The following is a 57,671-nucleotide window of genomic DNA, read 5'->3' on the forward strand; positions in this document are numbered from 1 at the left end:
CTCACAACCCGAAGATGTTTCGTAAAACACCATCGTGTTGCGAAAATTTGAGAGACTCGAACACACCGCTTATCTGTTCTTATTACGGAGAACAGACACAGTGTGTCGTTTCAATTTTCAGCTTGATCCAGATTTTTAAAGAGCAAATATCTCAAACAAGACTCGGAAGTCTGTTTTGAGATACTAAGGTCGGCGACTTTCACTCACACTAACCAGCAAGTGGCGTCCCCTAGGGGATTCGAACCCCTGTTACCGCCGTGAAAGGGCGGTGTCCTGGGCCTCTAGACGAAGGGGACACTGAAGTCTCAATCGCAAGACGCCTTGCTATTTACTTTTCATCAGACAATCTGTGTGAGCACTTCAAAGAACGCTTCTTTAAGGTAAGGAGGTGATCCAACCGCAGGTTCCCCTACGGTTACCTTGTTACGACTTCACCCCAGTCATGAATCACAAAGTGGTAAGCGCCCTCCCGAAGGTTAAGCTACCTACTTCTTTTGCAACCCACTCCCATGGTGTGACGGGCGGTGTGTACAAGGCCCGGGAACGTATTCACCGTAGCATTCTGATCTACGATTACTAGCGATTCCGACTTCATGGAGTCGAGTTGCAGACTCCAATCCGGACTACGACATACTTTATGAGGTCCGCTTGCTCTCGCGAGGTCGCTTCTCTTTGTATATGCCATTGTAGCACGTGTGTAGCCCTACTCGTAAGGGCCATGATGACTTGACGTCATCCCCACCTTCCTCCAGTTTATCACTGGCAGTCTCCTTTGAGTTCCCGGCCGAACCGCTGGCAACAAAGGATAAGGGTTGCGCTCGTTGCGGGACTTAACCCAACATTTCACAACACGAGCTGACGACAGCCATGCAGCACCTGTCTCAGAGTTCCCGAAGGCACCAAAGCATCTCTGCTAAGTTCTCTGGATGTCAAGAGTAGGTAAGGTTCTTCGCGTTGCATCGAATTAAACCACATGCTCCACCGCTTGTGCGGGCCCCCGTCAATTCATTTGAGTTTTAACCTTGCGGCCGTACTCCCCAGGCGGTCTATTTAACGCGTTAGCTCCGGAAGCCACTCCTCAAGGGAACAACCTCCAAATAGACATCGTTTACGGCGTGGACTACCAGGGTATCTAATCCTGTTTGCTCCCCACGCTTTCGCACCTGAGCGTCAGTCTTCGTCCAGGGGGCCGCCTTCGCCACCGGTATTCCTCCAGATCTCTACGCATTTCACCGCTACACCTGGAATTCTACCCCCCTCTACGAGACTCAAGCTTGCCAGTTTCAAATGCAGTTCCCAGGTTGAGCCCGGGGATTTCACATCTGACTTAACAAACCGCCTGCGTGCGCTTTACGCCCAGTAATTCCGATTAACGCTTGCACCCTCCGTATTACCGCGGCTGCTGGCACGGAGTTAGCCGGTGCTTCTTCTGCGAGTAACGTCAATCGCTAAGGTTATTAACCTTAACGCCTTCCTCCTCGCTGAAAGTACTTTACAACCCGAAGGCCTTCTTCATACACGCGGCATGGCTGCATCAGGCTTGCGCCCATTGTGCAATATTCCCCACTGCTGCCTCCCGTAGGAGTCTGGACCGTGTCTCAGTTCCAGTGTGGCTGGTCATCCTCTCAGACCAGCTAGGGATCGTCGCCTAGGTGAGCCGTTACCCCACCTACTAGCTAATCCCATCTGGGCACATCCGATGGTGTGAGGCCCGAAGGTCCCCCACTTTGGTCTTGCGACGTTATGCGGTATTAGCTACCGTTTCCAGTAGTTATCCCCCTCCATCGGGCAGTTTCCCAGACATTACTCACCCGTCCGCCACTCGTCACCCGAGAGCAAGCTCTCTGTGCTACCGTTCGACTTGCATGTGTTAGGCCTGCCGCCAGCGTTCAATCTGAGCCATGATCAAACTCTTCAATTTAAGTTTGATGCTCGTGAATTAAACTTCGTAATGAATTACGTGTTCACTCAGAGACTTGGTATTCATTTTTCGTCTTGCGACGTTAAGAATCCGTATCTTCGAGTGCCCACACAGATTGTCTGATAAATTGTTAAAGAGCAGTGCCGCTTCGCTTTTTCTCAGCGGCGCGGGGTGTGTATATTACGCCACCCCGCCACGAAGTCAAGCTTTTATTTTCGCTTACTTCGCTGAAGTTCTTGAAAGAACTTCGCTGACCCGGCGACTTGTTTGCCGTTGTTCCGTGTCAGTGGTGGCGCATTATAGGGAGAAAATGAGAAGCTGCAAGCATAAAATAGGAAAAACTTTTCGTTCGTCTACTTTTCATCCAATCATCTTATTTTCGCCTGGTTTATAAACAAAAACGAGCCCTAAAGGGCTCGTTTTCTTCTTTTTGTGACTTACTGTACTGCCACTATCTGGTCGTCTTTCACTTCCAGGCGGATAGTTTTCCCCGGCAACAGCTCGCCAGACAAGATTTGCTGTGCCAGCGGGTTTTCAATCTGCTGCTGGATAGCACGTTTCAGAGGACGTGCGCCATATACCGGATCGTAGCCATTTTTACTCAGCAACTGCAGAGCTTCATCGGAGATCTGCGTTTCATAGCCACGCTCTTCCAGGCGCTGGTACAGACGCTGCAGCTGAATCTGGGCAATTGATGCGATGTGTTTTTCCCCCAACGGATGGAATACCACAACCTCATCGATACGGTTAATGAATTCTGGGCGGAAACTGTGGCTTACAACGCCCAGCACCAGATCTTTCATATGCCCGTAGTCCAGTTCGCCGAAACGCTCCTGAATCAGATCCGAACCCAGGTTCGAGGTCATGATGACAACCGTATTGCGGAAATCGACCGTTCTCCCCTGCCCGTCGGTCAGGCGACCATCGTCCAATACCTGCAGCAGAATGTTGAACACATCCGGGTGCGCTTTTTCCACTTCATCCAGCAGGATGACGGAATAAGGACGACGGCGTACCGCTTCTGTCAGATAACCGCCCTCTTCATAGCCGACGTATCCTGGAGGTGCACCCACCAGACGCGACACGGAGTGTTTCTCCATAAACTCGGACATGTCGATACGCACCATCGCGTCATCGCTGTCGAACATAAAGTTAGCCAGCGCCTTACACAGCTCAGTTTTACCTACCCCGGTTGGCCCCAGGAACAGGAATGAACCGATCGGACGGTTAGGATCGGACAGCCCGGCACGGCTACGGCGAATCGCGTTCGATACCGCTTCAACCGCTTCGTTCTGCCCAATCACGCGGCTGTGCAGATCCTGCTCCATACGCAGCAGTTTCTCACGCTCGCCTTCCAGCATGCGGGCAACCGGAATCCCGGTCCAGCGTGCCAGTACTTCGGCAATCTCGGCATCCGTCACTTTATTACGTAACAGGCGCATGGTTTTACCTTCAGACTGCGTGGCCGCTTCCAGCTGTTTCTCCAGCTCTGGAATTTTGCCGTACTGCAGTTCGGACATCCGCGCCAGGTCACCGACGCGACGCGCCTGCTCGATGGCAATTTTCGCCTGCTCCAGTTCAGCTTTGATTGTCTGAGTGCCTGAAAGCGAGGCTTTCTCTGCCTTCCACTCTTCTTCCAGCTCGGAATACTGACGCTCTTTATCATTCAGCTCGTCATTAAGCATGTCGAGACGTTTTTTACTTGCCTCGTCAGACTCTTTCATCAGCGCCTGCTGTTCCAGCTTGAGCTGGATAATACGGCGGTCGAGTCTGTCAAGTTCCTCCGGCTTGGAGTCAATCTGCATACGAATGCTGGAGGCCGCTTCATCGATCAGGTCGATGGCTTTGTCCGGCAACTGACGGTCGGCAATATAACGGTGAGACAGCGTTGCTGCCGCCACGATTGCCGGGTCAGTAATCTGCACGTGGTGGTGCAGTTCATAACGTTCTTTCAGACCACGCAGAATCGCGATGGTGTCTTCTACCGAAGGCTCAGCAACGAACACTTTCTGGAAACGACGTTCCAGCGCCGCATCTTTCTCGATGTACTGGCGATATTCGTCCAGCGTAGTGGCGCCGACGCAGTGCAGCTCACCACGAGCCAGCGCCGGTTTCAGCATATTACCGGCATCCATCGCGCCGTCGGCTTTCCCCGCACCTACCATCGTATGCAGCTCATCGATAAACAGGATAACGTTGCCTTCCTGTTTCGCCAGATCGTTCAATACGCCTTTCAGACGTTCTTCAAACTCACCGCGGTATTTCGCCCCAGCCACCAGCGCGCCCATATCCAGCGCCAGTACGCGACGGCCTTTTAAACCTTCCGGGACTTCACCATTAATGATTCGCTGCGCCAGCCCTTCGACGATCGCCGTTTTACCGACGCCCGGTTCACCGATTAACACCGGGTTATTTTTGGTACGACGCTGCAGTACCTGAATGGTACGGCGGATTTCTTCATCACGGCCGATAACCGGGTCGAGTTTGCCCTGTTCAGCACGCTCGGTCAGATCGACCGTGTATTTTTTCAATGCCTGACGTTGGTCTTCGGCACCCTGGTCATTCACGCTTTCACCTCCGCGCATCTGTTCAATTGCCTGAGTGATATTGGCGGTGGTAGCGCCTGCCGTTTTTAGCAGGTCGGTCAGTGTGCCACGAGACTCAAGCGCCGCCAGAACGAACAGTTCCGACGAAATAAAGTTATCGCCGCGTTTTTGCGCCAGCTTGTCGCAAAGATTCAGCACACGCATCAGATCCTGCGACGGCTGTACGTCTCCCCCGGTACCTTCTACCTGGGGTAAACGGCTCAGCGCCTGATCGATAGCCGTGCGTAGCTGGCCGGCGTTGATGCCCGCGGACGTTAATAAAGGACGTACCGAGCCCCCTTCCTGATTCAGCAAGGCGCTCATTAAATGAAGAGGTTCGATAAATTGGTTGTCGTGCCCCAGCGCGAGCGACTGGGCATCGGCAAGAGCAAGCTGGAATTTATTGGTAAGACGATCCAGACGCATGACTCCTCCCATAATAGGTCAATTTTGCTACAGGAGATTAAATGAGGTCATCCCTCAATTATTCAAGGTTAAATGACCTAATCGATGAGAAAAAACTGTCTGCCTTCTGGATCGTCTTGATTCTATAGGTTATATCAGCCAGATGAAACTTGCCATACGACCCGTAATACGGTCGCGGCGATAAGAGAAAAAATCATCCTTTTCGCTGAAGGTACAACGGTCGCCGCCGAACACGGCATTCACGCCGACGTTGCCCAGACGCTGGCGTGCCAGCTGATAGATATCGGCGAAATATTTATCGCCTGCGGGATAGAATGCGCTTTCCGCGTTGGCATCTTTCGCCATAAACGCCTCACGCACTTCCGGCCCGACTTCAAACGCCCGCGGGCCAATTGCTGGGCCAAACCAGGCAAGAAGGTTTTCAGGACTATCGTTAAAGCAGGCGACGGTTTCTTCCAGTACGCCATCGCACAGACCGCGCCAACCCGCATGCGCGGCTGCCACTTCGGTCCCCGCGCGGTTGCAGAACAGCACGGGCAGGCAGTCCGCCGTCATCACCGCACACACTGTCCCGGGCGTATTGCTGTAGGAGGCATCTGCACGCTTTGAGGCATAAGGCTCACCGGTGAGGTGCAGCACGTCTTTACCGTGGACCTGCTCCAGCCATACCGGCTTCGACGGCAGTTTGCCCGCCGCAAACATACGCTTGCGGTTCTCTTCAACGTGCTCGAGGTTATCGCCACAGTGGGCGCCGAGATTCAGAGAGTCCCACGCGCCTTCGCTGACGCCGCCGACGCGCGTTGAACTACAGGCGGCCACGCCTTGCGGCAGCGGCCATTCCGGGACAATGATTTTGGTCATAACCAGTCTACGTCATCCTTATGTTCTTCAAAGTCAGCGCGCATCGCAGCGATCAAATCGACCATATCCTGCGGGATAGGCGCATGCCATTCCATTTCAATGCCCGAGATCGGGTGATACAGACGCAGCATGGTCGCATGCAGCGCCTGGCGGTCAAACTTACGCAGAACCGAAATGAACTCATCCGATGCGCCCTTCGGCGGACGCGGACGGCCACCGTAGACCTGATCGCCCACCAGCGGATGGGTGATGTGCGCCATGTGCACGCGGATCTGGTGCGTACGCCCGGTTTCCAGACGCAGCCGCAGACGCGTGTGCACACGGAAGTGTTCCATAATGCGATAGTGCGTCACCGCCGGTTTCCCCATAGGGTGAACCGCCATGTGGGTGCGTTTGGTCGGGTGACGGCTGATCGGTTCCTCAACGGTACCGCCAGCCGTCATGTGACCAATCGCCACCGCTTCATACTCGCGGGTGATTTCGCGCAGCTGCAGCGACTCAACCAGACGCGTTTGCGCCGGAACGGTTTTCGCCACCACCATTAAACCGGTCGTGTCTTTATCCAGACGGTGGACGATGCCCGCACGCGGTACATCGGCAATCGGCGGATAATAGTGCAGCAGCGCATTCAGCACCGTACCGTCCGGGTTACCGGCGCCAGGGTGAACTACCAGGTCGCGCGGCTTGTTGATGACGAGAATATCTTCATCTTCATATACAATATCGAGTGGGATATCCTGCGCTTCAAAGCGGATCTCTTCATCGATTTCCGCATCGATAGCGACGGACTCGCCACCCATGACTTTTTCTTTCGGCTTGTCTGAAACTTTGCCGTTGACCTGAACGCGCTGGTCGAGGATCCACTCTTTTATGCGCGATCGCGAATAATCAGGGAACATTTCGGCCAAAGCCTGATCTAAGCGTTGACCGAGTTGTGACTCGGACACCGTTGCGGTGAGTTGTACTCGTTGTGCCATATACAGCTTCTTCGTTAACGTTGGGTTTTTACGGCTTCGCCGTTTAATATAGTGTGCTATTGTAGCTGGTCTTAATCGGGAACAGGAACTGTGAATATCCCGTATAAACATTTTGAGGAAAGTCAAAACGTCATGACGCGCATGAAATATCTGGTGGCAGCGGCCACGTTGAGCCTGGCTTTGGCGGGGTGCTCTGGTTCAAAGGAAGAGGTTCCTGATAATCCGCCTAATGAAATCTACGCAACTGCTCAGCAAAAGCTGCAGGACGGTAACTGGAAACAGGCAATAACGCAACTGGAAGCGTTGGATAACCGCTATCCGTTCGGGCCATATTCTCAGCAGGTACAGCTGGATCTGATCTATGCATACTACAAAAATGCCGATCTGCCGCTGGCCCAGGCCGCGATTGACCGTTTCATTCGTCTGAATCCGACGCACCCGAACATCGACTACGTCATGTACATGCGCGGCTTAACCAACATGGCGCTGGACGATAGCGCGCTGCAGGGCTTTTTCGGCGTTGACCGCTCCGATCGCGATCCGCAGCATGCCCGTGACGCGTTTAACGACTTCTCGAAGCTGGTGCGCGGCTACCCGAACAGTCAATACGTCACCGACGCCAACAAACGTCTTATCTTCCTGAAAGACCGCCTGGCGAAGTACGAACTTTCCGTTGTTGATTACTACACCGCGCGTGGTGCATGGGTTGCGGTAGTAAACCGCGTCGAAAACATGATGCGTAACTATCCAGATACGCAGGCAACGCGTGACGCCCTGCCGAAGATGGAAAATGCCTATCGCCAAATGCAGATGACGGCGCAGGCGGACAAAGTGGCGAAAATCATCGCCGCCAACAGCAAGACCACCCAGTCCTGATTCGGATCTGTAAAAGTAAAACGGCAGCCCGATGGCTGCCGTTTTTTTATCCATTTTAATGACTTGCTGAAGCGCTTTAGCCTCAAGCCATCCTATCAAATATGGCCGTATTTTCCCGCGCCGACAAGTAAAAAATCACGTCTTCCTGTTCTGACTCACAAAAAGAATGCACTGACAAAAAGTGACAAAATAATGTGATCTTCATCACACATTTTAACCAAATCCGAGGTATGCTGGAATCACCAAGACGGAAAGACAAGAGGTAAAATTTATGACAATGAACATTACCAGTAAACAAATGGAAATTACTCCGGCTATTCGCCAGCATGTCGCAGACCGTCTCGCAAAATTGGATAAATGGCAAACCCACTTAATCAACCCACATATCATTCTGTCTAAAGAGCCACAGGGATTTGTAGCGGACGCCACGATGAATACCCCGAACGGGCATCTGGTCGCCAGTGCGAAACATGAAGATATGTACACCGCCATTAACGAATTGATCAACAAGCTGGAACGGCAGCTCAATAAGGTGCAACACAAAGGGGAAGCCCGTCGTGCCACCACATCGGTGAAAGACGCAAGCTTCGTGGAAGTTGAAGAAGAGTAAACTGTACTTTAATGTGTATCGCCAACGCGCCTTCGGGCGCGTTTTTTATTGACAGAACGAAAACAGAACGAGTACTGTAAAACCTCATCACGCTAAGGATTTAAGCCAACTGTGAAACGTCTACCGTTTTTCTTCGCATTCTTTTTTACCTTCCCCTGATTGGGAGGCGTTTCGTCGTGTGATAAAGAATGCGAAGACGAACAACAAGGCCTCCCACTCCGGGGGGCCTTTTTTATTGATAACAAGAAAGGCAAACATGATGACTTCGGAAAACCCGTTACTGGCGATACGCGATAAAATCAGCGCGCTGGATGAAAAATTAGTGAGCCTGCTGGCCGAGCGACGCGGTCTGGCTATCGAGGTGGGTAAAGCGAAGCTGGCCTCTCACCGACCGGTGCGCGACATTGACCGCGAGCGCGATCTGCTTGAGCGCCTGATTATGCTCGGCAAAACCCACCAGCTCGACGCGCATTATATTACCCGGCTGTTCCAGCTCATCATTGAAGATTCCGTTCTTACCCAACAAACGCTGCTTCAGCAGCATCTGAACAAGATTAACCCCCACTCGGCACGTATCGCGTTCCTTGGCCCGAAAGGCTCCTACTCGCATCTTGCGGCCCGCCAGTATGCCGCTCGCCATTTTGAGCAGTTTATTGAAAGCGGCTGCCTGAAATTTGCCGATATCTTCAATCAGGTCGAAACCGGCCAGGCCGACTATGCGGTGGTGCCAATTGAAAATACCAGCTCCGGCGGCATCAACGACGTCTACGATCTACTACAGCACACCAGTCTGTCGATCGTCGGCGAGATGACGGTACCCATTGACCACTGCGTCCTGACCAACGGCAGCAGCACGCTGGAAACCATTGAAACGGTCTACAGCCATCCGCAGCCGTTCCAGCAGTGCAGCCAGTTCCTGAGCCACTATCCGCAGTGGAAAATTGAATATACCGAGAGCACCTCGGCGGCGATGGAGAAAGTCGCGCAGGCCAACTCACCGACCGTCGCGGCGCTGGGCAGCGAAGCCGGTGGCAAGCTGTATGGTCTGCAGGTGCTTGAACATTGCCAGGCCAACCAGACGCAGAACATTACGCGTTTCCTGGTTCTGGCGCGTAAAGCGGTAAACGTCTCTGACCAGGTGCCGGCGAAAACCACGCTGCTGATTGCAACCGGCCAGCAGGCCGGTGCGCTGGTTGAAGCACTGCTGGTGCTGCGTAACCACAATCTGATCATGACCAAGCTCGAATCGCGTCCGATTCACGGCAACCCGTGGGAAGAGATGTTTTATCTCGACGTCCAGGCGAACCTGGACGCACTGCCCATGCAAAAGGCGCTGAAGGAACTTTCCGGCATTACCCGCTCAATGAAAGTGCTGGGCTGCTATCCCAGCGAAAACGTCGTACCGGTCGATCCGGTCTAACGTTCGATAAACGGCCGCTTCTTCATGCCTGCCACCGCAACCGGCAGGGTGAAGATAGCCCCGGAAAGTGGATATTTTGCCACCTCCTGTGCCGACATATTCTCACGGGTGGTGGTGATAAACAGCGTCCGCATATCCGCGCCGCCGAAACAAACCATAGTTGGGCAACGCACCGGTAGGTGATACTCAGCAAGCTGCTCTCCCGTTGGTGAAAAGCGCGCGACACGCCAGCCGTCAAACATGGCGCTCCAGTAGCATCCTTCTTCATCCATCGCCGCCCCGTCCGGGATCCCCTCACCCTCGCTAAACACGCGAAAAACGTCTCGTACGCCGGGCTCACCGTCCGCATCCAGCGGCGTACGGTAAATGACGCCGTTGGGCGTATCTGAGGTGTACATCCAGCGCTTATCCTCGCTGAATGCCAGACCGTTGGCGCCATGAATATCGCACTGAATCACCTTCGGTTTGAGTTGATTATCGATCCGCATCAGCAGCGCACCGTTATAGTCGCCTGGCCCCCAAAAGGTTCCTGCGTAGAAGCGCCCGTCTCTGTCCGTTCCACCGTCGTTGAACCGCGCAAGCTGGGGGTTACTCGGGTTATCACAGATTTTATGCTGTAGCAGGCCGCGGCTGTCGGCCAGCCAGATAGCGCTGCGCAGCGCGACGATAAAGCCACCTTTTTCCCGCAGCGCGAAGCAGCCAACTTCTTCCGGAAACTGTAAGACCTGATGCATGCCGGTCGCGGGCACATAGCGGTGAATTTCACACTCCATGATATCCGCCCAGTATAGCGCCTGTTCGGCACCGCTCCAGGTTGGGCATTCCGGCAGGTGTCCGGTGTAATCAAACAGCAGGTTTACATCAGCCATTGTCTTTATCCCATAAAAAAAGCCAGAGGATTTCCCCTGGCTTTCAAGTATATACAGTTTTTACTTACTGCCGACTGTCATTCGCCTGGCGTAACAAGACCCGGCTCTCACTCTGGAAACGTTGTGCGTAGTCGCCGAACCAGTGTTCAACCTTACGGAAGCTATCAATAAACGCCTGCTTATCGCCCTGCTCCAGCAGGCCAATCGCCTCACCAAAGCGCTGGTAGTAGCGTTTAATCAGCGCCAGGTTGTTGCCGGACGACATAATAATGTCGGCATACAGCTGCGGATCCTGAGCAAACAGTCGCCCGACCATTGCCAGTTCAAGGCGGTAAATCGGCGAGGAGAGCGCCAGCAGTTGCTCCAACTGAACGTTTTCTTCCGCCAGATGCAGCCCGTACGCAAAGGTAGCAAAGTGACGCAGCGCCTGGATAAACGCCATATTCTGGTCATGCTCAACGGCGCTAATACGGTGCAGACGCGCTCCCCAGACCTGAATCTGCTCCAGGAACCACTGATAGGCCTCTGGCTGGCGGCCATCGCAATAGACCACTACCTGCTTCGCCAGACTGCCGCTGTCCGGGCCAAACATCGGATGCAGCCCGACAACGGGCCCCGAATGCGCCGACAGCATCGCCTGCAACGGCCCGGCTTTTACCGAGGCCAGATCAACCAGAATACAGTCCGCCGGCAGCGGCGGCAGCTTCGCAATCACCTGTTCGGTAATGTGAATAGGGACGCTGACAATCACCATACCGGCATCCGCCACAATGTCCGCCGCACGCGGCCAGTCTTCTTTTTCCAGCGTCCGCACCTGGTAGCCGGAAAGGGTCAGCATCTTTTCAAACAGCTGCCCCATCTGGCCACCGCCGCCAACAATAACCACCGGGCGCAGCGACGGACGCAGCGTTTTGAACCCCTTGTCGTTTTCGCTGGAATAAGACTCACGCATGACGCGACGCAGCACGTCTTCAATCAAATCGGGCGGCACGCCCATCGCCGCCGCCTCTTTGCGGCGCGAAGCCAGCATCGAGGCTTCACGCTCCGGTACGTAAATGGGCAGGCCATACTGACTTTTTACTTCGCCAACTTCGGCCACCAGCGCCATACGCTTCGCCAGCAGGTTCAGCAACGCCTTATCGACTTCATCAATTTGATCGCGTAACGCGGTCAGTTCAGCAACCATACAATCCTCTTACGCCAGACGAGCCGCCAGATGGCCGCGTAAATCCTTGTCGAGTTCACGCAGCAGCGCATCGGTGGTTTCCCAACTGATGCAAGCATCGGTCACCGAGACGCCGTATTGCATCTCACTGCGCGGCTGCTCGGAAGACTGACTGCCTTCGTGAATATTACTTTCAATCATCAGACCAATGATAGAACGATTACCGTCCTTAATCTGCGCGACAACGGATTCCGCCACCGCTGGCTGACGGCGGTAGTCTTTATTGGAATTACCATGGCTGCAATCTACCATTAGCGATGCACGCAGTCCCGCCTGTTCCATCTCTTTTTCGCACTGCGCCACATCTTCCGGGCCGTAGTTCGGTTTTTTACCGCCACGCAGAATCACATGGCCATCCGGGTTACCATGGGTACGCAGCAGGCAGACCTGACCGGCCTGGTTGATGCCCACAAAACGGTGCGGCATTGCCGCCGCGCGCATCGCGTTGATCGCCGTCGCCAGCGAGCCATCTGTGCCATTTTTAAAGCCAACCGGCATCGACAGGCCTGAAGCCATTTCACGGTGAGTCTGCGACTCCGTCGTACGTGCACCAATCGCCGACCAACTGAACAGATCGCCAAGGTACTGCGGGCTGTTCGGATCCAGCGCCTCGGTGGCCAACGGCAGCCCCATGCTCACCAGTTCAACCAAAAGACGACGAGCGATTTTCAGACCGCCTTCCACATCAAACGAGCCATCCATATGCGGATCGTTGATAAGCCCTTTCCAGCCGACGGTGGTACGCGGCTTTTCAAAGTAGACGCGCATCACCAGGTAGAGGCTATCGCTGACCTCTTCCGCCAGTGTTTTAAATCGACGCGCATATTCAATCGCAGCTTCCGGATCGTGAATGGAGCAAGGCCCGCATACCACCAGCAGGCGCGGATCGCGGCCGGCAATAATGTCAGTAATCGTTTTACGTGACTGGGCGATTTGCGCTTCCTGCTCAACGGAGAGCGGGAATTCAGCTTTCAGCTGATCCGGCGTGATCAAAACTTCTTCATCGGCGATATTTACGTTATTCAGCGCGTCTTTTTGCATGATGGCATTACCTGTTATGACTCGTTTGCGATAGTTGTTGCCTCAATGAGGTAGAACCTACAATACCACAGAAAGTAAAGATTTCAATCCAAAATACGTACACTTATATTTACACTTGCAAATTTATTGCCGAAAACAGCCCATAAAATAGTAAACTAATTGTTACACCTCATTGCTATAGGATCGTTATCCGCCGTAAAAAATGGCTCCCACCGCGTTTAACTCCCGACGGTTGCCCGATAGATATCCGCTCCCCCTCGCAGGCCAAAACGCCTACGATGACATTCGACTTAAAGAAAACCTGAAGTTAGCCGATAAATTTAACAATACGGCCAACCATCCCTTATAAATAAGCCTATAGTGAGATCGATGGCCCACAGGAAATGGATAACCCGACATTTATCCATCGCAAAGAATTAGCGGGCGAACCTTTTCCCTTTGCGGCTCACTCACTACGCTGCGCCGGAAGCCGAGGAGATCAACATCGCCACCAGCCGTAATTTATTGCCTTTTGACATGCTGAAATAAATACAACTGTGGGATTTAACCTAAATTTCATCAATCGAATTTCTGACATAATGATGGTTTTAATAAACAATGATCTTCTGCCTACAACTCCCCCGGGTAACACGCTCCAGAGCGGTATGGCGGATTCTCGTGAGAAATTCATTCTTGATAGCTTTGTCCCGACTGATTCTACTGCTGATGCTGCCACTATCGTTGGCCTCGGTAAGCGCCGCTCCGCTGACTGAAACCGATAAATCGGTGCGCTCGATTGTCTCCGGCATCGTCAGCTACACGCGATGGCCGTCACTTTCCGCGCCTCCCAGACTCTGTATCCTGACCTCTTCCCGATATGTCGACGCCCTCAGTATGTCCGGTGGTCTGCCTTATACGGCTGAGCGGGTCGGTAACGCTCAGCAGGCCGTCGCCGCAAAATGCGATGGTATTTACTTTGGCACCGAGTCGCCTGAACAACAGCTTGAATTAATCAACCAATATCGCAACCGACCGTTACTATTAATCTCCGAACATAACCCTGAATGTGCTATTGGCAGCGCGTTTTGTTTAATAATAGAGGACGATGAGGTCCGGTTTTCCGTTAATCTGGATGCACTGTCTCGCAGCGGCGTAAGAGTGAATCCGGATGTATTAATGCTTGCCCGGAATAAAAAGCATGAATAAGGATTTCACCTTCACTCCGCGACCTACGTTTAAAAGAACGCTGCGCCGGATTAACATAATAAGCGTCATCATAACCATGACCTTTATATGGCTTTTGCTGTGCCTCGCGTCGGTGGTGACATTAAAGCAATACGCGCAAAAGAACCTCGAGTTGACCGGTGCGACAATGAGCCATACCCTTGAAGCATCGCTGGTTTTCAACGATCCGCAGGCGGCAAATGACACCCTGGAAACGCTCGGGAAACAGGGGCAGTTTGCGATGGCGGAGGTCTACGATGTGCATAAAAAGCGCTTTGCTCACTGGTCGTGGAACCCTGAAGACAATACCGATACATTGGGCGCGCTGGTCAGTCGCTGGCTGTTTCCGGAACCCATCGCTCAGCCCATCATGCATAACGGCAAGCCAATCGGCGAAATTTATCTGACCGCACGCGACAGCCTGATTGGTCACTTTATCTGGATGTCCTTTGCCGTCCTCACCGGTTGCATACTTTTCGCTTCAGGCATCGCGCTCACGGTTACCCGCTCCCTGCACCACGGGATGGTTGAGGAAATGCAAAATATCACCGATGTCGTACATGATGCGCGCACCAATCGCAACTTCTCCCGTCGCGTCAAGCAGGGTCGAATCGAAGAGTTTCACCGTTTCGGCGAAGACTTCAACAGCCTGCTGGCTGAAATGGAAGAGTGGCAGCTGAAACTGCAGGAAACCAATGCTCAGTTGCTCCGTTCCGCCATGCACGATCCCCTTACGGGTCTGGCGAACCGCGCGGCGTTCGGCAACCGCATAGCGGCGTTAATGAATGATGACGTTGCTAAAACACACTCAGCCCTGCTTTTTCTCGATGGGGACAACTTTAAACACATTAACGATACCTGGGGGCACAACGCAGGCGACTTCGTACTGACAGAAATTGCCAGTCGAATGATTGCGTTCGGCGGTCAGCGTCATCAATCGTACCGCCTTGGCGGCGATGAGTTTGCCATGGTGCTCTCCGGCGTCCATTCAGAACACGACGTTCAACGGATTTGTCACGCGCTGGCACAGCAGTTTACCCGTCCGTTCGATCTGCATAACGGCCAAAATACATCGATGTCTCTCAGCATCGGCTTTGCGCTAGCGTGGGAAAGTACCTCGCTGGAGGTACTACTGGAAAAGGCAGACCGCAATATGTATCAAGCCAAAAATCAGCGGTCTAAGACACTATATTAGAAAGGAAAACGATATGTTAAAGCGATATCTTGCTCCATGCTTACTGGCATCACTGCTGCTGACCGGTTGTCAGACACCGCAGGGCAAATTCACCCCTGAACAGGTCGCAGCGATGCAATCTTATGGCTTTAACGAATTAAATGGCGACTGGTCGCTGGGCCTCTCGGATAAGATTCTGTTCGATAAAAACGAAGCCGGGCTGCGACCTGAAAGTGAAACACAGATCCAGGCCATGGCGTCACGCCTCGCGGCAACCGGTTTAAACCACGCCCGGATGGACGGGCACACAGACAATTACGGCGAAGACCGCTATAACGAAGTCCTGTCGCTGAAACGCGCGAATGTCGTCGCCGATGCCTGGGCAAAAGGCGCTCATATTCCGCGCAGCAATCTCACCACGCGCGGCTTAGGCAAAAAATACCCTGTCGCCAGCAACAGCACCTCGCAAGGGCGCGCTGAAAACCGCCGTGTGGCGGTGGTGATCAGCGCGCCGTAAGGTTACTCGACGGACGATTCGACGAGCGGCATCCGCACAGCCGCTCGCCAGCGTAGCCAGTCAAACAGCATAAACAGCGCCAGACTGATGCCCATAACCGGAAGCGCAAACCCGCATGCTACGGCGAGTAGTAATGTGCCACAGCGGGCCGGTAGCGACAGCGCCCGCCAGCTGTGCGTTAGCGTCAGCAGTGGGTTTGTCTCCGCCTGAGACGGGCGTTTGATCCACCACAGACGATAGCCCATCACAATAGCCACGCACAACGCCAGGCCAAAGGCGATCAGCAGCAGCTGGTTCGGCAAGCCGAACAAGATCCCCATGTGAAAATCCACGCCCCAACGCGTCAACTTAGCCATCAGCGGGAAGTCAGCAAACTGTGTGCTATCGATTATCGCCAGCGACTGCGGATCGATGGCGACCGCATCAACCTGCGTTGGCCAGCGCCGATCGATCTCGGTGACCGTCCAGGCGCGATCGTCACTGCGCGGCGGGCGGATCTCCAGAGACCTTGCGTTGATGCCGCCTCGTTGGGCCACATTGAGGACAGTATCAATACTGTCCCAACCGATCGTCGACTCATGAGCAGCCTTCTCGCCATGATGCCCGCGGTGCTCCGCATGCGGATCCATCGGCATCGGGCTGGCGCCGTGCAGTTGGGTATTAACCTGTGGCGTTAACCAACCTAACGACGCCCGCAGCTTATCGACGTTGCCGCCCGCCCACTGTGACCAGGTTAGCCCGGTGGCTGAAAACAGCAGCATTCCCGCCAGCAGGCACCAGCCAAGGGTAACATGAACGCGGCGGGTATTTTGCAGGCGGTTTTTTATTCGCCGTTTTGGCCGGGTAAAAGCCCACAGCACCACACCTCCCAGTGCCGCGACCCACATCCATGAGGCAGCCAGTTCGCTATAAAGGCGTCCGACATCGCCCAACAGCAGCGAACGATGCGCGTAGTCTATCCACTGACGTAGCGGCAGAATGCCGCTGGTGCCGTAGACCGTCATGTCCCCTTTCACCGCCAGCGTGACCGGGTCGATAAAAATCGCACGGTTTTCTGATGGCTGTAGCGCAGGGTCAGCGAACATCACACGCGTCGTTATACCCGCGTCCAAAGCCGGTCGAACCGCGCTCAGACGCAGCGGTGTATCCAGCGCGCGTTCCGCGACGGCAATTTGTGCTGCAATAGGCTGACGCTCACCCTCGGTGCTGCCGTGCAGCGCCTGGTGATACAGCACGTTTTCGAGCTGAGGCGTAGCCACATACAGCGTGCCGGTCAGGGCCGCAACGAAGATAAAGGGCCCGACAAACAGGCCGATAAAAAAATGCAGGCGGCGCAGCAGGTGCACCCATGCCGCCCGCGAGGTGCAGGTTGTCATACTTTTCCTTTGTTCATGCGAAATGAAGCGTGACGCTGAAGCGTCATTTATCGTTATTAAGCAGGTAAAGCAGACTCTCGCGGCGGCGCGCGGGTATCGGGAAAGAGCCAGGGGAAGAAATGCCAGTGGCTTATCGTTGGCAGGAAGGGAACAACGTTAACGCGCAGCAGTAGCGCGCATAACAGCACGCACAACGCCAGTATCATCCCCGGCACGTGGGTCAACAAAACGCAGTAGCCGCAGGCCTCGCCATGGTCAACGGGCATGTTTTGCGGCACGGAGTGGTGTGCCAGCATAGGCATGCTCATTTCATGGTGCATGCCCGGCATCGCGCTCATCGCCGTTGGCTGGAGCGATATGGAAACCAGCGGTGCAAAAACAATCAGCGCCATAGCAAACAGCGCAAGCCAGGCGGCCCGCCGTTTAAATGCGATGATATGGGTGATTTTGCCGTTCACGCTACCCTCCAGAGAACAAGGGTATTGTAAATGATTTAGCAACCAAATGTTAACGCAAGGTGCGCATGAAGATAAAAAAAGGGCCAGCCTTTCGGCCAGCCCTTTTTAACAGGATGTCGCTTGCGCGAATCTTAGTTAAGACGCTCTTTGATACGAGCAGACTTACCAGTGCGCTCACGCAGGTAGTACAGTTTAGCTTTACGTACAGCACCACGACGTTTAACAGCAATGCTGTCAACTACCGGAGAGTGAGTCTGGAAGACACGCTCAACGCCTTCGCCGTTGGAAATTTTACGAACAGTGAATGCAGAGTGCAGACCGCGGCTACGAATAGCGATAACCACGCCCTCAAATGCCTGCAGACGTTTTTTGGAACCTTCAACAACCCATACTTTCACTTCCACGGTATCACCCGGACGGAAGGAAGGTACGTCCTGCTTCATCTGTTCTTGTTCAAGTTGCTTAATAATGTTGCTCATAATTTAATCTCTTATCCTGGGTAAACTGATATTTGGGGGTCTCAGACCAGCCCATCATGTTTATGTTGCTGTTGTGCGTGTTCCTGTTTGAACTCCGCCAGCAACCTTGCTTGCTCTTCAGTCAGAGCCAGGTTTTCCAGAAGTTCAGGTCTTCTAAGCCAGGAGCGGCCCAGCGACTGCTTCAAACGCCAGCGACGTATCTCAGCATGGTTTCCCGACAGCAGAACCGGCGGTACTTCCATCCCTTCCAACACTTCAGGGCGAGTGTAGTGCGGACAGTCCAGCAACCCATCGGCAAACGAATCTTCGAATGCTGAAGCTTCATGACCCAGTACACCCGGAATAAACCGGGAAACGGAGTCGATCAGCGTCATTGCCGGTAACTCTCCACCGCTGAGAACGTAATCGCCGATAGACCATTCTTCGTCAATCTCGGTCTGAATCACGCGCTCATCGATACCTTCGTAGCGACCGCATACCAGAATCAGCTTTTGATTCGTGGCCAGTTCACTGACGCCCGCTTGATCAAGCTTGCGTCCCTGAGGTGACAGATAAATCACCTTTGCGCCTTCACCTGCCGCGGCTTTTGCTGCATGAATGGCGTCCCGTAAAGGTTGCACCATCATTAACATCCCCGGTCCGCCGCCGTAAGGACGATCGTCCACGGTACGGTGCCGGTCATGCGTGAAGTCACGAGGACTCCAGCTCTGGATGCTCAGCAGGCCATTTTTTACTGCCCGGCCAGTTACCCCGTAATCGGTAATTGCGCGGAACATTTCAGGAAACAGGCTAATTATGCCAATCCACATAGCGCCGTCTTTTACCGTTTATCCGGTGGTTTAAAAACCAGGATCCCAATCTACTTCGATAGTACGAGTAGCGAGATCGACTTTCTTGATAACCTGCCCATCGAGGAACGGAACCAACCGCTCCTTGATACCAAATGCATCTTTCAGGTTTGCCTTAATGACGAGAACGTCATTCGACCCGGTTTCCATCATATCGATGACTTTACCGAGACCGTAGCCTTCCGTAGTCACTACCTGGCAGCCCATCAGGTCTTTCCAGTAATAGCTTCCATCTTCCAGCGCCGGCAGCTGCGAGGAATCCACGATAATTTCGCAGTTCGTCAGCAGATTCGCGGCATCGCGATCGTCAACGCCTTTCAGCTTAATGACGATATCCTGATTGTGGTAGCGCCAGCTTTCCAGCTCAACGGTCTGCCACTGACCCGCCTTCTGGATTAACCAGGGCTGATAGTCAAAAATGCTTTCGGCGTCTTCGGTGGAGGAAAACACTCTGAGCCAACCACGGATACCGTAGGAAGAACCCATTTTCCCCAATACGATCGGATCAACAGGTGCTTGTGCGGTGTGTTGCTTGCTCATCATGACCACCGTGACAGATTAAGCTGCTTTTTTAGCTTCTTTGATCAGCGCAGATACGCGATCAGAGATAGTTGCGCCCTGGCCAACCCAGTGTGCGATACGATCCAGATCCAGGCGGGTGCCTTCTTCCGAACCAGAAGCGATCGGGTTGAAGAAACCAACGCGCTCAATGAAGCGACCGTTACGTGCGTTACGGCTGTCAGTAACAACAACCTGGTAGAACGGACGCTTTTTAGCGCCGTGACGAGCTAAACGAATAGTTACCATAACATCCTCTTGTGTGAATAGAACAACCGGGCCCCATCGAGGGAAGGGGCCCGGTGTCATATTAAAAGCCCGAAAATTTTACTCATTTTTGGGCAAAATGCAATCCGTATTATCTGCCAGGGAATCCCGGGGGCATCATACCCTTCATTCCGCGCATCATTTTCATCATGCCGCCTTTCGACTTCATCTTCTTCATCATGCGCTGCATGTCATCGAACTGCTTCAGTAGACGGTTCACGTCCTGCACCTGCAGGCCACAGCCCTGAGCGATACGACGCTTGCGGGAACCCTTGATGATTTCCGGCTTCGCGCGCTCTTTCAGCGTCATCGAGTTGATGATCGCTTCCATACGCACCAGCACTTTGTCATCCATCTGCGATTTGACGTTGTCAGGAATCTGACCCATGCCCGGCAACTTGCCCATCAGGCTCGCCATGCCGCCCATGTTTTTCATCTGCTTGAGCTGTTCCAGGAAGTCATTCAGGTCGAAACCGTCGCCTTTCTTCAGCTTGGTCGCCAGCTTCTCAGCCTGCGCGCGGTCAACCTTGCTCTCGATATCTTCAATCAGCGACAGTACGTCGCCCATGCCGAGAATACGGGACGCGATACGATCCGGGTGGAACGGCTCCAGCGCTTCGGTTTTTTCACCTACGCCGAGGAACTTGATTGGCTTACCGGTAATGTGGCGAATAGACAACGCCGCCCCGCCGCGTGCATCACCGTCGACCTTGGTCAGCACCACGCCGGTCAGCGGCAGCGCTTCGTTAAAGGCTTTAGCGGTATTCGCCGCATCCTGGCCGGTCATGGCGTCAACGACAAACAGGGTTTCTACTGGCTTAATGGCCGCGTGAACCTGTTTGATTTCGTCCATCATCGCTTCATCAACGTGCAGACGACCGGCGGTATCCACCAGCAGCACGTCGTAGAATTTCAGCTTCGCTTCTTTCAGCGCCGCGTTAACGATGTCGATAGGCTTCTGGCCAACGTCGGACGGGAAGAAGTCCACGCCCACCTGCTCGGCCAGGGTTTCCAGCTGTTTAATCGCCGCCGGGCGATAGACGTCGGCAGAGACCACCAGCACTTTCTTCTTGTGCTTTTCACGCAGGAATTTACCCAGCTTACCGACGCTGGTGGTTTTACCCGCACCCTGCAGGCCCGCCATCAGCACCACGGCCGGCGGCTGCGCGGCCAGGTTGAGCGTCTGGTTCTCTTCGCCCATCGCCGAAACCAGTTCGCTACGGACGATTTTGACGAACTCCTGACCCGGGGTCAGGCTTTTGTTAACTTCATGACCAACCGCTTTCTCTTTTACGCGATTGATAAAATCACGCACTACCGGCAGCGCAACGTCAGCCTCCAGCAGCGCCATGCGCACTTCGCGCAGCGTCTCTTTTACGTTGTCTTCAGTAAGGCGTCCACGGCCACTGATATTGCGCAGCGTGCGCGACAAACGATCGGTTAAATTATCAAACATTGTCTCTCGCCTGGGGTGGAAACGGTGAGTCGCTTGCGCGACCAAAAAACGGAAATTTGCGGGAGTATAACACGACACCGAGCGAGTTGTGAGGCCACGGTTGGCGCTGATATCGCGTAACGTGACATCGCCGCCTTCACATAGCCTGTGCGCCTTGATACAACTCGATGGATTTTGCGTATATACTGCTTCTCTTTCTTCTTTTTGACGACTGCCGACTCTTTATGCCTGTTTTTGCCCTGCTCGCGCTTGTTGCCTACTCCGTCAGCCTGGCGCTGATTATTCCCGGTCTGCTGCAAAAAAACAGCGGCTGGCGGCGTATGGCGATTCTCTCCGCCACCGTCGCGCTGGTATGCCACGCCTTCGCGCTGGAAGCCCGCATTCTGCCGGGCGGTGAAAGCGGGCAAAACCTCAGCCTGTTAAACGTCGGCTCGTTGGTGAGCCTGATGATCTGCACGGTGATGACGATCGTCGCCTCGCGTAACCGCGGCTGGCTGCTGTTGCCTATTGTCTACGCGTTTGCGCTCATCAACCTCGCCTTCGCGACCTTTATGCCCAACGAGTTTATTACCCACCTGGAAGCCACGCCGGGCATGATGGTGCATATTGGGCTCTCGCTGTTCTCCTATGCCACGCTGATCATCGCCGCCCTGTACGCGCTACAGCTGGCGTGGATTGACTACCAGCTCAAAAACAAAAAGCTGGCATTCAGTCATGAAATGCCGCCGTTGATGGTCATTGAACGCAAAATGTTTCACATCACTCAGGTGGGCGTCGTCCTGCTCACCCTGACGCTTTGTACCGGTCTGTTTTACATGCATAACCTGTTCAGCATGGAAAATATCGACAAGGCCGTCCTTTCCATCATCGCCTGGTTCGTCTATATCGTGTTGTTATGGGGCCACTATCATGAAGGGTGGCGAGGCCGCCGGGTAGTCTGGTTTAACGTCGCGGGCGCAGGCATTCTGACGCTCGCCTACTTTGGTAGCCGCGTCATTCAACAATTCGTGAGCTAAGGACTAAGGAATTCTCTTGGAACATATTTCTACCACCACGCTGATCGTGACGCTGATCATCATGGTGGTCATCTCCGCCTATTTCTCCGGCTCTGAAACCGGCATGATGACGCTAAACCGCTATCGGCTGCGCCACCTTGCCAAACAGGGAAACAAACCCGCAAAGCGCGTTGAGAAGCTGCTGCAAAAGCCCGATCGTTTAATCAGCCTCGTGCTGATTGGCAACAACCTCGTCAATATCCTGGCCTCTGCGCTCGGCACCATCGTCGGGATGCGCCTGTACGGCGACCTGGGCGTCGCTATCGCCACCGGGGTGCTGACCTTTGTGGTGCTGGTGTTTGCCGAAGTGCTGCCGAAAACTATTGCCGCACTCTACCCTGAGAAAGTCGCCTACCCCAGCAGCTTCCTGCTGGCACCGCTTCAGATACTGATGATGCCGCTGGTGTGGTTCCTGAACCTGATTACCCGCATTCTGATGCGCATGATGGGCATCAAAACCGATATCACCATCAGCAGTTCGCTCAGCAAAGACGAGCTGCGCACCATCGTGTACGAGTCGCGCTCGCAGATCTCCCGCCGCAATCAGGACATGCTGCTGTCGGTGCTGGACCTGGAAAAAGTCAGCGTTGACGACATCATGGTGCCGCGCAATGAGATCGTCGGCATCAACATCAACGACGACTGGAAATCCATTGTGCGCCAGCTGACGCACTCGCCGCACGGCCGCATCGTGTTGTATCGCGACTCGCTGGATGATGCCATCAGCATGCTGCGCGTGCGCGAAGCCTACCGGCTGATGACCGAGAAAAAAGAGTTCACCAAAGAGGTGATGCTGCGCGCCGCCGATGAGATTTACTTCGTCCCGGAGGGTACCCCGCTGAGTACTCAGTTGGTTAAATTCCAACGTAATAAAAAGAAAGTGGGCCTGGTGGTCGACGAATATGGCGATATTCAGGGGCTGGTGACGGTTGAGGATATTCTGGAGGAGATCGTTGGCGACTTTACCACCTCGATGTCTCCTTCGCTCGCCGAAGAGGTTAACCCGCAAAACGACGGCTCGGTGATTATCGATGGCGGCGCCAACGTACGCGAACTCAATAAAGCCTTCAACTGGCATCTGCCGGAAGACGAAGCGCGTACGATGAACGGAATGATTGTCGAAGCGCTGGAAGAGATCCCTGCGGCAGGCACGCGGGTGCGTATCGCCCACTATGATATTGATATTCTCGACGTGCAGGATAACGTGATTAAGCAGGTTCAGGTGAACCCGATAAGACCGCTGCGCGACAGCGTCGCGGAATAAGACGCACCCTCTCCCCTGGCGGGGAGAGGGTTAAAACAACGTCAGGCCTTCGCCTTCGCGACGGACACCATCGCCGCACGAATGGTTCGGCCGTTCAGGGTATACCCCTTCTGCATCACCATCAGCACGTTGCCAGCGGCAACGTCATCGGACTCAACCATCGCAATGGCCTGGTGTACGTTCGGGTCCATCGGCACATCGATATCCGCAACCACCTGCACGCCAAACTTCGCCACCACATCCAGCATCGACTTACGGGTCAGTTCGATCCCTTCGACCATTGCCGCCATGGTTTCGTTGTCTTTGTTCGCCACTTCCAGCGCGCGGTCCAGGCTATCCAGCACCGGCAACAGTTCGTTGACGAATTTTTCCAGCGCAAACTTATGCGCCTTCTCAACGTCAATCTCAGTACGACGACGCAGGTTTTCCATCTCAGCCTTCACGCGCAGCACGCTTTCACGCTCGCGGGTTTCAGCTTCCGCTAACTGCGATTCAAGGTTCGCAATTTTTTCATCGCGCGGATCCACCTGTTCAGCAGAAGCGTTTGGTTCAACCGCCTCAACTTCTTCGTGCTGTTCCATGATAATTTCTTCCGGGGATTGCCCCTCAGGCGTTTTCTGTTCTTTACTACTCATGAATTTCTCCGCGTTTTTTCGCAATCATCTCGCTAACCTGGATTATTATGGGGATCTGATTCCGGGTTTCAAGGGAAGCTCTCACATTGTCACCAATCTTCGGCACAAGGACATTCAGAAAATGAACAATCATTTCAAGTGTATCGGTATTGTAGGACACCCCCGTCACCCGACGGCCCTGACGACACATGAAATGCTCTATCGCTGGCTGAGTACCAAAGGCCTCGATGTGATTGTCGAACGCCAGATTGCCCAGGAGCTCAAGCTGGACAATGTGAAAACCGGCACGCTGGCAGAAATTGGTCAGAAAGCGGACCTGGCGGTGGTGGTGGGCGGCGACGGCAACATGCTCGGCGCAGCGCGTACGCTGGCCCGCTACGACATCAGCGTCATCGGCATTAACCGTGGCAACCTTGGTTTTCTTACCGACCTCGATCCGGACAATGCCCATCAGCAGCTTGCCGACGTGCTGGACGGCAACTACATCGCCGAAAAACGCTTTCTGCTGGAGGCGCAGGTCTGCCAGCAAAATTGCCAGAAACGCATCAGTACCGCCATCAATGAAGTGGTGCTGCACCCGGGCAAAGTGGCGCACATGATTGAATTTGAAGTCTACATTGATGAGACTTTCGCTTTCTCACAGCGCTCCGATGGCCTGATAATCTCCACGCCGACCGGTTCTACCGCTTATTCGCTCTCTGCCGGAGGCCCGATTCTCACGCCGTCGCTGGACGCCATCACGCTGGTCCCCATGTTCCCACACACGCTCTCGGCGCGCCCGCTGGTGATCAACGGCGACAGTACCATTCGCCTGCGCTTCTCGCACCGCCGTAGCGATCTGGAGATCAGCTGTGACAGCCAGATAGCCCTGCCTATCCAGGAAGGTGAAGATGTGCTGATTCGCCGCTGCGATTATCACCTGAATCTGATTCACCCCAAAGACTATAGCTATTTCAACACATTAAGCACCAAGCTCGGCTGGTCAAAAAAATTGTTCTAATTTTACCGCCACCTCTTTACTGGATAAAAAACCAGTCTATACTGTATGAAAACACAGTTATGGGTTTTCATACAGGAAAGCGGCTATGTTGGCACAACTGACCATCAGCAATTTTGCAATCGTTCGTGAACTTGAAATCGACTTCAACAGCGGCATGACGGCCATCACCGGGGAAACCGGTGCCGGTAAATCTATTGCAATTGATGCCCTCGGCCTGTGCCTGGGCGGCCGCGCAGAGGCCGATATGGTACGCGCCGGTGCCAGCCGTGCCGACCTATGCGCACGCTTCGCCCTAAAAGATACGCCTGCCGCCCTGCGCTGGTTAGAAGAAAACCAGCTGGAAGACGGCCGCGAGTGCCTGCTCCGCCGCGTCATCAGCAGCGACGGTCGCTCGCGCGGCTTTATTAACGGTACCGCGGTGCCGCTCTCGCAGCTACGGGAGCTGGGCCAGCTGTTGATTCAAATCCACGGTCAGCATGCGCACCAGCAGTTGGTCAAACCCGAACATCAAAAGCATCTGCTCGACGCCTACGCCGGCGAGTCCGAACTGGCTCGCCAAATGGCGGAGCACTACCGTCAGTGGAACCAAAGCTGCCGTGACCTTGCCACCCATCAGCAGCAAAGTCAGGAACGAACCGCCCGCGCAGAGCTGCTGCAGTACCAGTTGAAAGAGCTTATCGAGTTCAATCCGCAGCCGGGTGAATACGAACAGATCGATGAAGAATACAAACGCCTTGCCAACAGCGGGCAACTTATCGCAACCAGCCAGCACGCGTTGGCTATTCTGGCCGACGGCGAAGAGGTCAATCTGCAAAGCCAGCTTTATACCGCGCGTCAGTTAGCCGGAGAGCTCGCCAGCATGGACGGTAAACTGTCCGGCGTACTGTCCATGCTGGAAGAAGCCGCAATTCAGCTGAGCGAGGCCAGCGATGAACTGCGTCATTACTGCGACCGTCTGGATCTCGACCCTAATCGCCTGTTTGAGCTTGAGCAGCGGCTGTCTAAGCAGATTTCGCTTGCGCGGAAACATCAAATCGCGCCGGAAGCCTTGCCGGAATACTACCAGTCATTACTTGATGAGCAGCAACAGCTGGACGATCAAAGCGACTCGCTGGAGACGCTGAAACTCGCGGTCTCGCGCTATCACGATCTGGCGCTGGAAACCGCACGTCAGCTGCACGATCAGCGACAGGCAAGCGCTCAGGAGCTGGCACAGCTGATTACCGACAGCATGCACATGCTCTCCATGCCGCACGGCGTCTTTGATATCGACGTTAGCTTTGAAGAACAGCACCTGACGGCTGAAGGCGCTGACCGTATTGAGTTTCGCGTCACGACCAACCCGGGCCAGCCGCTGCAGGCCATTGCGAAAGTGGCGTCCGGCGGTGAACTGTCACGCATTGCGCTGGCCATTCAGGTCATCACGGCGCGTAAAATGGAAACCCCGGCGCTGATTTTTGATGAAGTGGACGTCGGCATCAGCGGCCCGACGGCGGCAGTTGTGGGCAAACTGCTGCGCCAGTTGGGTGAATCAACGCAGGTGATGTGCGTTACCCACCTGCCGCAGGTGGCTGGCTGCGGTCATCACCACTTCTACGTCAGCAAAGAAACCGACGGCGCCATGACTGAAACGCACATGCAGCCGCTGGACAAACGCGCGCGCCTGCAAGAGCTGGCACGCCTGTTAGGCGGCAGTGAAGTCACGCGGAATACGCTGGCGAATGCGAAAGAGTTGCTGGCCGCATAAACTTTTTGGATTTCTTACAGTCTGAGTTCACAATAAAAACGCCGTCAGACCTGATATCAAAGGTTTCCAACTTACCTCAGGTCTATTATCATCGGCACATGACATATGAGCCGCGTACTGCTCGGGCCCGAAAAGGAATCAAATCACTATGCGCTGTAAAACGCTGACTGCTGCCGCAGCGGTTCTTCTGATGATGACTGCAGGCTGTTCCACTCTGGAGCGAGTGGTTTACCGTCCTGATATTAGTCAGGGGAACTACCTGGCACCTAACGATGTAGCCAAAATCCATACGGGTATGACCCAGCAACAGGTAGCCTACACCTTAGGTACCCCGATGATGACCGACCCGTTCGGCACCAACACCTGGTTCTACGTGTTCCGCCAGCAGCCAGGCCATGAAGCCGCGACCCAGCAAACGCTGACGCTGACCTTCAACAGCAGCGGCGTGTTGACCAATATCGACAACAAGCCAGCGCTGACCAAATAAGCTAGCCTGTAATGACAAAAAAGCGCTCACTGAGCGCTTTTTTATTGTCCATTCGTTAGCGGCGGCTATCCCTTTTTCTGTGCTGATTTCTCGGCACGCTGGCGACGCAGCTCTTTCGGGTCGGCAATCAGCGGGCGATAAATCTCAACCCGGTCGCCGTCATGAACTTCGTCCTGCAGCTTCACCGGGCGACTATAAATACCCACCTTATTTTTGCTCAGGTCGATATCATCACGCAGCGCCAGCAGCCCGCTGGCTTGAATAGCGTGTTCTACCGTCGCCCCTTCATCGAGCATCACGCGCTGCAGATACTGCTTTTGCGGCAGCGCATAGGCCACTTCAACGGCTATTTTACCCGACACGGTAAACCTCTCTCGCGCGCATCGTAAACGCTTGCACCATGTTCAGCGCCAGCTCTTTAAAGATGCGACCAAACGCCAGCTCTATCAGTTTGTTGGTGAACTCAAAATCGAGCTGAAACTCAATCTTGCAGGCGTCAGCACTTAACGGCGTAAACTTCCAGCCGCCGATCAACGTCTTAAACGGCCCATCGACCAGATGCATCAGGATGCTTTGGTTATCGGTTAACGTATTGCGCGTGGTAAAGGTCTTACTGATGCCAGCCTTTGAGACATCGACCGCCGCCGTCATCTGCGTAGGACCAGACTCCAGAACGCGGCTGCCGGTACAACCAGGCAGGAAATCCGGGTAGGCATTCACATCATTCACCAGTTGATACATTTGCTCTGCGCTGTAGGGCACCAGCGCAGTACGGCTAATCTGAGGCATAGCAATTTCCATGATCAAACACGGCGTAAATAGTATCATTTATCTCCGGTTAAAAAAAACGGACGCGGGCTATATCGTGCTAAGATAGCGTATTGCGCCTCGCGGGAGCTTGAGGCTATGTTTATCAGATTAGCGATAACTTCAGGATATTATGACAAAGAAAAAAGCACACAAACCTGGATCGGCCACCATTGCGCTGAATAAACGCGCCCGCCACGAATACTTTATCGAAGAAGAAATTGAGGCGGGTCTCGCCCTCCAGGGTTGGGAAGTTAAATCTCTGCGCGCAGGTAAAGCCAACATCGGCGACAGCTACGTCATTCTGAAAGATGGCGAAGCTTTCCTGTTCGGTGCCAACTTCACGCCGATGGCCGTGGCCTCCACCCACTACGTCTGCGATCCCACGCGTACCCGTAAACTGCTGCTTAACCAACGTGAGCTGGATAACCTGTACGGCCGCATCAACCGTGAAGGCTATACCGTCGTCGCCCTCTCCCTGTACTGGAAGAACGCCTGGTGTAAAGTCAAAATCGGCGTGGCGAAAGGGAAGAAACAGCACGACAAGCGTTCCGATCTGAAGGATCGTGAATGGCAGCTGGATAAAGCTCGCATTATGAAACATGCCGGGCGCTAGGCCATAGGCCATTTCTATAACCCCGATATTCTCCAGCAGCAGCAGAGAGTATCGGGTTATCGGTTCTTGCCGTGGGGGGAAACCGTCAGTTATTTTCTCACTGACCGATGTTTATCCTTATTTGAAAAATAAAAATAACCTCTGTTTATTATTCATATCATCAATAATGAATAATATCTTTAACCCGTAGTTTGCTGAATATTTAAATAATCATGATATAGCATATATCATATTTCAAATGGCTTATATAAACATTACCCAATCAGGCCATTTCTTCATTAAAAAGCAATTCAGACATTTCCTAAGACAGCAATTAAAACATAAATACCCACAATGATTCAGCAAGTACTGTCGCATGCCATTAGCGCATGATTTAATATAAAAGCAGCGTGAATCAAGAGATTGATTACCTTCAACGCTTTCGCAAGCATCGTTTAACCTTGCTGTATTCAATGAAAAAAAAGCGCAATTCATCATCTATTAACCATAGTTAAGTAATGCTTAATTTGTGATATGCGTTATTTTTAAGCTATACCGTAATCAACGGATAATTTAAAAACCATGGATGAACGCACAGCAATCGTCGTTATAAAAACAACGGCAACCTAAATCAAATTTCAATTTGAGAATTATCTTAAAAACCCGTTCTGCAAGCGGGGCGGGATATTTTTGTCTGAAAGCCAGAAAACATTTATGCATTAACCAAAAAGTGATTTTAAAAACGACAGGCACTATCAGTTGATACCTCACTGAATGGAGTGAACCTATGGGCACCGTATCCGTCATTTCAAAATTGACCGCTGTCGCCAGCAACGTTGATGGCAACGTTATCACCCTCACTTCACCTTCCATCGTGAAGCTACATCTGGATAGGTCCGATATCGCCTCCATGAAGCAGGTAAACCACGATCTGGTGATTACCCGACACTCTGGCGAAACGATCACCATTAAAAATTTCTACGCGGCCACTGGCGCCGATGCAAACCAACTGGTGCTTGAGGATGGCCAGGGGGCGCTATGGTGGGTTCAGGATACGAATGGAGCCGTTCATTTCGAGCACCTTGATAACATTGATGCACTGTTAGCCCTTTCAGGAACTCAACATGAAGGGGCCGCCGTTTGGCCGTGGGTGCTGGGCGGTCTGGGTGCAGCAGCCGGTATCGGGCTGGCTGCCGGTGGCGGTGGCGGCGGTGGCGGTAACTCAAGCGGTGCAAGTACCGGCTCGTCGACCAATAGCAACGGCAACAACGGCGGTACCAGTAACAATAATAGTGGCGCTGGCGATAATGGCGGCACCAGTAATAATAGTGGTGGTAATGATAATAGCCTGAATAACACCGGCACCCCGCCAGCGGCTCCGGCTATTGTCAGCGTAACCGAGAGCGATAAGCCAACAACGCCGATGGTCACCAGCGGTGTCGCAACTAACGATAGCCACCTGCAAATTAACGGTACCTCCGTTGCAAATGCCAAAATCATTATTTACAGCAACGGTACGGCTATCGGCAGCACTACCGCCGACGCCAACGGTAACTGGTCCTATCGTCCGGCAGACGGAACCTTTAAAGACGGGCAATACCAAATCACCGCCACCGCATCGGTGCTCGGCCAGGAAAGTAAAGAATCCGGCACCTTTGTACTGGTGCTGGATATGAGCGCGCCGGACGCCCCGCACAACCTGCAAATCTCTGCCGACGGCCTGCATCTCAGCGGCATTGGCGAAGTGGGCAGCACCATTACCATCACATCAGACTCCGGCAAAGTGCTCGGTACCGTCGTCGTTACCGACAGCAGCGGGGCGTTTACCGTCGATCTGAGCAGCAAACAGCTGAACGGCGAAACGCTGGACGCTTACGCGACCGATAAAGCAGGCAACACCAGCCTTCCCGGGATTATCGTGGCTCCGGACACCACGCCGCCGGACGCGCCTGTTCTGTACAGCCTCTCCGTTGACGGAACGCACCTTTATGGCCAGGCCGAAATCGGCAGCACGGTTACCGTCACCGACGGTCACGGCACGCCCATTGGTTCTGTGAAGGTCACGTCTAACGACGGCAGCTTTACGATCGATCTGAATCCGGCACAGCTCGCTGGTGATTTATTGACCGCGGTTGCCAAAGACGCGGCCAATAATATCAGCCTGCCGTCAACGATCCTGTCCACCGACTTAACCCCGCCGACCGCACCGGACCAACTCCAGATTGCCGACAACGGCGCCACGCTCAGCGGCCATGCGGAGGCCGGTAGCCTGGTGATTATCACCGGGCCAGATACCCACGAAATCGGCCGCGGCTACGCGGATGAATCAGGTCATTTCAGCATCGCACTGCAGCCGCAGCAAATTAACGGCGAGCTGCTGAGCGTCACCGCCACCGACGCCTCGCACAACCAGAGCCTGCCGGCAACGATCGCCGCGCCGGACATCACTCCGCCAGCTCAACCCGTCATTACCGCGCTGGTTAACGATGCCGAGGCGCTGATTGATAAATTAACCAATGACGCCACGCCAAAACTGACCGGTACCGCCGAAGCCCATGCGACGGTCAAAATCTACGATAATACCAACACCTACCTCGGCTATACCCAAGCAGATGGTCAGGGCCACTGGAGCTTCACGGCGAACGGCAATCTGCCCAATGGCGGCCATGTATTCACCGCCGTCGCCGTCGATGGCGCGGGCAATCTCAGTATACCTTCGGCCCCGGTGAGCGTCGTTATCGACACGATCCCGCCGACAACGCCAGCGATCATTCAGCTCAACGACGCGGTTTCCCCGGCCGTTGGTGCCGTACTCAATAACGGAGCAACCAACGATCCGGCCGCGAAGCTCACCGGCAGCGGCGAAAGCGGCTCCACCGTACATATCTCGCTGAATGGAACCGAGGTGGGTACCGCACTGGTCGATCAAAACGGCGTCTGGTCATATACCCTCAGCGCCATGCAAAGCGATAAAACTTACGTTGTAACGGCGACGGCAACCGATGCGGCTGGCAACACCAGCGGTATCTCCAACAGTTTTACCTTTACCTTCGATAACACGCCGCCAGCAGCGCCGGTCATCACCAGCGTCACCGACGATGTCGGGCTGTATCAGGGAACGATTAATCCGCTGAAGCCCATCACCGATGATACCAAACCCACGCTGAACGGCACCGCCGAAAAAGGTGCCGTCAGCGTCAGTATCTATGAGGGTTCCCGCTATCTCGGCAGCGCAACGGTTGATAGCACAACCCACACCTGGAGTTTTACCTTAGACGTACCGCTCACTAACGGTGACCATACCCTCAGCGTCTTCGCCGTCGATGCGGCCGGTAATGTCAGCACCACCTCCGCAGACTTTACGCTGAACGTCGATACGATTGCGCCAACCGCGCCTTTGTTCACGGTGACGGATGATTCAAGTGGTATTGGCCTGCCGCTGATTACGGGCCAGGTGACCAAAGATACGACCCCGACGCTCAACGGTATCGCGGAGGCGGGTTCGACGGTCGATATCTATGACAACGGTAACAAAATTGGCACGATTAACGTGGATAGCAGTCTCATATGGTCATTTAGCCCGACGCTGAGCGCGGGTTCCCATACGCTGACCGCTACCGCTACCGATGCTGCGGGCAACATCAGCAACGCCGCCGGGCCGTTTAACCTGTATGTCCAGAGCCCGACCGCCACCGGGCCGGTCATCGTGGCAATTATCGACGATACGCCCCTCAATATCGGCAGCCTGGGTGATAATCAGGTGACGAACGACACGACCCCGCTCCTGACCGGCCTCGGCACTGCGGGGCAGTACGTCACCATCTACGTCGACGGCAAGGTAGTTGGCTCGGTGTTAGTCGGTCTCGACGGCCAGTGGAGCTACGAGCTCTCGCTGAGCGAAGGTGCACACACCTTTTACGTCACTGAGCCGGACTTTGTCGACCCAAGTCCTCTCTTCCATACCACCATCGATATCACGCCGCCGGCGGTTTCAACGTTAGTGATCACCGACAACACCGGTGTCCTGAAAGGGCCGATTCTTAACGGTACCGTCACCGATGAAACACACCCCACCATCAGCGGTAAGACGGAGGCCGGTGCGCAGGTTATCATCTATGACAACCTCCTCGAACTGGGCCGCGTTACCGCCGACAGCAACGGAAACTGGTCATTTACGCCGGATAGCACCTACGCCGCCGGGTTGTTCCACAGCGTGTACGTCACCGCCACGGATGCCGCAGGCAATACCAGTACATCGCTACCGATCGCCTATACAGTCCTCACGGTTCAGCCGCTGGCGCCGACAATTTTGACCGCAGATGACGACGTCGGAACCCTCCAGAATGTGCTCTATAACGGCAGCGCTACCGACGATAGTCGCCCTCTGCTGCACGGCACAAGCTTCGAAAGCAATGCCACGATCGCCATTTACGATAACGGTATCTTTGTTACGAATGTAATGACCACGATATTCGGTACCTGGAGCTGGCAGCCGTCCACCCCGCTGAAAGATGGCCCACACAGCTTCACTGCCACGGTCACCAACGACATTGGGGTAACCAGCGTAGCGTCCGGCTCATTCACCCTAACCATCGATACCGTTGCGCCGTCCGCACCGATTATTCTGCAGGCCAGCGACGGCAGCACGCCTATCGTCGGCATCCCAACCAATAAACCCAATCTGACGCTCAGCGGTACCGGGGAGGCTGGCGCCAAAATTATCATCTACGACAACGTGACCCACTCCGCCATAGGGACAACCACAGTCAACGCCGACAACAGCTGGAGCGTCTCCTTGACGGGGCTGTCCGACAACACCCATACGCTGACGGCAACGGCGACTGACGCGGCAGGCAATACCAGTGCGATATCATCGCCGTTCACCGTCGTCGTCGATACCGTACCGCCGCTGTCGCCGCTTATTCTCACGGTGCACGACGATGTTGGCCCGCTGCAAAGCGACCTGGCGCAAAATCAGATCACCGACGATAACCGCCCTACGCTTACCGGTACGGCAGAGCCGGGGGCAACCGTCACCATTTATGACGGCAACAAATCGATTGGCCAGGTGAAAGCGGACGCCTTAACCGGCGTGTGGTCCTTTACCCCAACCACCGCGCTGGCAGATGGCTCCCACACCTTAACCGCGAAAGCGACCGATGCCGCAGGCAACACGGGATTAGCCTCTAACTCGTTCACCGTCGTGGTCGATACCGCGGCCCCCAACGCGCCGGTCATCACGACCATTCTGGACGATACGTTGCCGCAGGTCGGTAACGTAGCGGATCAGGGGGCCACCAACGACGTCATTCCGGTGCTCTCCGGTACAGCGGAAAAAAATACGCTCGTTGAGATTTTCGACAACGGCAAAAGTATTGGCACAACCACCGCCGACGGCTCCGGTAACTGGACATTTACGCCGCTCGTGCCGCTGCTCACCGGTACTCACGTGTTAACGGCGAAAGCCACCGATGCGGCTGGCAACGTGAGCGGCAGCTCTTCCAGCCGTACGCTAACCGTCGATTTGATCGCGCCGGATGCGCCAAAAGATCTCAGCGTCAACCTGGCAGGCAACATCCTTTCAGGAAGCGCCGAAGCTGGCAGTAAAGTCACCGTGGTGAGCGCCACCGGCGTCGTATTAGGCACCGGCACCGCCGACGCCACGGGCAAATTCAACATCACGCTCTCTCCGACGCAATCTAACGGAGAAAAACTGAGCGCCTACGCGACCGATGCGGCGGGTAACCAAGGGTTGCCGACCGACGTTTATGCACAGTTCAGCACCCTACCGGGCGCGCCGGTGATTAGCACCATCATCGATGATTTTGGCAGCATTCAGGGCAGTATCGGCAACGGTAAAACAACCGACGATACCCTACCGACCCTCAACGGCACCGCCCAGGCGCGCGCCAGCGTCAACATCTATGACAACGGGAAACTGCTCGCCACCGTTACCGCAGACAACAACGGCGTCTGGCAGTATCAGACCACCACCGCGCTGGTAGAAGGCCCCCATATCTTTACCGCCACGGCGACCAACAGCACCGGCACCGGTCTGGCATCTGCAGCAATAACCATCATCGTCGATACCACCGCCCCCGCAGCACCGGATGCGCAGGTCAGCGCCGACGGCTATAGCATCAGTAACCCAACGGGCACCCATACGGAAGCCAATGCGACCATCACCATCACGCTGCCTAACGGGAGCAAACTGACGGTGACGGCCGATGCCAGCGGCAACTGGTCCACCCTGCTGCCTTCACGGCTGGTGAGCGGCGAAACCCTTATCGTCAGCGCCACCGACGCGGCGGGGAATAAATCAGCGAATACCACGATCCACGCCCCCACGCTGCCGATCGCCGCTAACGATGACATCATCAACCTGACCGACATTACCACCAATGCCGTGGTCACCGTCAAACAGGCCAGCGGCTACGGCGCGCAGCTGATTAACGCGCTCGGCAACACCATTACCGTGCTGGCGGATAAAGTGGCGAAGGCAGAATTCACCGTCGACGCCAATAACACCGGCAGCGCCACCATCAATGCTATTGCGACCGGCACCGTCCTTTCACTGCTCAGCTCGCAGCTGATTGTGGTGCAGGTGTTTGATACCAATCTTCAGGCGTGGACAACCATTGTCGACTCCTCCCAGGCACAGTTCGCCAATCTGCTGACCCTCGGCGCCAGCGGTATATCTCTGCAAATGGACGGGCTAGCGGCGGGTAACTACCGGGTACTGAGCTACAACACCAGCATTCTGGCCGTTGGCGCCTATACCGGCATTAACGTCACGCTGACCGAAACCACCCCGGGAGTACTGACGGAAACGACGCCGCATCAGGGCAATCTGCTTACCGAAGGCAACGACGTCGCGCCAATTGGTACCGTCGTCTCGGCGATTACCCTCAACGGCGTATCCACCCCTGTCACCGCCGACCCGGCCGGAACGACCATTAACGGGAAGTACGGTAAGCTGGTGATTAACGCCAGCGGCGACTACACCTATACCCTTTATCCCACCACCACGGCGACGGCCCTCGGGCATTCCGACAGCTTTACCTACACCATCGTGCAGGGGGGCGTCAGCAGCTCCGCCAACCTGGTGATTACCCTGGGTGCTGGCAGTACCAGCGCGCTCACCGCGGTGGATGACAGCGTCAGCATGATTTACAACACCCAGGTCAACGCGGCAACGGCGGCTACGCTGCCTGCCAGCCAGACGAGCTATACGATCGTCAGCCTGGGTCTGGGAGACGTCATCTCCGTCGGCCTGCTGAAAGATATGCGTAACCCCACGCTGCTGAGCGTGGCCGAAGGTACCGACCGCGTCATCACTCTGCAAAGCTCTGCGGGCGGCGTGATGATCGGCGCGACCTTTGACCTCTATGTTTACCGCCTGAACGTGGTCACGCAGCAGTACGAGCTGTTCCAGTCAAAAACCAACTGGCTCATCGTGCCGCTGCTGGGGGGAAAATCGGACGCCACCACCCTGACGCTGCCGGGAGGCGAGTACCTGATTGTGATGAACTCCGCGCAGGGGCTGAACCTGCTGGGCGGCTACACCATCACTTACCTGGCGGACTACACCTATCGCGTCGATAGCCTTAGCGCGGCCGCCAGCGGCAACGTTCTGAGCAACGATGCCGGCATCGCCGCCACCGGCGCCCACGTCACCCAGGTCAACGGCGTCACCGTTGCCGGCAGCGGGACGACATCGATCGTCGGCAAATTCGGTACGCTGGTGATTGATGCCAACGGTAACTATACCTACACGCTGAAAAGCGGGGTCAGCGCAGGCAGCATTACCTCGCCGGACAGCTTTATCTACACCATCACCGCGCAAAACGGGACACAGGCCTCCGCGACGCTGAATATTCAACCTAGCGCACACGCGCTTGATGCGGTAGATGACGTCAGCAGCGCCATGTCGCTCAGCACCACGCAGGTCACGACCGCCGGGGCCAGCCTCATCGGCGCGGCCACCACGCTGGCAAAATCGACGTCGCACCTGGAAACCGATACCACCTTTACGGTGGCCGCCGGAACGGCGCTGAAGGCGGTGTCTATCAGCTTCAGCGTTGCCTCAAGCGTCGCCATCAGCAGCCTGGCGCTGAAATGGGTGCTGTATGAAGATGGCGTCCAGGTCGCCACTAACAGCGTCGCGAAAGGGGCGTTAACGCTGTTCAATAATGTGAATACGCTGAGCCTAAGCGGGTTGGAACTGAGCGCTGGCCATACCTATACCCTGCACCTGATTGCCGATATGGGCATTCCACAACTGGGCGCCATTACCATCACGCCGTCGTTCGTCGGCACCTCGTACGATCTGGACAACTTCCTGATCACCGGCAGCCACAACGTGACGGGGAATATTTACGACGGCAGCGACGCCGCTGGGGCGATGGACCAGCTCTCCGGCTCGCACACCACATTAACCATTAGCGGCTTCAACGGTAGCGTCGCCACCCTGACGCCGCTGCTCAACGCCACCACCACTAACCCGCTCAGCAGCCTGACCAGCGCGACCATTACCGGGCATTACGGTACGCTGACCGTCAATATTGACGGGTCGTACTCCTATACCCTGAACAGTAACGTGCACCCGTCCGACATCGTCAATAAAGAGGTGTTCACCTATACGCTGAACGATCAAAACGGCCACACCGATACCGCCACCTTAACCATTAACATGAATCCGCTGTTCACCAGCACTAACCAGTCGGACGTGATTATCGGCTCTGCTTACGGCGATACGCTGATTTATAACCTGCTGAACAGCACCGATGCTATCGGTGGTAACGGCGTGGATCACTGGAGCAACTTCTCGCTCGCTCAGGGGGACAAAATTGACATTCACAGCCTGCTGGTTGGCTGGGACGGCCAGTCGTCATCATTAGGCAATTTCCTGACGGTAACCGACACAGGAAAAGGGACGGTGATCTCAATTGACAGAGATGGCGCCAGCGGAACGAAATATTCTTCTACAGATTTGCTGGTTCTTGACGATGTACACAATATCAAGCTTAGCGATCTCGTCGAACAGAACCATATTGTTGTCGGATAAGTCATCGGCAAACGCCGGGCGCGGCCACGCCCGGCGTTAAACAATAGGGAACTGTGCCGTTTTTATAAGGATCCATAATGAGCATTAAAATACCCGTCAGTTGGGGTCTACTCTGTGCCTTATATTCCGCTCCGCTTCTGGCGCAAAACGCCGCATTGCCGATTTCCCCGCAAGGACTGCAAGACCAGCAGGAACTCCCCGCGCTCGACGGCGCACGCGCGCTGCCGCTAAACGATGCCATTCCCGGCGTCCTCACGCTGAACGACGCGGTAAGCCGAGCCGTCAGCTGGCACCCTTCCATCAGCGAAGCCATCGGTAAGCTAGCCAGCCAGAACGCGCAGGTCGATGTCGCCAAATCGAAATACTATCCGCAGGTCAGCGCGGGGATGAACAACGGCTACACCAACACCTATCTTGATCACGGCTTCAGCCCTTCGCTGGTACTGTCGCTTTCCCAGATGCTCTACGACTTCGGCAAGGTGGCAAGCCAGGTCCGCGCCGAAAGCGCAGGCGTCGCGCAGCAGCAGGCTAACGTCCTGCTGGCGATTGACACCGCCGGGCACAGCACCGCCAGCGCAATGGTGCAGGTGCAAACCTGGCAACAGATGGTCGACGTCGCCAAAGAGCAGCTCGACGCGCTCATGGCGATAGGAAAACTCACCCAACAGCGCAGCGACGAAGGCGCGACGTCGCAGTCCGACGTCGTACAAACCAACGCACGCATCGAAGCCGCGCGCGCCCAGCTCTTACAATACCAGGCGACGCTCGACAGCGCGCAGGCCACGCTGATGAGCTGGCTGGGATGGCAGAACCTGAATGGGATCAGCAATGACTTCCCCGCCAAACTGGGCAACAGCTGTGAAGTGGCCCGGACGGATGACCGGCTGGTGCCCGCGGTGCTGGCGGCCTGGGCGCAGGCCACCGCTGCACAGGCTAACGTCGACTACGCTAACGCGCAGATGACGCCCACGATCTCGCTTGAACCGCAGGTGCAGCACTACCTGAACGACAAATACCCCAGCCACGAGGTGCTTGACCGCACGCAGTACTCCACCTGGGTGAAAGTCGAAATGCCTATCTATCAGGGCGGCGGGCTGACGGCGCGGCGCGACGCCGCCAACTATGCGCTACAGTCGGCGCAGGCGACCGTCCAGCGCGTTCGGCTGGAGGTCCGGCAAAAGCTGCTCGAATCGCGCAGCCAGTCGATGAGCCTGATGAGTTCACTGCAGGTGCAGTACCGCCAGCAGGCCCTGAGCACCCGCACCCGCGAGCTGTACCAGCAGCAGTATCTTGACCTCGGCTCCCGCCCGCTGCTCGACGTACTTAACGCCGAGCAGGAGGTGTTTCAGTCGCGCTTTGCCGAACTGCAAACCGAAAACCAGCTGCACCAGCTGCAGCTTAACTGCCTGTATAACACGGGACGGTTTCGCCAGGCGTTCGGGTTAGAACATCACAGCATCCAGTCCGTGGAGATCCAGCCATGAATCGCGCCGACATCAGCGAAAGCTATCTTAACGAGAAAACGTTAAGCCACTGGGCGCGGGCGATGAGCTATGTCGCCGCGCACTATCGCATCGCCTGCTCGCCTGGCATGCTTCAGGCCAACGCCCCGTGGTTTAAGGACAAAAGCCTGCTGCCCGCCCTCACCCAGCTCGCCCGCCAGGCCGGGCTTTCGGTACAGCTGCTGGAGGCCAATTCCACCACCCTCGGCAGCTGGCGCCTGCCGGTTGTGGCAACGCTCGACGATGGGCAGTTGGCCATCGTCGAGCGCTTTGACGGCGAAAGCACCGTTGACGTCTGTTTTATTGATGATGAGCACCAGCGTAACCGGCTGCCTCTCGCCGACCTGATGCCGCGTATTGAATACGTTGTGGCGCTGCGCCCGCTTTCCGCCCTGCGCGACAGCCGGGTGGACAACTACGTATCCCGCTTCAGCCCCGACTGGCTTAAGGTACTGGTCCTGAAGGATCTGCGCCCCTACGGCCCGGTCATGCTGGCCGCCTTTCTCGTCAATGTGCTGTCGCTCGGCGGGATCATCTTTTCAATGCAGGTGTATGACCGGGTGATCCCCGCGCAGTCCTACCCGACGCTCTACGTGCTGGCTTTTGGGGTGCTGCTGTCGGTGATCTTCGGCTTTATCCTGCGCGTCGCCCGTAGCCACATCATGGATGTGCTCGGCAAGCGGGCGGACCTGCGCATTTCCGACCGCATCTTCAGCCACGCATTACGCCTGCGTAACAGCGCTATCCCGCGTTCTACCGGCAGCTTTATCTCTCAGCTGCGCGAGCTTGAGCAGATCCGTGAAACCATCACTTCATCGACGCTGTCGACGATCGTCGATCTGCCCTTCTTCTTCCTCTTCGTGGTGGTCCTCGGCATTATCTCGCCGCCGCTGGCGTGGATTGCCCCGGTCGCCGCCATCGTCATGGTGCTGCCCGGTATCCTGATGCAAAAACGGCTGGCGAAGCTGGCCAACCAGAGCGCCCATGAATCAACCCTGCGCAACGCGGTGCTGGTTGAGAGCGTGCAGGGACTTGAAGACATCAAGCTGATGCAGGCGGAAAACCGCTTTTTACAGCAGTGGAACAGCTACATTCGCATTACCTCGGAATCGGCGCTGCGTACCCGCGAGCTGAGCCAGGGACTGATTAGCTGGGGCATCACCGTACAAAGTCTGGTCTATAGCGCCGTCATTCTGTTCGGCGCGCCGATGGTGATTGAAGGCGAGCTGACGACCGGCTCGGTGGTCGCCGCCTCAATGCTGGCGTCAAGAATGATTGCGCCAATGGCCAACCTGTGCGGCGTGCTGACCCGCTGGCAGCAGGTAAAAATCGCCAAAGCGGGGCTGGACAGCATTATGCAGCTACCGACGGAGACCCAGCGCAGCGGCAGTGTCGTGCACCGGGAGATTTTCCACGGTCATTATCTGCTGGAAGAGGCCCAGTTCCGCTACCACAGTGAAGATCAGCGCATCCCGCTGAAAATTGCGCGTCTGGAAATCCGTCAGGGCGAGCGAGTGGCGCTGCTTGGCCGCAACGGCGCGGGAAAATCGACCCTGCTGCACGCGCTGGCGGGCGGTATTGATTTAGTCAGCGGCGAGGCGCGGCTCGACGATCTCAGCCTCGCGCAGATCGACGTCGCCGACCTACGACGCAACATTGGCCTCCTGAGCCAGAATGCGCGGCTGTTCTACGGCACCCTGCGCGAAAACCTGACGATGGGCGCGCCGCACGCCAGCGACCAGGACATTTTTGATGCGCTGGACATCGCCGGTACCAGCCAGTTCGTCCAACGGCTGCCTAAGGGTCTGGATCACCTGATTATGGAGGGCGGCAACGGTCTTTCCGGCGGCCAGCGCCAGTCAATTCTGCTGGCGCGCATGCTGCTGCGATCCCCGAATATCGTGCTGCTCGACGAACCAACCGCCTCGCTTGACGATCATACCGAGCGCGAATTTATCCAGCGGCTGAATCAATGGCTGGGCAATCGTACGCTGATCGTCGCCACCCACCGCGTGCCGGTGCTGGATCTGGTCGATCGGGTCGTGGTGCTTAATGACGGATATATCGCCATGGATGCGCCAAAATCACAGGTGTTAAACCAGGGTCGCGCCAGCGCGCAGGCTGTAAGCGGGAAGGAGTGGAAACATGAAAACCAGCCAACATGATAGCGCGATGGAGGACCTGGACATCGGCCGCGACGTGGCCTTTTCCGGCGCCAGCCGCATTGTCCTGCTGAGCACGCTGATGTTTATTGCGCTCGGCGTCTGGTCGTGGTTCGGTACGCTCGACGAAGTGGCCACCGGCACCGGCAAGGTGATTCCCAGCTCACACGAGCAGGTGCTGCAATCACTGGACGGCGGCATTCTGGCAGAACTGAACGTCCGCGAGGGCGATAAGGTGCACGCCGGGCAGATTGTCGCCCGTCTCGACCCTACCCGTTCGGAATCCAACATGGGCGAAAGCACCGCGCGCTACCGCGCGTCGCTGGCCTCCAGCGCCCGCCTGTATGCGGAAGTAAACGACAGTCCGCCGATCTTCCCAAAAGAACTGAAAGCCTGGCCGGACCTTATCGCCAGCGAAACGCGCCTCTATCGTACCCGCCGCGCGCAGCTGTCAGATTCTGAGGCTGAGCTGAAGGATGCGATGGTGTCGGTGGATAAAGAGCTGGCCATCACCCAACGCCTTGAGAAGAGCGGTGCCGCCAGCCACGTGGAAGTGCTGCGCCTCCAGCGCCAGAAAAGCGATCTCGGGCTAAGGCTTACCGACCTGCGATCGCAGTACTACGTACAGGCGCGCGAGGCACTTTCCAAGGCCAACGCTGAAGTCGACATGCTGCAGGCGATCATTCGCGGTCGTGAAGATTCGGTCACCCGTCTGACGGTGCGCTCCCCGGTGCGCGGGATTGTGAAAAACGTGCAGGTAACCACGCTCGGCGGCGTCATCCCACCGAACGGTGATCTGATGGAAATAGTCCCTATTGACGATCGGCTGCTGATTGAAGCCCGCCTGTCGCCGCGCGATATTGCCTTTATCCACCCCGGACAGCGGGCGCTGGTTAAGCTTACCGCCTACGATTACGCCATCTACGGCGGGCTCGACGGAGAAGTTGAGACTATCTCGCCGGACACCATTCAGGACAAAATTAAGCCTGAAATCACCTATTACCGCGTGTTTATCCGCACTCATCAGGATTACCTGACCAACAAAGCCGGACGCCATTTCTCCATTACCCCAGGAATGGTCGCCAGCGTCGATATCAAAACCGGTGAAAAAACCATCTTTGAATACCTGATGAAACCGTTCAACCGGGCAAAGGAGGCGCTACGTGAACGATAAATGTACGCTCAACGGCCTGTTACGCCACGTTTTTCACTGGCAACGGCACGCCTGACTCTGTTATACTTGCTGTACACATTGGGGCTGATTCTGGATTCGACGGGATTTGCGAAACCCAAGGTGCATGCCGAGGGGCGGTTGGCCTCGTAAAAAGCCGCAAAAAATAGTCGCAAACGACGAAAACTACGCTTTAGCAGCTTAATAACCTGCTCTGAGCCCTCTCTCCCTAGCTTCCGCTCTTAAGACGGGGATCAAAGAGAGGTCAAACCCAAAAGAGATCGCGTGGAGGCCCTGCCTGGGGTTGAAGCGTTAAAACTAATCAGGCTAGTCTGGTAGTGGCGTGTCTGTCCGCAGGTGCCAGGCGAATGTAAAGACTGACTAAGCATGTAGTGCCGAGGATGTAGGAATTTCGGACGCGGGTTCAACTCCCGCCAGCTCCACCAAAATTCTCCATCGGTGATTACCAGAGTCATCCGATGAAGTCCTAAGAGCCCGCACGGCGCAAGCCCTGCGGGCTTTTTTGTGTCTGTCGCTTCAAGGAATAACCCGCCAGAAGCCCATAAAATCGGTACCCGCAATGCAGCGGTCTACCGAACGTGCACCCATGATAAAAGGGAGCCAGACCAAGCGCGCATCACCGCCTTTTCACCAGCAATGCGCTCCTGTGCGCGTCAGTCACCTGCCTATCGCGCACAGCCTGCATTTGCTTAATGACTCCAGCGCCGCCTGCAGCATGGTCATCAGGCGTTACGACCCGCCATCACGCCGCCATCGATATCCCAGATAGCACCGGTGACCCACTCAGTCTTATCAGAGAGCAGGAAAGCAATAGTTTCAGCAATATCCTCCGGCGTTCCCACGCGGCCAATCGGGTGGAAGCTGTCGAAGCTATTCATCACATTCTTCACGTCAGCTTTCGCAATAAAGCCTTCATAAATTGGCGTGTGAACAACCGCCGGAGAGACGGCATTGACGCGGATGCCTTTCCCTCCCAGCTCAATGGCCAGGTTTTTAGTCAACGCATGCAGGCCTGCTTTCGCCATAGAGTAGGCTGAAGACGGGGTAGCACCGATAGCCTGCTGCGCCCACATAGAGCCGATGTAAACGATGGAGCCTTTCAAACCGCCGTCAACCATATTACGCACCACATCGCGGGTGATGAAGAAGGTCGCGCGGTTGATACTCATATACTTATCGTAATCAGACATGTCATGTTCGGTGAACGCTTTCGGAAAGAACACGCCAGCCGCGTTGACCAACAAATTGATATCTTTATGTTCAGCGTTAATGGTCTTCATCACTTGCTGCATTCCGTCTTCTTTCATCAGGTCTGCAACGATGATGGAAACCTGCCCATCAGCGGCCAACGCCCGGCGAGCCTGCTCGGCTTTATCCTGACGATGGCCGATCAGTACCACGCTGCCACCATTTTTCAGGATCAGCCTCGCCGTTTCGAACCCCATACCACTCGTCCCACCGACCACTAACAGTTTTTTACCGGCAAAAGATGCGTTCATCGCTAACCTCGTTCAAATCATCTGGTTGTCATTGATGAAAAGCGCTGCTTTTCATCGTGTGGCAGCAGAATGTCACCCAGAGCGGTGATTGACGACTGAGAAGAAATAACGGCACAGAAAAGAAAATCTTTCTCGGCGGCGTATACTGAAGAAAATAATCAATCAGGACAGAGGTCATGCGATCGCTTAACCGACTGAAATGGCTGCACGCCTTTGAAGCCACCGCTCGGCATGGCAGCTTTACCGGCGCAGCACAGGAACTGGGCGTCACATCTGCGGCCGTAGGCCAGCTTGTTCGCTCGCTGGAAGACTGGGTTGGGCATCCGCTGCTTCACCGTACCCGTTCAGGTAAGGAGCGTCTGACGCTGGTGGATGAAGCGCAGGACGCCTTACAGGACATTACCCAAGGGCTTGATAAGCTGGAGTCCGGATTAAATAAACTACGTGGGCGGCGGGCTCGTTCTGTTGTTGTCGTAACCGCCTCACAGGTGCTGATGATGAACTGGCTGATGGAACGGCTGAATCGCTTTTCTGAAACCCATGAAAGCATTGACCTACGGCTCAACGTCACCGAAAAGCTCATGGACGTGTCACACGGCGAAGCCGATATAGGCATTCGCTGCGGCCAGGGAGACTGGCCGGGCGTGAATAAAACCTGGCTAATGGACGAAGAAGCGGTGCTGGTCTGCAGCCCGCGCCTGGTACCCGCGGAGAAAACCACCTGCGGTGAATGGCTCGCCGCGCAGAAACTGATCCATGATGACACGCCGCACCCCGGCGCGCATTTTCCCTCATGGGATGATGTCCTCAGCGCGGTCGGCGCGCCCGCGGCCCATGAAAACGGCTTGCACATCAATTCCACAGCCGCCGTCGTTTTGTCGGCCCTGAGCGGACGTGGGGTGGCAATTGTACGATACGCGCTGGTGAAGCAGCTTATCGCAACCGAACAACTGGTCCTGCTGCACCCCAGGCATCGCTGGCCGCTCACATGGTCCTATTATCTGGTGACCCCGCAACATCACGCCATGCGGCATGAAGTAAAAATATTCCATGACTGGCTGGTCCAGGACGTGATCGCCGAAAAGGCTTAATCGCCTGCTCAACCATTGTGCCGTGTACCCAGACGGCACAATACGCTACCGACCGCGAAGAGAATAAAGGCCTGAAATTTAAATTCGGGAGATGACTTTTGAGCAGCAGCCATTAATATCACCATCGCTTCTGGCTACATTAATTTTTATAAAAATTAAAAAGATAAAAAATCTGCCATAATGGCAGATTCTTTTAATATATAATTAGAGATTTGCAACGTTATGATAAACTTTCTGAACATCATCGTCATCTTCAAGGGCATTAACCAGCCCTTCAAAGACTTCTAAATCTTCTGGCGAAAGTTCAATTTCTGATTGCGCGATCAGTTCTAATTCTGTTGATGTGAACTCAGTAATCCCGGCTGCTTTAAGCGCGGCAATGCCTTTATGAAGATCTGTTGCTTCGGTATAAATAACGATATTCCCTTCTTCTTCGGTTACATCGCGAACATCAACTTCAGCTTCCAGCAAAATTTCAAAAATACGGTCAGGATCGGTTCCTTTAAATACGATCACGCCAGTATTGTCAAACATATAGCTGACAGAACCCGTCGCACCAATATTTCCGCCTTTTTTATTGAAAATGTTGCGAACATTAGCAATGGTACGGTTTACATTGGAAGTCAGCGTTTCAGCGATAACCATGGAACCATTCGGCCCAAAGCCTTCATAACGCCCTTGTACGAACGTTTCGTCGCTGCCACCTTTAGCTTTATCAATGGCTTTATCGATAACGTGCTTTGGAACCTGCGCTTGCTTCGCACGTTCAATAACGAATTTTAAAGCTGAGTTTGATTCCGGGTCCGGCTCACCTTGTTTCGCAGCAGCATAGATTTCCACACCGAACTTTGCATATACGTTAGATGTTGCACCGTCTTTGGCGGTTTTTTTAGCAACAATGTTGGCCCATTTACGTCCCACTGGAATAGTCTCCTCGAAAATTTATTCACATTACATACCGGTTAATAACCCGCATGTTTTTCCGCCGCATTATATCATGACAGTTAAATACTCGTCTATGAAAATGAAAACACCTCGATTTTACGAGGTGTTACTTTAAATTCAACAATAGTTAACATTATGGATAACCCCTTTCAAATTCACCTTCCGATTCCTTTTTCATTATTCATAATTGGACCATCGTAATAATATTTAAAACCACAGCAATAACATTGGGAACTCTGGTATTAAAGCTGTTTATATCTTAGCGCCTCAATAATGACATTGAACGCCGCCGACGATTTCAAGCGACTGGTATAATATAAATAATATTCCGGATAGGTAATGGTGAAACGTTCAAGTACCGAGAGCAGTTTGCCAGAGGTAATATCATGTTGCACTAATGCCTGCGGAACATATGCAAATCCATAGCCGTCAAGGCAGGCTTGATGAACTTGATTAATGCCGTTAACAATAATCTGCCCCTGCACGCGTAACTTTTGTTCCTGCCCATTAATCAAAAACGTCCATGACAAATTCTGCCCATGCGTAGGCAACTGCAAATTAATACAGGGTAATGCCAGTAGCTGTTCCGGGTTTTCTGGTAAACCTTGCGCGGGCAGATGATCGCGCGACACCACGACCGCCATACGATGCTCGGCGCTAATCGGTATCGCAACCATATCCTGGGCGATCAGCCCTCCTCGGCGTACGCCAGCATCGAAACGCTCTTTGGCAATATCCACCAGGCCGTAATCCGTGATGAGCTCAAGGTGAATATCGGGATAGTTTCTCAGCACCGGCGCCAGTTTCGGCCACAATACCTGCTGGATAGCATATTCATCGGCGGAAATGCGCACCCTGCCCGCAGGCTTATCCCGCCATTCAGCCAGCTGATCCAACCCCTCGGCAATCTCTTCAATGGCTGGGCCAATCCGCTGCGCCAGACGTTCGCCCGCTTCGGTTAGCGTCAGGCTTCGGGTGGTGCGATTGAGCAATTTAAGCTGCAAACGGGCTTCCAGATTACTGATGGTCTGGCTCACCGCCGACTGCGACGTCCCGGCTTTTGCTGCGGCGCGCGTGAAACTGCCTTCCCGAACCACCGTCAGGAATATGAGGAGATCGTTGAGGTTCTCTTTGATCATATTAATAAGCCACGCTAATAACTGACATCACATTATTCCGTCTAATCAAAAGCAGTGTCCAGCCCTATCATCACTTCATCGTCACCGCACACGTCGCCCACGCTTTCGAAAACAGCGGAATGAATGACGATGGTCTGTTCGCCAAGGCGTCGTGTATTACCGCGGATAAACTGGCGAATGACGCAGGTAGCTGTTTGAAAGCAACAGTACGTTAGGCACCGCAACCCGTTTCAGGAGTTCATACAATGACGAACCAACAATCCGTTTCCTTTAAGCACAACAGCTGGCAGGTTGCAGCGACTCTCCGCTTCCCGGAGGGATTTACCCCGCATCAAAAATACCCGGCCATTGTCTGCGCTCACCCCATCAGTAGCTGCAAAGAACAGACATCGGGCGCAATCTATGGGCAAAAGCTGGCTGAGGCGGGATTTATCACTCTGGCTTTTGATGCGTCGACGCAGGGCGAAAGCGGGGGCGAGCCGCGTTTCAGCGAAAACCCGGCCACTCGGGTGGAAGATTTTCGCTGCGCCATCGACTATCTCGTGACCTTACCCTATGTCGATGAAGATCGCATTGGCGTATTAGGCGTCTGCGGCGGCGGCGGGTATGCCGTGAATGCCGCGACCACTGACCACCGTTTCCGTGCAGTGGCAACCGTGGTTGCTGCCAACTATGGACGCATCTTGCGTGAGGGAGACGCGAACCCTGATGCCGCACTCAAGACGATTGAGGCGCTGGGTAAACAACGCACCGCGGAAGCCCGTGGAAGCGACCCTCTGGTGGTGGGCTACATTCCTGCCGATATGGCTGAGCTGGCCGAATCAGGCATTACCGATATCGACATCGCTGAAGCGGTGGATTATTACACCACCCCACGAGGACGTCAGACCGGCTCACCTAACAAACTGCGCTTTACCAGTATCGCCCCTGCGTTAAATTGGGATGCATTTGCCTTTACGGAAAAATTACTGACGCAGCCGCTGCATATTGTTATTGGCGATGTTCCCGGCGGTTTTGGCTCATACCGCGACGGCTATGAGCTGTATCAGCGCGCCCGCTCCACGGAAAAAACGCTTCAGGTTGTACACGGTGCCTCTCACTACGATCTGTACGATCGCCCGGAAGCCACGTCGCAAGCGCTGGCGCAGCTTATTCCCTTTTACCATCGGTATTTAGGTTCACCGGCAGGGCAGCCATCCTGATATTCCTGACGCACCAGCTCCGTGCCGGGATGGGCCTGGTGCGTTGAGTCAACGGCCGCCAATGTGGCACGCTGTCTCGCTACCAGCTCCCTCCCCGCCAGAGGTAGAGCGCCGCCGCTACCGCCGCGAGGTTTAAAACCACGCTGCCAAAAAACCAGCGTCTGAACGGCTGTTTCTGCGTTTTGTGGCGGAACGCCTGCTGCGCAAGCCAGGCGGCAGGCCACCCGCCTGCCAGCCCAAACGCCAGCAGCGTTTTTTCCGGTACGCGTTGCCAGCTTTTGCAGGCGGCAAGCTTATCCGCACCGTAAATCAGAAAGGTCAGGATGTTGATCAGTAGCAGCCACGCCAAAACGGGATAAACGAACCCAAAGCTGGCTATCAACGCCAGCACCAACAACCCCCAGCAAATTTTATTTATCATCACCCGCTAATCACCCAGAACCATGACGTCTCTACTCCCCTGAAAATGCAAACCGGAACAGTTTACCTGACGGGTCGCTACAGCGTTACTCGGCCGCCGGCTTTCCCGGCAAAAAGCCGAAAAAATTAGGCGCATAATTATTAACAGTGACAGGTAATTAACTGGAAAAACAGTCTGTTACCACCTGCATAAATTGACCAAAATCAAAGATGCATTTCGTTTGAATGTTCAATGCTGGACGCAACAGACCTTCATATGTAAGTCTATTTGATACTAATTATCATTATCATACTCATATACATTTACAGGTTTAATGATGCTACACACCGTCTCACGGGGGTCATTCGCACTCTCGGCCCTAGCGATATGTATTTCCACCACCGTGGGCACGACCACGGCAAACGCAGCACAAAACGCAGCGCCTAAAGAAGAAACGCTTGTGGTGACGGCGAATCGTGCGCAGAGCAGCCTCTGGGAAAGCCCGGCGACCATTCAGGTGATTGACCAGCAAACGCTGAAAAATGCCACCAGCACCTCCATTGCTGACGATCTGCAAGATATCCCCGGCGTTGAAGTCACCGATAACTCGCTGGCCGGCCGTAAGCAGATTCGCATTCGTGGCGAAGCCTCTTCTCGCGTATTGATCCTCATTGACGGGCAGGAAGTAACCTACCAGCGTGCTGGCGATAACTATGGCGTCGGTCTGCTGATCGATGAATCGGCGCTGGAACGTATTGAAGTCGTGAAAGGCCCTTATTCCGTGCTCTATGGCTCACAGGCCATCGGCGGCGTGGTGAACTTTATCACCCGGAAAGGCGGCGACAAGCCCATCGCGGGAACCGTAAAAGCGGTCTACAACTCCTCAACCGCAGGCTGGGAAGAGTCGGCCGCGGCCTGGGGCAGCATCGGACAATTCGACTACCGCATTAACGGCAGCTATTCCGACCAGGGCGACCGAAAAACCCCTGACGGCCGCCTGCCGGATACCCACAACCGCAATAACAGCCAGGCTATCTGGCTGGGCTATAACCTCGACAACCAGCACTTTGGCCTGTCGCTGGATCGCTATCGACTCTCTACCCAGACCTATTTTGAAGATACCGAAGGGGCTTATGACGCCTTTAGCGTAAAAATTCCGAAGCTGGAGCGCGAAAAAGTGGGCCTGTTCTACGATATAGACGTAGACGGCGACTACCTGAAAAAGATCCATATTGACGCTTATCAGCAGACGATCGAGCGCCAGTTTGAGAATGAGGTGAAAACCACGCAGGCCATTCCGAGCCCGATGATTCAGGCGCTGACCGTGCATAATCAGACCCACACGCACGATAAGCAGTATACCCAGGGCCTTACGCTGCAAAGCAATTTTACCCTGCCAGCGGATAACAACCTGGTGCTGGGCGCACAGTATAAACGCGACCGGGTATCTCAGACGTCAGCCGGGAATACCACCAATCAATCGGCAACCGGTTTGATCAATACCGCAACGCAAACCCGTTCTTATTACGAGTCAGAACAAAGCAATACCTCCCTGTTCGCGCAGAACGACTGGCACTTTGCCGACAACTGGACGTGGACGCTGGGCGCTCGCCAGTACTGGCTGTCATCAAAACTGACCCGCGGTGACGGTCAATCAACCGCTTCCGGCGTCACCAGCGATGCCTCGATCCCAGGGCAGTCGGCGCATGACAGCGAGCTGGTCACGTCGACCAGCCTGCGCTACTCCGGTTTCGACAACGTTGAGCTACGCGCAGCGTTTGCCCAGGGCTACGTATTCCCTACGCTTTCGCAGCTGTTTATGCAAACGTCCGCCGGCGGCAGCGTGACCTACGGGAATCCGGACCTGAAAGCAGAACACTCCAATAATGTCGAATTGGGCGCTCGCTACAACGGTAACATGTGGCTGGTCGACGGTGCCGTCTACTATTCCGAAGCCAAAGACTATATCGCCAGCGTAGCCTGTGCAGGGGAAGCCGTCTGCAAAGGCAATAGCGCCACCTCACGCGGCGGCTACTATTACTACGACAACATGGACAAAGCCAAAACCTGGGGAATGGAGCTAAGCGCGGAATATAACGGCTGGGCCGTTTCCCCTTACATCAGCGGTAACCTGATTCGCCGCCAGTACGAAACCGCGACGCTGAAAACCACTCACACCGGTGAACCCACGATCAACGGCCGCGTTGGGCTCAAACACACGCTGATGCTAAACGCCGCGAACGTCACCTCTGACGTCTTTATCCGCGCTGCCTCAAGCGCTAAGGACGACAGCAGCGGTACCGAAACACGCAGCCCCGGCTGGGCAACGCTGAACCTGGCCGTCAATACCGAATTCGGTGCTAACGACCAGTATCAGGTCAACCTTGCTCTCAACAACCTGACCGATAAACGCTACCGCACGGCGCACGAATCCATTCCTGCGGCGGGCTTTAACGCGGCCATCGGCTTTGCCTGGAACTTCTGATGATGAAAAAACTCGCCATAGGATTACTGGCCTTAACCTGTGCGCTTAGCGCGCAGGCAGCCGAGCGCATTGTGGTTGCGGGCGGTTCGCTGAGCGAACTGATTTATGCCATGGGCGCGGGTGACCGCGTAGTCGGCGTTGATGAAACCACCAGCTACCCGCCAGAAACCGCGGCCCTGCCGCATATTGGCTACTGGAAACAGCTCAGCAGCGAAGGCATTTTGTCGCTGCGACCCAGCCGCTTTATCACCTGGCAGGACGCGGGGCCGCAGCTCGTCTTCGATCAGCTCCGGGCGCAGAAAGTAGACGTCGTTACGCTGCCGCGCGTTCCGGCAACCGTCGAGCAGATGTACGCCAACATTCACGCACTGGCGAAAACGCTGAACGAAGACGACAAAGGCAACGCGCTGGTTAACAACATTCGCCAGCGTCTGGCCAACGTCGCCCAAAGCACCGCCAGCCAGCCGGCGCCGGTTACCGCCCTGTTTATTCTCAGCGCTGGCGGCAGCGCGCCGCAGGTTGCCGGACAAGGCAGCGTTGCCGACGCCATTATGACGCTCGCGGGGGCGAAAAATGTCGCTCAGCATCCGCAGTATCGCAGCTACAGCGCCGAAGCGCTGATCGCCGCCAATCCGCAGGTCATTATCGTTACCTCACAGATGGTAGAAGGCGATATCAACCGCCTGAGCACCATCGCTGGCATCACGCGCACCGCCGCGTGGAAAAATAAACGGATCATCACTCTCGATCAGGCACTGATCCTGGGAATGGGCCCGCGCGTCGCCGACGCCGTTGAAACGCTGCACCGCCAGTTGTGGCCAAACTAAAGGATGTTGAAATACCCGTTATGCTGAATACCGACAACGAACTGGATCTCACCCCGCACTTCGCGCAGGAGGGCGGTCAGCCCTTCAAAGATCGCCGGGCGACAATGCCCTGGCGAGGCGCCGTTCCGATCGCCAAAGAACAGCTGGAGCCCACCTGGCAGCAGGTACTGAGCCAGGCCGCGCCGCCGCGCAAACGCCTGCTGTATCTGCACATTCCGTTTTGTGCCACCCACTGTACCTTCTGCGGCTTCTATCAGAACCGTTATGAAGAAGATAGCTGTGCGCGTTATACCGACGCGCTGCTGCATGAAATTGCGATGGAGGCCGATAGCGTTTTGCATCAGTCCGCGCCGATTCATGCGGTCTACTTCGGCGGCGGCACGCCTTCTGCGCTCTCCGCTCGCGATCTGGCACGCATTATTACCGCCCTGCGCGAACGTCTGCCGCTGGCACCGGACTGTGAGATAACCATTGAAGGCCGCGTGCTGAACTTTGATGACGCGCGCATCGACGCTTGCCTGGACGCGGGGGCAAACCGTTTCTCGATTGGTATTCAGTCATTTAACAGCAAAATCCGTAAAAAAATGGCCCGCACCTCCGACGGCCCTACCGCCATCGCCTTTATGGAAGGCCTGGTGCGCCGCGATCGCGCCGCGGTGGTATGCGATCTGCTGTTTGGCCTGCCGGGACAGGATGCCACACTGTGGGGCGAGGATCTGGCGATCGCCCGCGATATCGGCCTGGACGGCGTAGATCTCTACGCATTGAACCTGTTGCCAAATACGCCGCTCGGCAAAGCGGTTGAAAATGGGCGTACTCAGGTACCGCAGCCAGCGGAACGCCGCGATTTGTACCTCCAGGGCTGCGACTTTATGGCGCAGGCCGGATGGCGCTGTATTAGCAACAGCCACTGGGCGCGCACCACCCGCGAACGCAATCTCTATAACCTATTGATTAAGCAAGGCGCAGACTGCCTGGCGCTGGGTTCCGGCGCGGGCGGCTCAGTCAATGGCTATTCGTGGATGGTCGAACGCAATCTGAACAACTGGCATGACGCCATCGCTGCCGGCAAAAAGCCGCTGATGATGATGATGCGTACCGCCGACCGTGGCTTCCAGTGGCGACATACGCTACAGGCTGGCGTTGAAACGGCTCGCGTACCGCTGGACGATCTGACGCCACACGCCGCCCGTCTCGCTCCGCTGCTGGCACAGTGGCACCGCGCGGGATTAACCCAGGACGCTTCCACCTGTCTGCGTCTCACCAACGAAGGCCGTTTTTGGGCCAGCAACATTTTACAGTCTCTTGATGAACTGATTCAGGAGCTTAACGCACCGCGTATTGCGGTAGAAACCCCATAACAGGAGCTAATGATGAGCAACGTTTCTCTGCACGACTTTTTAAAAACCGAGCCCGACGGCACGCTGGAAGCCATCGCCGGGCAATACAACACCACGCTGCTGGACGTGGTACGCCATCTGCCGTCCCACACGCTGGTGAGCGGCGATCGGTTTGACACCGTCTGGGACAGCGTTTGCCAATGGGGCAAAGTCACCACGCTGGTGCATACCGCTGACGTCATTCTGGAATTTACCGGCGAGCTGCCGTCCGGTTTCCACCGCCACGGCTACTTCAACCTGCGCGGTAAAAAGGGGATGACCGGCCACATCAAGGCGGAAAACTGCACCCACATCGCGCTGGTCGAACGTAAATTTATGGCGATGGATACCGCCTCAATCTTGTTCTTCAACGCCGCGGGTAGCGCGATGTTCAAAATCTTCCTCGGCCGCGATGATCACCGCCAGTTGCTGAGCGAGCAGGTTGATGCCTTCCGTACCCTGGCCGCCGCGCTGAAAGGGGATGCCTGATGAGCCCGTGGCTGATTTTTGGTGCCGGTGGACAGGGCGTGGGGGCCATGACGCTTGAGCGCGCGCGGGTCGAAAAACGCCCGGTCGTGGCGCTTGTGCGCACCGCTGAGGCCGCTGCACGTCTACAGGCTAGCGGCGTAACGACAATCGTCGGCGATGCCTGCGACGCCGAGTGCGTTGCGCAGGCTTGCCTGGCCGCGGGCCCGTCGGCCACGGTGATATCCACCATGGGCGGCGCGCACGACTACCTGGCGCACCGGACGGTCATTGATGCCGCGGAGCGCGCGGGTATCCGCCGGATGATTCTGGTGACCTCACTGGGCTGCGGCGACAGCTGGCCGTTCCTTTCCGAACGTGCGAAGGCGGCATTTGGTCAGGCGGTCAGAGAAAAAACGCTGGCGGAAAGCTGGCTTCAAACCAGCACGCTGGACTATGCCATATTGCGCCCCGGCGGCCTGCTTAACGGCGCGGCCAGCGGCAAAGCGCAGCGCATTCAGCAGCAGGAAGTACATGGTTTTGTGCAGCGTGCCGACGTGGCGGCGCATATTCAGGCGCTGGCCAGCGCCCCAACGCTCAATCATCAGGTTTACAGCCTGATCGAGCCGGGCCTTAAACCGGCCTAATCCCTTCGCGGCGCTGCCCGGCAGCGCCGCATCGATGTTATGGAGATTTGCGTGTTCAAGGATTCACTCTCATCCTTCAGCGTTTTTATCGGCCTGCTGCTGATACTGGCGATGCTCGTACTGGTTGGCGCCAGCCAGGGTGCGCTAAAAATCACCTTCACCTCCCTGCTGGACGAGCAATATCGCGATATCTGGCTCAATATTCGCCTGCCGCGCGTGCTGCTGGCCGTGCTGGTTGGCGGCGCGCTGGCAACGGCGGGGGTCATCATGCAGGGACTGTTCCGCAATCCAATGGCCGATCCGGGCCTGTTGGGCGTCAGCAGCGGTTCGGCGCTGATGGTCGGCATGGCGATTATCTTTCCGCTTTCGCTCCCCGCGGTGATGATGCTGTATGAACAGATGATCTTCGCCGTCGCCGGCAGCCTGGTGGTTTGCGCGGTGATCTTTCTCATCAGCCTGCGCCACACCCACGGCGGCATGATGCAGCTGCTGCTGGCGGGCATCGCCATCAATGCCCTGTGCGGCGCGGCGATAGGTATCCTGAGCTACATCGGCGACGAGCAACAGCTGCGCCAGCTTACGCTTTGGATTATGGGCAGCCTCGGGCAGGCGCAGTGGCCCACGTTGATCGTGGCAGCCTCCTTTGCGCTTCCCGCCATGCTCGCCACCGCCTGGCTGGCAAACACGCTTAACCTGCTACAGCTCGGGGACGAAGAGGCGCACTACCTCGGCGTCAACGTCAAACGCAGGCGCCAGCAGCTGTTATTGCTGAGCTCGCTGCTGGTCGGCGCGGCGGTATCGGTCAGCGGGGTGATTGGCTTTATTGGTCTGGTTATCCCGCATCTTATCCGCATGACCATCGGCGCCGACCACCGCTGGCTCATCCCCTGCTCAACGCTGGCAGGTGCCAGCCTGCTGCTGGTCGCCGACACCCTGGCGCGTACGCTGGTCCAGCCCGCAGAAATGCCGGTAGGTCTGCTGACCAGCCTGATCGGCGGCCCCTACTTTTTATGGCTGATTTTACGTACCCGGAGAGCGCTATGATTGACGCCCGTAACCTGACGTACAGCATTCAGGGGCGACGCCTGACGAATAACGTCTCTCTGACGCTACCCGGCGGCGAAATTGTGGCTATTCTCGGGCCGAACGGCGCGGGGAAATCCACCCTGCTACGCCAGCTAACCGGTTATCTGCAGCCGGATAGCGGCCAGTGTTCGCTGTTAGGTAAGCCACTTAGCGAATGGCCAACGGCAGAGCTGGCGAGAACGCGAGCGGTCATGCGCCAGAACTGTCACATGGCCTTTCCGTTCAGCGTGATGGAAGTGGTGCGTATGGGCCGCCACCCTCACCGAACCCGCAATCCGGGTGACGAAAGCGAGCGCATTCTGGCACTCTGCGGCTGTAGCGAGCTGGCCGCTCGCGACTATCGCCATCTTTCCGGTGGCGAACAGCAGCGGGTGCAGCTGGCACGATTACTGGTACAGCTGTGGGAGCCCGAGCCCTCGCCTAAATGGCTGTTTCTTGATGAACCCACGTCGGCGCTGGACATTCACCACCAGCAGCACCTGTTTCGCCTGCTCCGTCAACTGGTGCAGGAACGTCAGTTTAACGTCTGCTGCGTGCTGCACGATCTCAACCTCGCCGCACGCTACGCCGATCGCATCATACTGCTGGAAAAGGGGCGAGTCGTCAGCAACGGTACGCCGCAGGAGGTGTTGACCGAACCGGCGCTGCGCAGCCTTTACCAGGCCGAAATGCGCGTTACGCAGTCCCACGATGACGCGCCGCTCATCGTGCTGGAACGATGATAATTGTCAGGTGGTGAAAACCGCCTTGGGAACACAATGATTCAATTACAGTTTATTCCTAGAGCCGCATCAGAATGTCTGTGCCATGCTTTCTAACGCTCACAAACTGATGAGGATTTAAGATGAAAAAAACAACGATTGCACTTTCAGCACTCCTGCTGGCTTCCCCGGTTTTCGCTGCGACCACACACGCTACCGATGAGACGGTCGCCGAGGCTCAGGCGCACGCGAATACTGCCAAAGAGAAACTGCATCAGGCGCAAAATCAGGGCGAAGAGCTAAAACTGAAATCCAAACACGCCGCTGAAGGCAAAAGCGACAGCGTCGGCAGTCAGGTCAGCGAAGGCGCTCAGAAGACCTGGCACAAAACCAAAGAAGGCACGGAAAAAGGGTGGGATGCCACCAAAGAAGGTGCGCAGAAAGGCTGGAACAAAACCAAAGAGACTTCCCAGAAAGGCTGGGACGCCACGAAAAAAGGTGCTGAAGAAGGCTGGGATAAAACCAAAGAAGGTGCCGCTGACCTGCAGAAAAAAGTTAGCGAATAACGTTCTTCCCCCGCTCGACACCCGACGCCCAATGGAAACATTGGGCGTTTTTTTTCGCCTGATCTACCCCTTCGTTATATATTGACTTATATATCGAAAGCTCACATCATATTCATCACACAAATAATAATAGCTGTTCCCCTCATGCGTCGATGGTAACTCGCTTACCACCAGTCTTTCCGCTAACACACTGAATTCAAAATGTTCTCTTATAAAAGCAAACCGTTCAATATGGGCCTACTGGCGCTGTCATGCCTGGCCATCACCCATCCTGGCTACGCTGAAGACACCATGGTGGTCTCCGGTAGTTCCACAGCGGCAGCAGAAGGCACGCAGCAAGAGCCGCTGGCCTCACAAAAAGAAGCCACGATCGGCGGGCTGGGTAAGCGCGCACTGATTGATGTTCCATGGTCGGTACAAACCCTGTCGTCGTCGTTGATAAACCAACAGCAGCTAAAAAGCGTTAAGGATGTTTACCGCTATATGCCTTCCGTTCAGGGAGAGGGCGTCCGACCGCAAACCCGTGGCATGCAGGGCAGCGTGGTGCAAAACCATATGATTGATGGCCTGAACGCTGTC

47 protein-coding genes, 1 tRNA gene, 2 rRNA genes, 1 other RNA gene, 2 pseudogenes and 1 other annotated feature (2 of these 54 only partly in view) are annotated in these 57,671 nt (G+C 55.3%); of the genes and pseudogenes, 30 read left to right on the plus strand and 23 right to left on the minus strand.

The window, feature by feature from the left end:
• The 6 genes from H7R58_RS17155 to rluD form a co-directional block, all read right to left on the minus strand.
• Nucleotide 1, minus strand: a 23S ribosomal RNA gene (locus H7R58_RS17155); it reaches 2,906 nt to the left of the window's first position.
• 219 nt (nucleotides 2-220) lie between these two features.
• Nucleotides 221-296 (minus strand) — tRNA-Glu (locus H7R58_RS17160).
• 85 nt (nucleotides 297-381) lie between these two features.
• Nucleotides 382-1,921 (minus strand): 16S ribosomal RNA (locus H7R58_RS17165).
• Together the 16S and 23S rRNA genes with 1 tRNA gene alongside form the textbook arrangement of a ribosomal RNA operon.
• 437 nt (nucleotides 1,922-2,358) lie before the next feature.
• Nucleotides 2,359-4,932, minus strand: coding sequence for an ATP-dependent chaperone ClpB (clpB, locus tag H7R58_RS17170; protein WP_182930166.1), 2,574 nt, complete (start codon nucleotides 4,930-4,932; stop codon nucleotides 2,359-2,361).
• A 129-nt stretch (nucleotides 4,933-5,061) separates the two neighbouring features.
• On the minus strand, nucleotides 5,062-5,793 hold the full coding sequence (gene yfiH, locus H7R58_RS17175) for a purine nucleoside phosphorylase YfiH (RefSeq protein WP_106928430.1): 732 nt from the start codon (nucleotides 5,791-5,793) through the stop codon (nucleotides 5,062-5,064).
• Nucleotides 5,790-6,770, minus strand: a complete 981-nt coding sequence (rluD, locus tag H7R58_RS17180; protein WP_106928428.1) for a 23S rRNA pseudouridine(1911/1915/1917) synthase RluD — start codon at nucleotides 6,768-6,770, stop codon at nucleotides 5,790-5,792. The genes yfiH and rluD overlap by 4 nt, the downstream gene beginning before the upstream one ends.
• Nucleotides 6,771-6,902: 132 nt before the next feature.
• Between rluD and bamD the strand changes: the two genes are divergently transcribed.
• The 4 genes from bamD to pheA all read left to right on the plus strand — a co-directional run bounded on the left by bamD (nucleotide 6,903) and on the right by pheA (nucleotide 9,676).
• Nucleotides 6,903-7,646 carry an outer membrane protein assembly factor BamD gene (bamD, locus tag H7R58_RS17185; protein WP_106928448.1) on the plus strand — a complete coding sequence of 248 codons (744 nt, stop codon included), beginning with the start codon at nucleotides 6,903-6,905 and terminating at the stop codon, nucleotides 7,644-7,646.
• Nucleotides 7,647-7,917: 271 nt separating this feature from the next.
• On the plus strand, nucleotides 7,918-8,256 hold the full coding sequence (raiA, locus tag H7R58_RS17190) for a ribosome-associated translation inhibitor RaiA (protein WP_106928426.1): 339 nt from the start codon (nucleotides 7,918-7,920) through the stop codon (nucleotides 8,254-8,256).
• Nucleotides 8,257-8,366: 110 nt separating this feature from the next.
• Nucleotides 8,367-8,492: a sequence feature (Phe leader region), on the plus strand.
• Nucleotides 8,368-8,415, plus strand: a complete 48-nt coding sequence (pheL, locus tag H7R58_RS17195; protein ID WP_100279143.1) for a pheA operon leader peptide PheL — start codon at nucleotides 8,368-8,370, stop codon at nucleotides 8,413-8,415. Its footprint overlaps the feature before it by 48 nt.
• 23 nt (nucleotides 8,493-8,515) lie before the next feature.
• Complete coding sequence (gene pheA, locus H7R58_RS17200) at nucleotides 8,516-9,676, plus strand: bifunctional chorismate mutase/prephenate dehydratase (RefSeq protein ID WP_182930597.1); 1,161 nt, start codon at nucleotides 8,516-8,518, stop codon at nucleotides 9,674-9,676.
• Here the strand turns inward: pheA and H7R58_RS17205 are convergent.
• The 3 genes from H7R58_RS17205 to aroF all read right to left on the minus strand — a co-directional run bounded on the left by H7R58_RS17205 (nucleotide 9,673) and on the right by aroF (nucleotide 12,811).
• On the minus strand, nucleotides 9,673-10,545 hold the full coding sequence (locus H7R58_RS17205; protein ID WP_106928422.1) for an SMP-30/gluconolactonase/LRE family protein: 873 nt from the start codon (nucleotides 10,543-10,545) through the stop codon (nucleotides 9,673-9,675). The genes pheA and H7R58_RS17205 overlap by 4 nt on opposite strands.
• Before the next feature lie 64 nt (nucleotides 10,546-10,609).
• Complete coding sequence (gene tyrA / locus H7R58_RS17210) at nucleotides 10,610-11,731, minus strand: bifunctional chorismate mutase/prephenate dehydrogenase (protein WP_106928420.1); 1,122 nt, start codon at nucleotides 11,729-11,731, stop codon at nucleotides 10,610-10,612.
• A gap of 9 nt (nucleotides 11,732-11,740) precedes the next feature.
• Nucleotides 11,741-12,811 carry a 3-deoxy-7-phosphoheptulonate synthase AroF gene (gene aroF, locus H7R58_RS17215; RefSeq protein WP_106928418.1) on the minus strand — a complete coding sequence of 357 codons (1,071 nt, stop codon included), beginning with the start codon at nucleotides 12,809-12,811 and terminating at the stop codon, nucleotides 11,741-11,743.
• Between the two features lie 657 nt (nucleotides 12,812-13,468).
• Here aroF and H7R58_RS17220 point away from each other — a divergent pair.
• The 3 genes from H7R58_RS17220 to H7R58_RS17230 are packed head-to-tail and all read left to right on the plus strand — an operon-like array spanning nucleotide 13,469 to nucleotide 15,705.
• Nucleotides 13,469-13,996, plus strand: a complete 528-nt coding sequence (locus tag H7R58_RS17220; protein WP_223878948.1) for a regulatory sequestration protein YfiR — start codon at nucleotides 13,469-13,471, stop codon at nucleotides 13,994-13,996.
• Entirely contained in the window at nucleotides 13,989-15,209 is a 1,221-nt protein-coding gene (gene dgcN / locus H7R58_RS17225; RefSeq protein ID WP_106928414.1) for a diguanylate cyclase DgcN/YfiN, read from the plus strand. The genes H7R58_RS17220 and dgcN overlap by 8 nt, the downstream gene beginning before the upstream one ends.
• Nucleotides 15,210-15,222: 13 nt before the next feature.
• Nucleotides 15,223-15,705, plus strand: coding sequence for an OmpA family protein (locus H7R58_RS17230; RefSeq protein ID WP_106928412.1), 483 nt, complete (start codon nucleotides 15,223-15,225; stop codon nucleotides 15,703-15,705).
• 2 nt (nucleotides 15,706-15,707) lie between these two features.
• On the opposite strand, the gene H7R58_RS17235 is transcribed toward H7R58_RS17230, so the two are convergent.
• The 7 genes from H7R58_RS17235 to ffh all read right to left on the minus strand — a co-directional run bounded on the left by H7R58_RS17235 (nucleotide 15,708) and on the right by ffh (nucleotide 21,147).
• A complete protein-coding gene (locus H7R58_RS17235) occupies nucleotides 15,708-17,081 on the minus strand; it encodes a PepSY-associated TM helix domain-containing protein (RefSeq protein WP_106928410.1) in 1,374 nt (457 codons plus the stop codon).
• A gap of 56 nt (nucleotides 17,082-17,137) precedes the next feature.
• Nucleotides 17,138-17,539, minus strand: a complete 402-nt coding sequence (locus tag H7R58_RS17240; RefSeq protein ID WP_227674175.1) for a DUF2946 domain-containing protein — start codon at nucleotides 17,537-17,539, stop codon at nucleotides 17,138-17,140.
• 131 nt (nucleotides 17,540-17,670) lie between these two features.
• Nucleotides 17,671-18,018: a 50S ribosomal protein L19 gene (gene rplS, locus H7R58_RS17245; RefSeq protein ID WP_006687325.1), complete on the minus strand. Its 348-nt coding sequence runs from the start codon at nucleotides 18,016-18,018 to the stop codon at nucleotides 17,671-17,673.
• Between the two features lie 41 nt (nucleotides 18,019-18,059).
• Nucleotides 18,060-18,827 carry a tRNA (guanosine(37)-N1)-methyltransferase TrmD gene (gene trmD / locus H7R58_RS17250; protein WP_106928408.1) on the minus strand — a complete coding sequence of 256 codons (768 nt, stop codon included), beginning with the start codon at nucleotides 18,825-18,827 and terminating at the stop codon, nucleotides 18,060-18,062.
• A gap of 30 nt (nucleotides 18,828-18,857) precedes the next feature.
• A complete protein-coding gene (rimM, locus tag H7R58_RS17255; protein ID WP_035894946.1) occupies nucleotides 18,858-19,406 on the minus strand; it encodes a ribosome maturation factor RimM in 549 nt (182 codons plus the stop codon).
• Nucleotides 19,407-19,424: 18 nt separating this feature from the next.
• The gene (gene rpsP, locus H7R58_RS17260; protein ID WP_181358019.1) at nucleotides 19,425-19,673 is read right to left on the minus strand and encodes a 30S ribosomal protein S16; all 249 of its coding nucleotides are present in this window, start codon (nucleotides 19,671-19,673) and stop codon (nucleotides 19,425-19,427) included.
• Between the two features lie 109 nt (nucleotides 19,674-19,782).
• On the minus strand, nucleotides 19,783-21,147 hold the full coding sequence (gene ffh / locus H7R58_RS17265; RefSeq protein WP_064543362.1) for a signal recognition particle protein: 1,365 nt from the start codon (nucleotides 21,145-21,147) through the stop codon (nucleotides 19,783-19,785).
• A gap of 224 nt (nucleotides 21,148-21,371) precedes the next feature.
• Between ffh and H7R58_RS17270 the strand changes: the two genes are divergently transcribed.
• Both H7R58_RS17270 and H7R58_RS17275 read left to right on the plus strand, forming a co-directional pair.
• Nucleotides 21,372-22,163 carry a cytochrome C assembly family protein gene (locus tag H7R58_RS17270; protein WP_106928444.1) on the plus strand — a complete coding sequence of 264 codons (792 nt, stop codon included), beginning with the start codon at nucleotides 21,372-21,374 and terminating at the stop codon, nucleotides 22,161-22,163.
• Nucleotides 22,164-22,179: 16 nt separating this feature from the next.
• Nucleotides 22,180-23,466, plus strand: coding sequence for an HlyC/CorC family transporter (locus H7R58_RS17275; RefSeq protein WP_182934438.1), 1,287 nt, complete (start codon nucleotides 22,180-22,182; stop codon nucleotides 23,464-23,466).
• A 41-nt stretch (nucleotides 23,467-23,507) separates the two neighbouring features.
• On the opposite strand, the gene grpE is transcribed toward H7R58_RS17275, so the two are convergent.
• Nucleotides 23,508-24,101, minus strand: coding sequence for a nucleotide exchange factor GrpE (gene grpE / locus H7R58_RS17280; protein WP_106928402.1), 594 nt, complete (start codon nucleotides 24,099-24,101; stop codon nucleotides 23,508-23,510).
• A gap of 121 nt (nucleotides 24,102-24,222) precedes the next feature.
• Between grpE and nadK the strand changes: the two genes are divergently transcribed.
• The 3 genes from nadK (at nucleotide 24,223) to bamE (ending at nucleotide 27,335) form a co-directional block, all read left to right on the plus strand.
• On the plus strand, nucleotides 24,223-25,101 hold the full coding sequence (nadK, locus tag H7R58_RS17285) for an NAD(+) kinase (RefSeq protein ID WP_106928400.1): 879 nt from the start codon (nucleotides 24,223-24,225) through the stop codon (nucleotides 25,099-25,101).
• Nucleotides 25,102-25,186: 85 nt separating this feature from the next.
• A complete protein-coding gene (gene recN, locus H7R58_RS17290; RefSeq protein ID WP_106928398.1) occupies nucleotides 25,187-26,848 on the plus strand; it encodes a DNA repair protein RecN in 1,662 nt (553 codons plus the stop codon).
• 148 nt (nucleotides 26,849-26,996) lie between these two features.
• Nucleotides 26,997-27,335, plus strand: coding sequence for an outer membrane protein assembly factor BamE (bamE, locus tag H7R58_RS17295; protein WP_106928396.1), 339 nt, complete (start codon nucleotides 26,997-26,999; stop codon nucleotides 27,333-27,335).
• 65 nt (nucleotides 27,336-27,400) lie between these two features.
• Here the strand turns inward: bamE and H7R58_RS17300 are convergent, their stop codons facing one another.
• Nucleotides 27,401-27,697: an RnfH family protein gene (locus tag H7R58_RS17300; protein ID WP_106928394.1), complete on the minus strand. Its 297-nt coding sequence runs from the start codon at nucleotides 27,695-27,697 to the stop codon at nucleotides 27,401-27,403.
• On the minus strand, nucleotides 27,687-28,124 hold the full coding sequence (locus H7R58_RS17305; protein ID WP_197974850.1) for a type II toxin-antitoxin system RatA family toxin: 438 nt from the start codon (nucleotides 28,122-28,124) through the stop codon (nucleotides 27,687-27,689). The genes H7R58_RS17300 and H7R58_RS17305 overlap by 11 nt, the downstream gene beginning before the upstream one ends.
• 151 nt (nucleotides 28,125-28,275) lie before the next feature.
• Here H7R58_RS17305 and smpB point away from each other — a divergent pair, with 151 nt between their 5' ends.
• The 7 genes and pseudogenes from smpB (at nucleotide 28,276) to ssrA (ending at nucleotide 43,085) form a co-directional block, all read left to right on the plus strand.
• Nucleotides 28,276-28,758 (plus strand): SsrA-binding protein SmpB, encoded by a 483-nt coding sequence (gene smpB / locus H7R58_RS17310; protein ID WP_106928390.1) that lies wholly within the window; start codon nucleotides 28,276-28,278, stop codon nucleotides 28,756-28,758.
• Between the two features lie 766 nt (nucleotides 28,759-29,524).
• Nucleotides 29,525-35,800: pseudogene (locus H7R58_RS17315) on the plus strand (Ig-like domain-containing protein); the annotation flags it as partial.
• 255 nt (nucleotides 35,801-36,055) lie between these two features.
• Nucleotides 36,056-37,804 (plus strand): annotated as a pseudogene (locus tag H7R58_RS25630) (BapA/Bap/LapF family large adhesin); the annotation flags it as partial.
• Between the two features lie 77 nt (nucleotides 37,805-37,881).
• Nucleotides 37,882-39,288 carry a TolC family outer membrane protein gene (locus H7R58_RS17320; RefSeq protein WP_106928386.1) on the plus strand — a complete coding sequence of 469 codons (1,407 nt, stop codon included), beginning with the start codon at nucleotides 37,882-37,884 and terminating at the stop codon, nucleotides 39,286-39,288.
• Complete coding sequence (locus tag H7R58_RS17325; protein WP_106928384.1) at nucleotides 39,285-41,471, plus strand: type I secretion system permease/ATPase; 2,187 nt, start codon at nucleotides 39,285-39,287, stop codon at nucleotides 41,469-41,471. The genes H7R58_RS17320 and H7R58_RS17325 overlap by 4 nt, the downstream gene beginning before the upstream one ends.
• A 7-nt stretch (nucleotides 41,472-41,478) precedes the next feature.
• Nucleotides 41,479-42,642, plus strand: a complete 1,164-nt coding sequence (locus H7R58_RS17330) for an HlyD family type I secretion periplasmic adaptor subunit (protein WP_106928442.1) — start codon at nucleotides 41,479-41,481, stop codon at nucleotides 42,640-42,642.
• 80 nt (nucleotides 42,643-42,722) lie between these two features.
• Nucleotides 42,723-43,085: a transfer-messenger RNA gene (ssrA, locus tag H7R58_RS17335) on the plus strand.
• A gap of 297 nt (nucleotides 43,086-43,382) precedes the next feature.
• Here the strand turns inward: ssrA and H7R58_RS17340 are convergent.
• A complete protein-coding gene (locus H7R58_RS17340; RefSeq protein ID WP_182930161.1) occupies nucleotides 43,383-44,159 on the minus strand; it encodes an SDR family NAD(P)-dependent oxidoreductase in 777 nt (258 codons plus the stop codon).
• A 176-nt stretch (nucleotides 44,160-44,335) separates the two neighbouring features.
• Between H7R58_RS17340 and H7R58_RS17345 the strand changes: the two genes are divergently transcribed.
• Nucleotides 44,336-45,250, plus strand: a complete 915-nt coding sequence (locus tag H7R58_RS17345) for a LysR substrate-binding domain-containing protein (RefSeq protein WP_182930160.1) — start codon at nucleotides 44,336-44,338, stop codon at nucleotides 45,248-45,250.
• A gap of 204 nt (nucleotides 45,251-45,454) precedes the next feature.
• Here H7R58_RS17345 and H7R58_RS17350 read toward each other — a convergent pair whose 3' ends face one another.
• Together H7R58_RS17350 and H7R58_RS17355 are read right to left on the minus strand one after the other, a co-directional pair.
• The gene (locus H7R58_RS17350; protein WP_106928379.1) at nucleotides 45,455-46,171 is read right to left on the minus strand and encodes a YebC/PmpR family DNA-binding transcriptional regulator; all 717 of its coding nucleotides are present in this window, start codon (nucleotides 46,169-46,171) and stop codon (nucleotides 45,455-45,457) included.
• A 266-nt stretch (nucleotides 46,172-46,437) separates the two neighbouring features.
• Nucleotides 46,438-47,334, minus strand: coding sequence for a LysR family transcriptional regulator (locus H7R58_RS17355; RefSeq protein WP_227674170.1), 897 nt, complete (start codon nucleotides 47,332-47,334; stop codon nucleotides 46,438-46,440).
• 245 nt (nucleotides 47,335-47,579) lie between these two features.
• Here H7R58_RS17355 and H7R58_RS17360 point away from each other — a divergent pair, with 245 nt between their 5' ends.
• Nucleotides 47,580-48,536 carry an alpha/beta hydrolase gene (locus tag H7R58_RS17360; protein ID WP_182930159.1) on the plus strand — a complete coding sequence of 319 codons (957 nt, stop codon included), beginning with the start codon at nucleotides 47,580-47,582 and terminating at the stop codon, nucleotides 48,534-48,536.
• 79 nt (nucleotides 48,537-48,615) lie between these two features.
• Here H7R58_RS17360 and H7R58_RS17365 read toward each other — a convergent pair whose 3' ends face one another.
• On the minus strand, nucleotides 48,616-48,960 hold the full coding sequence (locus tag H7R58_RS17365) for a DUF1294 domain-containing protein (protein WP_182930158.1): 345 nt from the start codon (nucleotides 48,958-48,960) through the stop codon (nucleotides 48,616-48,618).
• Nucleotides 48,961-49,273: 313 nt separating this feature from the next.
• On the opposite strand from H7R58_RS17365, the gene H7R58_RS17370 reads away from it, so the two are divergent.
• From H7R58_RS17370 to H7R58_RS17410, 9 genes are all read left to right on the plus strand, one after another.
• Nucleotides 49,274-51,421 carry a TonB-dependent receptor gene (locus H7R58_RS17370; RefSeq protein ID WP_182934806.1) on the plus strand — a complete coding sequence of 716 codons (2,148 nt, stop codon included), beginning with the start codon at nucleotides 49,274-49,276 and terminating at the stop codon, nucleotides 51,419-51,421.
• Nucleotides 51,422-51,423: 2 nt separating this feature from the next.
• Entirely contained in the window at nucleotides 51,424-52,248 is an 825-nt protein-coding gene (locus H7R58_RS17375; RefSeq protein WP_106928438.1) for a heme/hemin ABC transporter substrate-binding protein, read from the plus strand.
• Nucleotides 52,249-52,271: 23 nt separating this feature from the next.
• The gene (gene hutW, locus H7R58_RS17380) at nucleotides 52,272-53,609 is read left to right on the plus strand and encodes a heme anaerobic degradation radical SAM methyltransferase ChuW/HutW (RefSeq protein WP_182930594.1); all 1,338 of its coding nucleotides are present in this window, start codon (nucleotides 52,272-52,274) and stop codon (nucleotides 53,607-53,609) included.
• A 12-nt stretch (nucleotides 53,610-53,621) separates the two neighbouring features.
• Entirely contained in the window at nucleotides 53,622-54,116 is a 495-nt protein-coding gene (hutX, locus tag H7R58_RS17385; RefSeq protein WP_182930156.1) for a heme utilization cystosolic carrier protein HutX, read from the plus strand.
• Complete coding sequence (locus H7R58_RS17390) at nucleotides 54,116-54,739, plus strand: SDR family oxidoreductase (protein WP_182930155.1); 624 nt, start codon at nucleotides 54,116-54,118, stop codon at nucleotides 54,737-54,739. The genes hutX and H7R58_RS17390 overlap by 1 nt, the downstream gene beginning before the upstream one ends.
• Before the next feature lie 51 nt (nucleotides 54,740-54,790).
• The gene (locus tag H7R58_RS17395) at nucleotides 54,791-55,783 is read left to right on the plus strand and encodes a FecCD family ABC transporter permease (protein ID WP_227674168.1); all 993 of its coding nucleotides are present in this window, start codon (nucleotides 54,791-54,793) and stop codon (nucleotides 55,781-55,783) included.
• Nucleotides 55,780-56,547 (plus strand): heme ABC transporter ATP-binding protein, encoded by a 768-nt coding sequence (locus tag H7R58_RS17400; protein ID WP_106928367.1) that lies wholly within the window; start codon nucleotides 55,780-55,782, stop codon nucleotides 56,545-56,547. Before H7R58_RS17395 ends, H7R58_RS17400 begins: the two co-directional genes overlap by 4 nt.
• 122 nt (nucleotides 56,548-56,669) lie before the next feature.
• A complete protein-coding gene (locus H7R58_RS17405; protein ID WP_106928366.1) occupies nucleotides 56,670-57,092 on the plus strand; it encodes a hypothetical protein in 423 nt (140 codons plus the stop codon).
• A gap of 201 nt (nucleotides 57,093-57,293) precedes the next feature.
• Nucleotides 57,294-57,671: the 5' portion of a TonB-dependent receptor gene (locus H7R58_RS17410; protein WP_182930154.1), read on the plus strand. Its footprint extends 1,755 nt past the window's final position; 378 of the gene's 2,133 nt are visible here — the first part of the coding sequence; it begins with the start codon at nucleotides 57,294-57,296; its stop codon lies beyond the right edge, outside the window.

Source organism: Klebsiella sp. WP4-W18-ESBL-05, assembly GCF_014169075.1.
In the GTDB taxonomy this organism is placed as follows: Bacteria; Pseudomonadota; Gammaproteobacteria; order Enterobacterales; family Enterobacteriaceae; genus Kluyvera; species Kluyvera ascorbata_B.

What these genes read in the sequence shown, in the direction of transcription:
- clpB (WP_182930166.1), bottom strand. Translation starts at nt 4,932, where the DNA reads ATGCGTCTGGATCGTCTTACCAATAAATTCCAGCTTGCTCTTGCCGAT.
- yfiH (WP_106928430.1), bottom strand. Translation starts at nt 5,793, where the DNA reads ATGACCAAAATCATTGTCCCGGAATGGCCGCTGCCGCAAGGCGTGGCC.
- rluD (WP_106928428.1), bottom strand. Translation starts at nt 6,770, where the DNA reads ATGGCACAACGAGTACAACTCACCGCAACGGTGTCCGAGTCACAACTC.
- bamD (WP_106928448.1), top strand. Translation starts at nt 6,903, where the DNA reads ATGACGCGCATGAAATATCTGGTGGCAGCGGCCACGTTGAGCCTGGCT.
- raiA (WP_106928426.1), top strand. Translation starts at nt 7,918, where the DNA reads ATGACAATGAACATTACCAGTAAACAAATGGAAATTACTCCGGCTATT.
- pheA (WP_182930597.1), top strand. Translation starts at nt 8,516, where the DNA reads ATGACTTCGGAAAACCCGTTACTGGCGATACGCGATAAAATCAGCGCG.
- H7R58_RS17205 (WP_106928422.1), bottom strand. Translation starts at nt 10,545, where the DNA reads ATGGCTGATGTAAACCTGCTGTTTGATTACACCGGACACCTGCCGGAA.
- tyrA (WP_106928420.1), bottom strand. Translation starts at nt 11,731, where the DNA reads ATGGTTGCTGAACTGACCGCGTTACGCGATCAAATTGATGAAGTCGAT.
- aroF (WP_106928418.1), bottom strand. Translation starts at nt 12,811, where the DNA reads ATGCAAAAAGACGCGCTGAATAACGTAAATATCGCCGATGAAGAAGTT.
- dgcN (WP_106928414.1), top strand. Translation starts at nt 13,989, where the DNA reads ATGAATAAGGATTTCACCTTCACTCCGCGACCTACGTTTAAAAGAACG.
- H7R58_RS17230 (WP_106928412.1), top strand. Translation starts at nt 15,223, where the DNA reads ATGTTAAAGCGATATCTTGCTCCATGCTTACTGGCATCACTGCTGCTG.
- H7R58_RS17235 (WP_106928410.1), bottom strand. Translation starts at nt 17,081, where the DNA reads ATGACAACCTGCACCTCGCGGGCGGCATGGGTGCACCTGCTGCGCCGC.
- rplS (WP_006687325.1), bottom strand. Translation starts at nt 18,018, where the DNA reads ATGAGCAACATTATTAAGCAACTTGAACAAGAACAGATGAAGCAGGAC.
- trmD (WP_106928408.1), bottom strand. Translation starts at nt 18,827, where the DNA reads ATGTGGATTGGCATAATTAGCCTGTTTCCTGAAATGTTCCGCGCAATT.
- rimM (WP_035894946.1), bottom strand. Translation starts at nt 19,406, where the DNA reads ATGAGCAAGCAACACACCGCACAAGCACCTGTTGATCCGATCGTATTG.
- rpsP (WP_181358019.1), bottom strand. Translation starts at nt 19,673, where the DNA reads ATGGTAACTATTCGTTTAGCTCGTCACGGCGCTAAAAAGCGTCCGTTC.
- ffh (WP_064543362.1), bottom strand. Translation starts at nt 21,147, where the DNA reads ATGTTTGATAATTTAACCGATCGTTTGTCGCGCACGCTGCGCAATATC.
- H7R58_RS17270 (WP_106928444.1), top strand. Translation starts at nt 21,372, where the DNA reads ATGCCTGTTTTTGCCCTGCTCGCGCTTGTTGCCTACTCCGTCAGCCTG.
- grpE (WP_106928402.1), bottom strand. Translation starts at nt 24,101, where the DNA reads ATGAGTAGTAAAGAACAGAAAACGCCTGAGGGGCAATCCCCGGAAGAA.
- nadK (WP_106928400.1), top strand. Translation starts at nt 24,223, where the DNA reads ATGAACAATCATTTCAAGTGTATCGGTATTGTAGGACACCCCCGTCAC.
- recN (WP_106928398.1), top strand. Translation starts at nt 25,187, where the DNA reads ATGTTGGCACAACTGACCATCAGCAATTTTGCAATCGTTCGTGAACTT.
- bamE (WP_106928396.1), top strand. Translation starts at nt 26,997, where the DNA reads ATGCGCTGTAAAACGCTGACTGCTGCCGCAGCGGTTCTTCTGATGATG.
- H7R58_RS17305 (WP_197974850.1), bottom strand. Translation starts at nt 28,124, where the DNA reads ATGCCTCAGATTAGCCGTACTGCGCTGGTGCCCTACAGCGCAGAGCAA.
- smpB (WP_106928390.1), top strand. Translation starts at nt 28,276, where the DNA reads ATGACAAAGAAAAAAGCACACAAACCTGGATCGGCCACCATTGCGCTG.
- H7R58_RS17320 (WP_106928386.1), top strand. Translation starts at nt 37,882, where the DNA reads ATGAGCATTAAAATACCCGTCAGTTGGGGTCTACTCTGTGCCTTATAT.
- H7R58_RS17325 (WP_106928384.1), top strand. Translation starts at nt 39,285, where the DNA reads ATGAATCGCGCCGACATCAGCGAAAGCTATCTTAACGAGAAAACGTTA.
- H7R58_RS17330 (WP_106928442.1), top strand. Translation starts at nt 41,479, where the DNA reads ATGGAGGACCTGGACATCGGCCGCGACGTGGCCTTTTCCGGCGCCAGC.
- H7R58_RS17340 (WP_182930161.1), bottom strand. Translation starts at nt 44,159, where the DNA reads ATGAACGCATCTTTTGCCGGTAAAAAACTGTTAGTGGTCGGTGGGACG.
- H7R58_RS17345 (WP_182930160.1), top strand. Translation starts at nt 44,336, where the DNA reads ATGCGATCGCTTAACCGACTGAAATGGCTGCACGCCTTTGAAGCCACC.
- H7R58_RS17355 (WP_227674170.1), bottom strand. Translation starts at nt 47,334, where the DNA reads ATGATCAAAGAGAACCTCAACGATCTCCTCATATTCCTGACGGTGGTT.
- H7R58_RS17360 (WP_182930159.1), top strand. Translation starts at nt 47,580, where the DNA reads ATGACGAACCAACAATCCGTTTCCTTTAAGCACAACAGCTGGCAGGTT.
- H7R58_RS17370 (WP_182934806.1), top strand. Translation starts at nt 49,274, where the DNA reads ATGCTACACACCGTCTCACGGGGGTCATTCGCACTCTCGGCCCTAGCG.
- H7R58_RS17375 (WP_106928438.1), top strand. Translation starts at nt 51,424, where the DNA reads ATGAAAAAACTCGCCATAGGATTACTGGCCTTAACCTGTGCGCTTAGC.
- hutX (WP_182930156.1), top strand. Translation starts at nt 53,622, where the DNA reads ATGAGCAACGTTTCTCTGCACGACTTTTTAAAAACCGAGCCCGACGGC.
- H7R58_RS17390 (WP_182930155.1), top strand. Translation starts at nt 54,116, where the DNA reads ATGAGCCCGTGGCTGATTTTTGGTGCCGGTGGACAGGGCGTGGGGGCC.
- H7R58_RS17400 (WP_106928367.1), top strand. Translation starts at nt 55,780, where the DNA reads ATGATTGACGCCCGTAACCTGACGTACAGCATTCAGGGGCGACGCCTG.
- H7R58_RS17405 (WP_106928366.1), top strand. Translation starts at nt 56,670, where the DNA reads ATGAAAAAAACAACGATTGCACTTTCAGCACTCCTGCTGGCTTCCCCG.